The 56,594-nt window shown below is 74.0% G+C and carries 51 protein-coding genes (1 of these 51 running past the window's edge); 29 read left to right on the forward strand and 22 right to left on the reverse strand.

What is annotated here, in order from left to right:
• The coding region (locus ABFX46_RS23185; RefSeq protein WP_346045098.1) for a cupredoxin domain-containing protein at positions 1-364 on the reverse strand (364 nt) is incomplete at its 3' end.
• Between the two features lie 187 nt (positions 365-551).
• Between ABFX46_RS23185 and ABFX46_RS23190 the strand changes: the two genes are divergently transcribed.
• The 11 genes from ABFX46_RS23190 to ABFX46_RS23240 all read left to right on the forward strand — a co-directional run bounded on the left by ABFX46_RS23190 (position 552) and on the right by ABFX46_RS23240 (position 10,905).
• Complete coding sequence (locus tag ABFX46_RS23190) at positions 552-1,520, forward strand: Acg family FMN-binding oxidoreductase (RefSeq protein WP_346045100.1); 969 nt, start codon at positions 552-554, stop codon at positions 1,518-1,520.
• Between the two features lie 24 nt (positions 1,521-1,544).
• Positions 1,545-2,042, forward strand: coding sequence for a hemerythrin domain-containing protein (locus ABFX46_RS23195; protein ID WP_346045101.1), 498 nt, complete (start codon positions 1,545-1,547; stop codon positions 2,040-2,042).
• Complete coding sequence (locus ABFX46_RS23200; RefSeq protein WP_346045103.1) at positions 2,035-3,447, forward strand: beta/alpha barrel domain-containing protein; 1,413 nt, start codon at positions 2,035-2,037, stop codon at positions 3,445-3,447. The genes ABFX46_RS23195 and ABFX46_RS23200 overlap by 8 nt, the downstream gene beginning before the upstream one ends.
• A gap of 7 nt (positions 3,448-3,454) precedes the next feature.
• Positions 3,455-4,657, forward strand: coding sequence for a TIGR04053 family radical SAM/SPASM domain-containing protein (locus tag ABFX46_RS23205; RefSeq protein WP_346045104.1), 1,203 nt, complete (start codon positions 3,455-3,457; stop codon positions 4,655-4,657).
• A 100-nt stretch (positions 4,658-4,757) separates the two neighbouring features.
• A complete protein-coding gene (locus ABFX46_RS23210; RefSeq protein ID WP_346045106.1) occupies positions 4,758-5,111 on the forward strand; it encodes a PRC-barrel domain-containing protein in 354 nt (117 codons plus the stop codon).
• A gap of 24 nt (positions 5,112-5,135) precedes the next feature.
• Positions 5,136-5,306 carry a hypothetical protein gene (locus ABFX46_RS23215; RefSeq protein ID WP_203597140.1) on the forward strand — a complete coding sequence of 57 codons (171 nt, stop codon included), beginning with the start codon at positions 5,136-5,138 and terminating at the stop codon, positions 5,304-5,306.
• Between the two features lie 134 nt (positions 5,307-5,440).
• Complete coding sequence (locus ABFX46_RS23220) at positions 5,441-5,638, forward strand: hypothetical protein (protein WP_346045108.1); 198 nt, start codon at positions 5,441-5,443, stop codon at positions 5,636-5,638.
• Positions 5,639-5,869: 231 nt separating this feature from the next.
• A complete protein-coding gene (gene chvE, locus ABFX46_RS23225; protein WP_346045109.1) occupies positions 5,870-7,000 on the forward strand; it encodes a multiple monosaccharide ABC transporter substrate-binding protein in 1,131 nt (376 codons plus the stop codon).
• 67 nt (positions 7,001-7,067) lie between these two features.
• Positions 7,068-8,618: a multiple monosaccharide ABC transporter ATP-binding protein gene (gene mmsA / locus ABFX46_RS23230; protein WP_346045110.1), complete on the forward strand. Its 1,551-nt coding sequence runs from the start codon at positions 7,068-7,070 to the stop codon at positions 8,616-8,618.
• Positions 8,615-9,856, forward strand: a complete 1,242-nt coding sequence (gene mmsB / locus ABFX46_RS23235; protein ID WP_346045111.1) for a multiple monosaccharide ABC transporter permease — start codon at positions 8,615-8,617, stop codon at positions 9,854-9,856. The genes mmsA and mmsB overlap by 4 nt, the downstream gene beginning before the upstream one ends.
• A gap of 44 nt (positions 9,857-9,900) precedes the next feature.
• Positions 9,901-10,905, forward strand: a complete 1,005-nt coding sequence (locus tag ABFX46_RS23240; protein ID WP_346045112.1) for a LacI family DNA-binding transcriptional regulator — start codon at positions 9,901-9,903, stop codon at positions 10,903-10,905.
• A 7-nt stretch (positions 10,906-10,912) separates the two neighbouring features.
• On the opposite strand, the gene ABFX46_RS23245 is transcribed toward ABFX46_RS23240, so the two are convergent.
• Positions 10,913-11,491, reverse strand: coding sequence for a TetR/AcrR family transcriptional regulator (locus ABFX46_RS23245; RefSeq protein WP_346045113.1), 579 nt, complete (start codon positions 11,489-11,491; stop codon positions 10,913-10,915).
• On the opposite strand from ABFX46_RS23245, the gene ABFX46_RS23250 reads away from it, so the two are divergent.
• Positions 11,447-11,800 carry a VOC family protein gene (locus tag ABFX46_RS23250; RefSeq protein ID WP_346045114.1) on the forward strand — a complete coding sequence of 118 codons (354 nt, stop codon included), beginning with the start codon at positions 11,447-11,449 and terminating at the stop codon, positions 11,798-11,800. The two genes, ABFX46_RS23245 and ABFX46_RS23250, sit on opposite strands and share 45 nt — an antisense overlap.
• Positions 11,801-12,240: 440 nt before the next feature.
• Here the strand turns inward: ABFX46_RS23250 and araB are convergent, their stop codons facing one another.
• The 5 genes from araB to ABFX46_RS23275 form a co-directional block, all read right to left on the reverse strand.
• A complete protein-coding gene (gene araB, locus ABFX46_RS23255; RefSeq protein WP_346045115.1) occupies positions 12,241-13,899 on the reverse strand; it encodes a ribulokinase in 1,659 nt (552 codons plus the stop codon).
• 11 nt (positions 13,900-13,910) lie between these two features.
• Positions 13,911-15,407 (reverse strand): L-arabinose isomerase, encoded by a 1,497-nt coding sequence (araA, locus tag ABFX46_RS23260; RefSeq protein WP_346045116.1) that lies wholly within the window; start codon positions 15,405-15,407, stop codon positions 13,911-13,913.
• Positions 15,408-15,410: 3 nt separating this feature from the next.
• The gene (locus ABFX46_RS23265) at positions 15,411-16,076 is read right to left on the reverse strand and encodes an L-ribulose-5-phosphate 4-epimerase (RefSeq protein ID WP_346045117.1); all 666 of its coding nucleotides are present in this window, start codon (positions 16,074-16,076) and stop codon (positions 15,411-15,413) included.
• Between the two features lie 67 nt (positions 16,077-16,143).
• Positions 16,144-17,196, reverse strand: coding sequence for a LacI family DNA-binding transcriptional regulator (locus ABFX46_RS23270; RefSeq protein WP_428831298.1), 1,053 nt, complete (start codon positions 17,194-17,196; stop codon positions 16,144-16,146).
• 103 nt (positions 17,197-17,299) lie between these two features.
• Positions 17,300-17,650, reverse strand: a complete 351-nt coding sequence (locus tag ABFX46_RS23275; protein WP_346045119.1) for a hypothetical protein — start codon at positions 17,648-17,650, stop codon at positions 17,300-17,302.
• 219 nt (positions 17,651-17,869) lie between these two features.
• On the opposite strand from ABFX46_RS23275, the gene ABFX46_RS23280 reads away from it, so the two are divergent.
• The 5 genes from ABFX46_RS23280 (at position 17,870) to fdh (ending at position 24,445) form a co-directional block, all read left to right on the forward strand.
• Entirely contained in the window at positions 17,870-18,319 is a 450-nt protein-coding gene (locus ABFX46_RS23280) for a hypothetical protein (RefSeq protein WP_346045121.1), read from the forward strand.
• A complete protein-coding gene (locus ABFX46_RS23285; RefSeq protein WP_346045122.1) occupies positions 18,316-18,852 on the forward strand; it encodes a MarR family winged helix-turn-helix transcriptional regulator in 537 nt (178 codons plus the stop codon). Before ABFX46_RS23280 ends, ABFX46_RS23285 begins: the two co-directional genes overlap by 4 nt.
• Before the next feature lie 212 nt (positions 18,853-19,064).
• A complete protein-coding gene (locus ABFX46_RS23290; protein WP_346045124.1) occupies positions 19,065-20,294 on the forward strand; it encodes a PP2C family protein-serine/threonine phosphatase in 1,230 nt (409 codons plus the stop codon).
• A gap of 38 nt (positions 20,295-20,332) precedes the next feature.
• Positions 20,333-21,070: an SCO6745 family protein gene (locus ABFX46_RS23295; RefSeq protein WP_346045126.1), complete on the forward strand. Its 738-nt coding sequence runs from the start codon at positions 20,333-20,335 to the stop codon at positions 21,068-21,070.
• Positions 21,071-21,202: 132 nt separating this feature from the next.
• Entirely contained in the window at positions 21,203-24,445 is a 3,243-nt protein-coding gene (gene fdh, locus ABFX46_RS23300; protein ID WP_346045128.1) for a formate dehydrogenase, read from the forward strand.
• A 73-nt stretch (positions 24,446-24,518) separates the two neighbouring features.
• Here fdh and selD read toward each other — a convergent pair whose 3' ends face one another.
• The 3 genes from selD to selA are packed head-to-tail and all read right to left on the reverse strand — an operon-like array spanning position 24,519 to position 28,582.
• On the reverse strand, positions 24,519-25,514 hold the full coding sequence (selD, locus tag ABFX46_RS23305; protein ID WP_346045130.1) for a selenide, water dikinase SelD: 996 nt from the start codon (positions 25,512-25,514) through the stop codon (positions 24,519-24,521).
• Complete coding sequence (selB, locus tag ABFX46_RS23310; RefSeq protein WP_346045131.1) at positions 25,515-27,278, reverse strand: selenocysteine-specific translation elongation factor; 1,764 nt, start codon at positions 27,276-27,278, stop codon at positions 25,515-25,517.
• The gene (selA, locus tag ABFX46_RS23315) at positions 27,275-28,582 is read right to left on the reverse strand and encodes an L-seryl-tRNA(Sec) selenium transferase (RefSeq protein WP_346045133.1); all 1,308 of its coding nucleotides are present in this window, start codon (positions 28,580-28,582) and stop codon (positions 27,275-27,277) included. Before selA ends, selB begins: the two co-directional genes overlap by 4 nt.
• 249 nt (positions 28,583-28,831) lie before the next feature.
• On the opposite strand from selA, the gene ABFX46_RS23320 reads away from it, so the two are divergent.
• Positions 28,832-30,073: a PucR family transcriptional regulator gene (locus ABFX46_RS23320; RefSeq protein ID WP_346045134.1), complete on the forward strand. Its 1,242-nt coding sequence runs from the start codon at positions 28,832-28,834 to the stop codon at positions 30,071-30,073.
• 3 nt (positions 30,074-30,076) lie between these two features.
• Here the strand turns inward: ABFX46_RS23320 and ABFX46_RS23325 are convergent, their stop codons facing one another.
• The 3 genes from ABFX46_RS23325 to ABFX46_RS23335 are packed head-to-tail and all read right to left on the reverse strand — an operon-like array spanning position 30,077 to position 34,098.
• Complete coding sequence (locus tag ABFX46_RS23325) at positions 30,077-31,849, reverse strand: fatty acyl-AMP ligase (RefSeq protein ID WP_346045136.1); 1,773 nt, start codon at positions 31,847-31,849, stop codon at positions 30,077-30,079.
• A complete protein-coding gene (locus ABFX46_RS23330; RefSeq protein ID WP_346045138.1) occupies positions 31,846-32,808 on the reverse strand; it encodes an acyl-CoA desaturase in 963 nt (320 codons plus the stop codon). The genes ABFX46_RS23325 and ABFX46_RS23330 overlap by 4 nt, the downstream gene beginning before the upstream one ends.
• An 18-nt stretch (positions 32,809-32,826) precedes the next feature.
• Positions 32,827-34,098, reverse strand: coding sequence for a lipase family protein (locus ABFX46_RS23335; protein WP_346045140.1), 1,272 nt, complete (start codon positions 34,096-34,098; stop codon positions 32,827-32,829).
• Between the two features lie 153 nt (positions 34,099-34,251).
• Here ABFX46_RS23335 and ABFX46_RS23340 point away from each other — a divergent pair, with 153 nt between their 5' ends.
• Positions 34,252-35,463 carry an MFS transporter gene (locus tag ABFX46_RS23340; protein ID WP_346045142.1) on the forward strand — a complete coding sequence of 404 codons (1,212 nt, stop codon included), beginning with the start codon at positions 34,252-34,254 and terminating at the stop codon, positions 35,461-35,463.
• Positions 35,464-35,475: 12 nt separating this feature from the next.
• Here the strand turns inward: ABFX46_RS23340 and ABFX46_RS23345 are convergent, their stop codons facing one another.
• Positions 35,476-36,198: a hypothetical protein gene (locus ABFX46_RS23345; protein ID WP_346045144.1), complete on the reverse strand. Its 723-nt coding sequence runs from the start codon at positions 36,196-36,198 to the stop codon at positions 35,476-35,478.
• Positions 36,199-36,397: 199 nt separating this feature from the next.
• Between ABFX46_RS23345 and ABFX46_RS23350 the strand changes: the two genes are divergently transcribed.
• Positions 36,398-37,837 carry a hypothetical protein gene (locus ABFX46_RS23350; protein WP_346045146.1) on the forward strand — a complete coding sequence of 480 codons (1,440 nt, stop codon included), beginning with the start codon at positions 36,398-36,400 and terminating at the stop codon, positions 37,835-37,837.
• Here ABFX46_RS23350 and ABFX46_RS23355 read toward each other — a convergent pair.
• Positions 37,830-38,648: an IPT/TIG domain-containing protein gene (locus ABFX46_RS23355; RefSeq protein ID WP_346045148.1), complete on the reverse strand. Its 819-nt coding sequence runs from the start codon at positions 38,646-38,648 to the stop codon at positions 37,830-37,832. The genes ABFX46_RS23350 and ABFX46_RS23355 overlap by 8 nt on opposite strands.
• Positions 38,649-38,821: 173 nt before the next feature.
• Here ABFX46_RS23355 and ABFX46_RS23360 point away from each other — a divergent pair, with 173 nt between their 5' ends.
• From ABFX46_RS23360 to ABFX46_RS23370, 3 genes are all read left to right on the forward strand, one after another.
• On the forward strand, positions 38,822-40,510 hold the full coding sequence (locus ABFX46_RS23360) for an ExeM/NucH family extracellular endonuclease (RefSeq protein WP_346045150.1): 1,689 nt from the start codon (positions 38,822-38,824) through the stop codon (positions 40,508-40,510).
• A 115-nt stretch (positions 40,511-40,625) separates the two neighbouring features.
• Positions 40,626-40,919: a hypothetical protein gene (locus ABFX46_RS23365; protein WP_346045152.1), complete on the forward strand. Its 294-nt coding sequence runs from the start codon at positions 40,626-40,628 to the stop codon at positions 40,917-40,919.
• A gap of 39 nt (positions 40,920-40,958) precedes the next feature.
• Positions 40,959-41,954, forward strand: coding sequence for an LLM class flavin-dependent oxidoreductase (locus tag ABFX46_RS23370; protein WP_346045154.1), 996 nt, complete (start codon positions 40,959-40,961; stop codon positions 41,952-41,954).
• 6 nt (positions 41,955-41,960) lie between these two features.
• Here ABFX46_RS23370 and gabT read toward each other — a convergent pair whose 3' ends face one another.
• On the reverse strand, positions 41,961-43,322 hold the full coding sequence (gene gabT / locus ABFX46_RS23375; RefSeq protein WP_346045155.1) for a 4-aminobutyrate--2-oxoglutarate transaminase: 1,362 nt from the start codon (positions 43,320-43,322) through the stop codon (positions 41,961-41,963).
• A 91-nt stretch (positions 43,323-43,413) separates the two neighbouring features.
• Between gabT and ABFX46_RS23380 the strand changes: the two genes are divergently transcribed.
• Both ABFX46_RS23380 and ABFX46_RS23385 read left to right on the forward strand, forming a co-directional pair.
• Positions 43,414-44,877: a PucR family transcriptional regulator gene (locus ABFX46_RS23380; protein ID WP_346045157.1), complete on the forward strand. Its 1,464-nt coding sequence runs from the start codon at positions 43,414-43,416 to the stop codon at positions 44,875-44,877.
• A gap of 5 nt (positions 44,878-44,882) precedes the next feature.
• Positions 44,883-46,310 carry an aldehyde dehydrogenase family protein gene (locus tag ABFX46_RS23385; RefSeq protein WP_346045159.1) on the forward strand — a complete coding sequence of 476 codons (1,428 nt, stop codon included), beginning with the start codon at positions 44,883-44,885 and terminating at the stop codon, positions 46,308-46,310.
• Here ABFX46_RS23385 and ABFX46_RS23390 read toward each other — a convergent pair.
• On the reverse strand, positions 46,307-47,356 hold the full coding sequence (locus ABFX46_RS23390; protein ID WP_346045161.1) for an alpha/beta hydrolase: 1,050 nt from the start codon (positions 47,354-47,356) through the stop codon (positions 46,307-46,309). The genes ABFX46_RS23385 and ABFX46_RS23390 overlap by 4 nt on opposite strands.
• A 449-nt stretch (positions 47,357-47,805) precedes the next feature.
• Here ABFX46_RS23390 and ABFX46_RS23395 point away from each other — a divergent pair, with 449 nt between their 5' ends.
• Complete coding sequence (locus ABFX46_RS23395; RefSeq protein WP_346045162.1) at positions 47,806-48,249, forward strand: plasmid mobilization protein; 444 nt, start codon at positions 47,806-47,808, stop codon at positions 48,247-48,249.
• A 7-nt stretch (positions 48,250-48,256) separates the two neighbouring features.
• Here ABFX46_RS23395 and ABFX46_RS23400 read toward each other — a convergent pair whose 3' ends face one another.
• Complete coding sequence (locus tag ABFX46_RS23400; protein WP_346045163.1) at positions 48,257-49,057, reverse strand: SAM-dependent methyltransferase; 801 nt, start codon at positions 49,055-49,057, stop codon at positions 48,257-48,259.
• 210 nt (positions 49,058-49,267) lie between these two features.
• Here ABFX46_RS23400 and ABFX46_RS23405 point away from each other — a divergent pair, with 210 nt between their 5' ends.
• The gene (locus tag ABFX46_RS23405; protein WP_346045165.1) at positions 49,268-49,537 is read left to right on the forward strand and encodes a hypothetical protein; all 270 of its coding nucleotides are present in this window, start codon (positions 49,268-49,270) and stop codon (positions 49,535-49,537) included.
• Here ABFX46_RS23405 and ABFX46_RS23410 read toward each other — a convergent pair.
• Together ABFX46_RS23410 and ABFX46_RS23415 are read right to left on the reverse strand one after the other, a co-directional pair.
• Complete coding sequence (locus ABFX46_RS23410; RefSeq protein ID WP_346045166.1) at positions 49,534-50,151, reverse strand: class I SAM-dependent methyltransferase; 618 nt, start codon at positions 50,149-50,151, stop codon at positions 49,534-49,536. The genes ABFX46_RS23405 and ABFX46_RS23410 overlap by 4 nt on opposite strands.
• Positions 50,148-51,614 (reverse strand): carboxyl transferase domain-containing protein, encoded by a 1,467-nt coding sequence (locus ABFX46_RS23415; protein WP_346045168.1) that lies wholly within the window; start codon positions 51,612-51,614, stop codon positions 50,148-50,150. Before ABFX46_RS23415 ends, ABFX46_RS23410 begins: the two co-directional genes overlap by 4 nt.
• Before the next feature lie 113 nt (positions 51,615-51,727).
• On the opposite strand from ABFX46_RS23415, the gene ABFX46_RS23420 reads away from it, so the two are divergent.
• Positions 51,728-53,146, forward strand: a complete 1,419-nt coding sequence (locus ABFX46_RS23420) for an amidase (protein WP_346045170.1) — start codon at positions 51,728-51,730, stop codon at positions 53,144-53,146.
• 52 nt (positions 53,147-53,198) lie between these two features.
• On the opposite strand, the gene ABFX46_RS23425 is transcribed toward ABFX46_RS23420, so the two are convergent.
• Positions 53,199-54,563, reverse strand: coding sequence for a sensor histidine kinase (locus ABFX46_RS23425; protein WP_346045172.1), 1,365 nt, complete (start codon positions 54,561-54,563; stop codon positions 53,199-53,201).
• 261 nt (positions 54,564-54,824) lie between these two features.
• Here ABFX46_RS23425 and ABFX46_RS23430 point away from each other — a divergent pair, with 261 nt between their 5' ends.
• On the forward strand, positions 54,825-56,087 hold the full coding sequence (locus tag ABFX46_RS23430; RefSeq protein ID WP_346045174.1) for a serine/threonine-protein kinase: 1,263 nt from the start codon (positions 54,825-54,827) through the stop codon (positions 56,085-56,087).
• A 24-nt stretch (positions 56,088-56,111) separates the two neighbouring features.
• On the opposite strand, the gene ABFX46_RS23435 is transcribed toward ABFX46_RS23430, so the two are convergent.
• Positions 56,112-56,594 carry the 3' portion of a PP2C family protein-serine/threonine phosphatase gene (locus tag ABFX46_RS23435; protein WP_346045176.1) on the reverse strand. 636 nt of this gene lie beyond the right edge of the window, so only the last 483 of its 1,119 coding nucleotides appear in the window; the start codon falls outside the window, past its right edge; its stop codon occupies positions 56,112-56,114.

The raw sequence follows: 56,594 nt of genomic DNA on the forward strand, positions 1-56,594 counted from the left end.
GACCCGGCACCGTGCACCAACCGTCGATCGCACCCTTCACCGACGGCACCGTCAGCGTCGCCGACTCCCCCTGACCCAGCATCGGCGTCGCCTCACCCGACGCCAACCGCAGGTCATGCCGCATCGCATCCCTGTTCGTCACCCGCAGAACAAGACGCGTACCAGGCGCCGCCTCGATCGTCCCCGGACGAATCCGCATATTCGCCAACGTCACCTCCACCACCCGCGTCCCCGACGCAGCCACCGTCTGCGCGGGGGCGTCGGTCCGGCCGCTGCTCGCGAACAGCGCCGCGGCGGCCGTCAGCAGGCAGCCGACCACGACGCCGACGACGGCGGGATGCCAGGGGACGCGCGGGAGGGTCATGGTCCCAGGGTTCGGGTGCGGGGCGCCGTGCGGGGAGGGCCGAAGGTCCCGGCGGCGGGGACCGAAGGGCCCGGTTCGCGGACGTACCGTCCTTGGTCCCCGCGCTCGCGGGACCTTCGGCCCTGGGGCGGCCGAACCGGCGGGCGGAAGCCTGGAGAGGCACAGCGGCAGCACGAGGAGGTGCGCCATGCCCCATCCGTTCGCGACGCACGTCGGGGTCCGGCGGCTGATGACCGCGGCCATCGCGGCGCCGTCGGTGCACAACACCCAGCCCTGGTTCTTCCGGCTGGACGAGGACGCGGCGGTCATGGAGCTGCACGCCGACACCGGCCGCGCGCTGCCGGTCATCGACCCGGGCGGCCGGGCCCTGCACATCAGCTGCGGCGCCGCGCTGTTCAACCTGCGGCTCGCGATCCGGACGACGGGCCACCGGCCGCTGGTCGAGCCGCTCCCGGACGCCGGGCGCCGGCCGTCGCTGCTGGCGGCCGTCCGGGCCGTGGACGCGACGATGCCGTCGCCGGGCCAGGCGGAGCTGTACGCGGCGATCCCGCACCGGCGCACCAACCGCGGCCCGTTCGGCAAGCGGCGGGTGCCGCAGATCGTCCGGGACGAACTGACGGCCGCGGCCCGGGAGGAGGGCGTGGCGCTGAGCCTGCCCGGCCCGCAGACCACGGCGTACCTGCTCAGCCTGATCGCGGCGGCGGACGCCAAGCTCACCGCCGACCCCGGCTACCTCGCCGAGCTGGCCCGCTGGACACCGGACCGGACCCGCGGCGACGGCGTCCCCTGGTACGCGTTCGGGCCGCGGCCGAGCGGGCGGGGCCTGCCGCTGCGCGACTTCGGCGCGGCCGGCGCGTCCGCCGGGCGGGCGGCCGACGACTTCTCCGCCCGGCCCCAGCTCGGCGTCCTGCTCACCAGGGGCGACGGCCCGCGCGACTGGCTGCGGGCGGGGCAGGCCCTGCAGCGGGTCCTGCTCACGGCGGCGCGGCGCGGGGTGGCGGCCTCGATGCTCACCCAGCTCCTGGACATGCGCGGCGGCGGCCCGGCCGGGGACCGGCCGCACGGCCACATCCAGTCGGTCATCCGGTTCGGCTACGGGCCGATCGTGCCCGGCACGCCCCGCCGCCCCTTCCCCGAGGTCCTCGAACGGGTCTGACCTCCCGACAAAGAAAGGCGAACGATGCCGACACTCGTCCAAGAGTTCACCGACGTCTTCCGGACGGAGCACCGCAGTGTCCGCGACCTCCTGCTCGACCTGGTGGAGGCGTTCCGGCTCCGCGACACCGAGCGGGTGCGCGAGCTGGTCCGGGCCGTCGACGCCGCGACCGGGCCGCACTTCCGCTACGAGGAGGAGTCGATGTACCCGCGGCTCGTCGCGGTCTTCGGCGCCGAGTACGTGGCCAAGCTGCTCGCCGACCACGACGGCGCGATCCGGACCGTCCGGCGGCTGTACGCGCTGGCCGAGTACGACCGGCTGACGCCCCGGCAGGCCGAGCGCGGGATCGAGCTGACCCGGCGGATCCTCCCGCACGTCAGCGACTGCGACGGGCTGTCGATCATGGTGGAGACGCTTCCCGCGGACACGGTCGAGGCGATCCTGGCGACCCGGCGCGACGCGCGCGCCGCCGGCCTGACCCTGCTGACCTGGGCGGCGACCGCACGGGACCGGGATGTCTGAGCCGGAGGAGCCGCGCATCGTCCAGGGCGGCATGGGCGCCGGCGTCTCGGGGTGGCGGCTCGCGAGCGCCGTCGCGCGGACCGGGCAGCTCGGCGTCGTCTCCGGGGTCGCGCTGGACGCGCTGCTCGCCCGCGGCCTCCAGGCCGGGGACGAGGGCGGCCACCTGCGCCGCGCGCTCGCCCACCTGCCGCTGCCGGGGGTCGGCGAGCGCATCCTGGAGCGCTACTTCGTGCCCGGCGGGATCGCGCCGGGGCAGCGGTACCGGCCCGTGCCGAAGCTCGGCCTGCGGGCGAACCGGACGCGGGACGAGCTGACCGTCGCCGGGAACTTCGCCGAGGTGTGGCTCGCCAAGCAGGGGCACGGCGGGCCGGTCGGGATCAACTACCTGGAGAAGATCCAGCTCGCCACCCCGGCCGCCGCCTACGGGGCGATGCTGGCCGGCGCCGACTACGTCCTGATGGGCGCGGGGATCCCGAGCGAGATCCCGGCGCTGCTGGACGCGCTGGCCGCCGGGTCCCCGGGCCGCGTGACCGTGGCGGTCGCGGGCGCCGAGGAGGGCCGCCCGTTCGCGTTCGACCCGGCGTCGCTGTCCGGCGGCCCGGTGGGGCGGCCGCGGTTCCTGGCGATCGTGTCGTCGTCCGTCCTCGCCCTGTACCTGGCCCGGTCGCCGGTGACCCGCCCGGACGGGTTCGTGCTGGAGACGGCGGTCGCGGGCGGGCACAGCGCGCCGCCGCGCGGGCGGCTGCGCCTGGACGAGGCCGGCGAGCCGGTCTACGGGCAGCGGGACCGGGTCGACCCGGCGAAGGTCGCCGCGCTCGGCCTGCCGTTCTGGATGGCGGGCGGCTACGCGCGGCCCGGCACGCTCGCCGAGGCGCGGGCGGCCGGCGCCGCCGGGATCCAGGCGGGCAGCGTGTTCGCGCTGTGCCGCGAGTCCGGCCTCGAACCGGGGCTGCGCAAGGAGCTGATCGACCGCGCGCTGGACGGCACCCTCCGCGTCCGCAACGACCCCCGCGCCTCGCCGACCGGGTTCCCGTTCAAGGTCGCCGCGCTGCCCGGCACGCTGTCCGAGCCGGACGTCTACACGAGGCGCCCCCGCCTCTGCGACCTGAGCTACCTCCGCACCCCCTACCTGAAAGCGGACGGGAAGGTCGGCTACCGCTGCCCGGCCGAGCCGATCGACGCCTACGTCCGCAAGGGCGGGGCCATCGAGGACACCGGCGGGCGCCGCTGCCTGTGCAACGCGCTCGTCGCGAACATCGGCCACGGCCAGCACCGGCCCGACGGCTACGTCGAGCCGCCGCTGCCGACCCTCGGCCAGGACCTCGGCTTCCTGCCCGACCTCGTCCGCGCGACCGGCGGCGACTACACCGCCGCCGACGCGATCGACTACCTGCTGCGAACGTGAGCCCGCCATGACCGTGGAAGCGACCGTGAAACAGATCCGCACGCCCCGCCACGACACCGCCGAGCGGCCGTTCATCGTGATCTGGGAGGCGACGCGGGCGTGCCCGCTCGCCTGCCGGCACTGCCGCGCCGAGGCCCGGCCCGACCGGGACCCCGGCGAGCTGAGCACGGCCGAGGCGTTCGGCCTGATGGAGCAGGTCGCCTCGTTCGGCGGCCCGCCGCCGATGTTCGTGATCACCGGCGGCGACCCGTTCCAGCGCCCGGACCTGCTCGACCTCGTCCGGCACGGCTCGCGGATCGGCCTGCCGGTCGCGGTGTCCCCGTCGGGCACGCCGACGCTCACCGAGGCCGGGCTCACCGGGCTGCGGGACGCGGGCGCGCGGGCGGTCTCGCTCAGCCTGGACGGCTCGAACGCGCGGATCCACGACGAGTTCCGCGCCACGCCGGGCGTCTACGGCTGGACGATCGACGCCTGGCGGACCGCCCGCGACCTGGGCCTGAAGGTGCAGATCAACACCACGGTGACCGGGCACAACCTGACCGACCTGCCGGAGATCGTACGGATCGTCCACGAACTGGGGGCGCTGACGTGGAGCGCGTTCCTGCTCGTCCCGACCGGCCGCGGCACGCTGCTCCCCGGGCTCGGGCCGCGGGAGGTCGAGGACGTCCTGAACTTCGTGTACGACGCGGGCGCCCACATCCCGGCCCGGACGACCGAGGCCCACCACTTCCGCCGGATCGCCGTCCAGCGGGAGATCCTGCGGCGGCACGGCGCCGACCACGCGGCCGCGCTCGGCCTCGGCCCGCTCTACGCGGACCTGCGGCGGCGGCTGGCCGGGCTGGACCTGCCGGTCCGGCGCGCCCGGCGCGCGCCGATGGACGTCGGCTCCGCGCGCGGGTTCGTGTTCGTCTCGCACCGCGGCACCGTCCATCCGAGCGGCTTCCTGCCCACCCCGGCGGGCAGCGTCCGGACCGGGCGGCTGCCCGACATCTACCGGACGTCGCCCCTGTTCGTCGGCCTGCGCGACCCCGCCAACCTCACCGGGAAATGCGGCGCCTGCGAGTTCCGGACGCTCTGCGGCGGCTCCCGCTCGCGGGCTTTCGCCACGTCCGGCGACCCGTTCGCGTCCGAGCCGTGGTGCTCCTATACCCCGGGCGCCTTCCCCTACCAGGAGGAACTCGCCGAGTACGGCGCCGTCGCGCCGGCCTGAACGGGAACCCTCCCGGAAAGCCGGGATCGGCGACATATCCGCCGTGAGCTGGGTAGATGACGCCGTAGAAGGGGTTTTCCGTACAACGGCTGGACGAGACATGTTCGAGATCGAGGACATCCGGGAATGGCGCGGCCGGACGGTGATCGACGAGTCCGGCAGCAAGATCGGTGAGCTGGAGGCCGTCTACGTCGACACCCTCACCGACCAGCCGGCCTTCGCCACCATCAAGACCGGCATGCCGATGCGGCAGCGGCTCGTGTTCGCGCCGCTCGACGGCGCGACCGTCGGGCCGGAGCACCTGCGGGTCGCGCACCCGAAGAAGCAGATCAAGGGCGCGCCCGCCATCGACACCGACGGGGAGCTGCCCGCCGGTGACGAGAGCGCCGTCTTCGCCCACTACGACCTGGCCTACGAGGCCGCACCCGACGAGCGCCGGCTCGCCCGCCGCTGACGTGCGTCCAGGAAGGATCGAGCCATGGCCCTGTTCCTGTTCATCCTGCTCGTCGCGGTGGCGCTCGGCATCATCGGCGTCGTCGTGAAGGGCCTGTTCTACCTGCTGATCATCGGCATCGTGCTGTTCCTCATCAACCTGGTGTGGAGCGGGATCCGGGTCGGCCACCGCCGCGGCTCCCGCCCGGCCCGCTGACCCGGGCGGCCGGCGGACCGGCCGTTAGAGGCGAGCGTCCCCGGGTAGCCCGTAGCGCGACGGCCGGACGCGCCGGCGAGCCGTGACGGCGAATGCCGTGACAGACCTGTGAGCCATACGAGACGGGGGCAGAGATGACCACGCCTGAGGAGAACGCGCCGAAGACCGACGACACCGATCAGGTCGTGATGAAGCCCGGCGGCGACCCCGGCCGGGACGTGGACCAGGAGAAGCCCCGGCCCGGCCCGGACACGCGCAACGAACTCGGCGCCGAACTGGAGGACAAGATGGCGGAGAAGGGCCTGTCCCGGGACGACTTCAGCGGGTCCTGACCCGTGGCCCGCGACTGACCCGCCCCTCCCCTCCCCGGGCCTGTCCCCGAACGCGCAGATGGGAGCCTGCGGCCGTTCCGGCCGCGGGCTCGCTCGCGCATGCCCGCCCGGAAAGTCGGCGTATAGCCGAGAGGTCACGGTTGTGACGCGGCGCACCAAGGGGGCCTTGACATGGCAGTGTGACCGGTAACAGTGTGTCCGGGGACACCGGCACCACCCCCGAGGTGAGACGTGAAGCGTAGGAAGTTCGTCAGCCTGGCGCTGGGCCTCGGCCTCGCGCTCGGCATGACCGCGTGCGGCTCGACGCAGAAGACCGTCGACAAGGAGAAGGCCGAGAAGAAGCCGGCGGCCGGCGCCCTGATCGGCGTCACGATGCCGACCCGCTCGTCCGAGCGCTGGATCCACGACGGCGACAACCTCAAGAAGCAGCTGGAGCAGCTCGGCTACAAGGTCGACCTCCAGTACGCCGAGAACGACATCCCGACCCAGGCCAACCAGATCGACAACCAGATCACCAAGGGCGCCCGGCTGCTGGTCATCGCCTCCATCGACGGCACGGCGCTGACCACGCAGTTGCAGAAGGCGGCCGACAAGGGCGTCCCGGTCATCTCCTACGACCGGCTGATCCGCAACTCCCCGAACGTCGACTACTACGCCACCTTCGACAACTACAAGGTCGGCGTGCAGCAGGCGACGTCCCTGCTCGTCGGGCTCGGGCTGAAGAAGGCGGACGGCTCGGAGGGCACCGCGAAGGGCCCGTTCAACATCGAGGTGTTCGCGGGCTCCCCCGACGACAACAACTCCACGTTCTTCTACAACGGCGCGATGGACACCCTGAAGCCGTACCTGGACAAGAAGACCCTCGTCGTCAAGAGCGGCCAGACCGACTTCAAGACGATCGCGACGCTCCGCTGGGAGCCCGAGCGCGCGCAGAAGCGCATGGAGGACCTCCTCACCCGCTACTACGGCGGCGGGACGAAGGTCCAGGGCGTCCTGTCCCCCTACGACGGCCTGTCGATCGGGATCCTGTCGGCGCTGAAGTCCAACGGCTACGGGACGCCCGGCCAGCCGTACCCGATCGTGACCGGGCAGGACGCCGAGGTCGCCTCGGTGAAGTCGATCATCGCGGGCGAGCAGTACTCGACCGTCTACAAGGACACCCGGCAGCTCGCCGCCGTCACGGTGAAGATGGCCGACGCCGTGCTGAAGGGCGAGAAGCCCCAGGTCAACAACACCAAGGACTACGACAACGGCGAGAAGGTCGTCCCGTCGTACCTGCTGAACCCGGTGATCGTGAACAAGGACAACTACAAGAAGGAACTCATCGACACCGGCTACTACACCGAGGCCCAGCTGAAGTGACGCCTGGGTGGGGCGGCCCCCGCCACCTCCCCGGCGGGCCGCCCCACCCGTCCCCGCAAGGAGGACCATGACCGACGCGATACTGCGGATGCGCGGCATCACCAAGACCTTCCCCGCGGTCAAGGCTCTGCAGGACGTGAACCTGGAGGTGCGGCGGGGGGAGATCCACGCGATCTGCGGCGAGAACGGCGCCGGCAAGTCGACGCTGATGAAGGTGCTGTCCGGCGTCTACCCGCACGGCGAGTACAGCGGCGACATCGAGTTCGAGGGCGAGACGTGCCGGTTCTCCGGCATCCGCGACAGCGAGCAGCGCGGGATCGTCATCATCCACCAGGAGCTGGCGCTCAGCCCGTACCTGTCGATCGCGGAGAACATCTACCTCGGCAACGAGCGCCGCGGCCGGTTCGGGCTCATCGACTGGAACCGGACCAACGCCGACGCCGCGGAGCTGCTGGCGCGGGTCGGGCTGAAGGAGAACCCGGTGACGCCGGCGATGGACCTCGGCGTCGGCAAGCAGCAGCTCGTGGAGATCGCCAAGGCGCTGTCGAAGCGGGTGAAGCTGCTCATCCTGGACGAGCCGACCGCCGCGCTGAACGACGCCGACTCCGCGCACCTGCTGGACCTGCTGCGCGGCCTGCGCGACGAGGGCATCACCTGCGTGATCATCTCGCACAAGCTGAACGAGATCCGCGCGATCGCCGACTCCACCACGATCCTGCGGGACGGCCGCACCATCGAGACCCTCGACATGGCCGGCGACGTCTCCGAGGACCGCATCATCTCCGGGATGGTCGGCCGCGACCTCGACAACCGGTTCCCCGACCGCGTCCCCGACATCGGCGCCGAGGTGCTGCGGATCGAGGACTGGACCGTCCACTCCCCCACCCAGCACGGCCGGGTCGTCGTGGACCGCGCCGCGCTCACCCTGCGCCGCGGCGAGATCGTCGGCCTCGCCGGGCTGATGGGCGCGGGCCGGACCGAGCTCGCCATGAGCCTGTTCGGCCGCAGCTACGGCACCGGGATCAGCGGCCGGATCTACAAGGACGGCAAGGAGATCGCGGTCCGGACGGTCACCGAGGCGATCCGGCACGGGCTCGCCTACGCGACCGAGGACCGCAAGACCTACGGGCTGAACCTCATCGAGGACATCAAGCGCAACGTCTCCGCCGCCGGCCTGCGCGGCCTCGCGAAGGCCGGCTGGGTGGACGAGAACCGCGAGTACGAGGTCGCCGAGCGGTTCCGCCGGGACATGAACATCAAGACGCCGAGCGTCCTCACCCCGGCCGGGCAGCTGAGCGGCGGCAACCAGCAGAAGGTCGTCCTGTCCAAGTGGATCTTCACGGACGCGGACGTGCTGATCCTGGACGAGCCGACCCGCGGCATCGACGTCGGCGCCAAGTACGAGATCTACTCGATCATCAACCGGATGGCCGACCAGGGCCGCGCGGTACTGGTGATCTCCTCCGAGCTGCCCGAGCTGATCGGGATCTGCGACCGCCTCTACGCGATGGCGGAGGGCCGCATCACCGGCGAGGTGACCCGCGCCGACGCGACCCCGGAGCGCCTCATGCAGTACATGACCCAGAACATGATGCGGACCGAGGAGACCAGAGCATGAGCAGCGTCGCGTCGGCCGACAAGGCCGTGTCACCGCCGCCGGCGGAGCGGCCGAAGCCGGGCCGGACCCTGCCGGTCAACCTGCGGCAGAGCGGGATCTACATCGCGTTCGGGCTGATCGTCGCGCTGTTCGCGGTGCTCACCGACGGGCAGCTGCTGTCGCCGCAGAACATCTCCAACATCATCGTCCAGAACTCCTACATCCTGATCCTGTCCATCGGGATGATCATGGTCATCATCGGCGGGCACATCGACCTGTCGGTGGGGTCGGTGGTCGCGGTGACGGGCGCCATCGCGGCGGTGCTGATGGTCGAGCACAACGTGCCGTGGCCGGCGGCGGTGCTGCTGACGATCCTCGCGGGCGCCGCGATCGGCGCGTGGCAGGGGTACTGGATCGCCTACTTCGAGATCCCCTCGTTCATCGTGACGCTGGCCGGGATGCTGGTGTTCCGGGCGCTGACGCTGACCGTCCTCGGCAACCAGGGCATCGGCCCGTTCCCGGACGAGGTGCGGACGATCGCCAACGGCTTCCTGTCCGGCTACCTCGGCAACATCGGGCTCGGGCCGCTCGGCGGCGCCGACCTGTTCACGCTGCTCGTCGCGCTGGCGCTGGTCGGCGGGTACGCCGGGCTCGGGTGGCGGAACCGGCAGGGCCGCATCCGCTACGGGCAGAAGGTCGAACCGCTCACCGTGTTCGTGCTGCGGTACGCCCTCGGCGTCGTGGTCGTCATGTTCATGGCCGTGCAGCTCGCCCGGTTCAAGAACATGCCGTGGGTGCTCGTGCTGCTGGGCGTGCTCGTCCTCGGCTCGACGCTGGTGATGAACCGGGCCGTGTTCGGCCGGCACGTGTACGCGCTCGGCGGCAACCCGCTCGCGGCGAAGCTGTCCGGCATCAAGGTCAAGTCGGTGTCGTTCTGGCTGTTCGTCAACATGGGCGTGCTGTCGGCCGTCGCCGGGATCGTGTTCGCCGGGCGGCTCAACCAGGCCGGCCCGACCGCCGGGAACATGTTCGAGCTGGACGCGATCGCGGCGGCGTTCATCGGCGGCGCGGCCGTGCAGGGCGGCGTCGGCAAGGTGGTCGGCGCGATCACCGGCGGCCTCATCATGGGCGTGATCAACAACGGCATGTCGCTGCTCGGCGCGCCGAGCGAGCGGGTCATGCTGATCAAGGGCCTCGTCCTGCTGGCGGCGGTCGCGTTCGACATCTGGGCCAAGCGGCGCGCCGGGGCGTCGCGCTGACCGGTCGGCCCGGGGACGGCGGACCCGGTATGTTCCGAGGTGCCATGACCTCCACGCCACCCGCCAGACCCGGGCTCCGCGACGTCGCCCGGCTCGCAGGGGTCTCCCACCAGACCGTGTCGCGGGTGTTCAAGAACCATCCGATGGTCAGCGCGAAGACCCGCGACCGGGTGCTGGCCGCCGCCGCGCAGCTGGACTTCCGGCCGAACGCGGCGGCGCGGGCCCTCGCCACCGGCCGGTCCCGGACGCTCGGCGTCGTCAGCTTCGACACCGCGCTGTTCGGCCCCGCGTCGATCATCGCGGCGATCGAGCGGAATGCCCGCGCCGCCGACTTCTTCACCAGCGTCGCGAGCCTGGAGTCGCCGGGGCACGGCGCGGTCGCGGGGGCCGTCGACCGGTTCCGCGACCAGGGCGTGGACGGCATCATCATGATCCCCGGGCACGTCCCGCCGGACGAGGCGCTGCGGCACCTGCCGGGCGACCTGCCGACCGTCCTGCTCGGGCCGGACGCGGCCGTCCCGACCGTGTCCGGCGACCACTACCTGGCGCCCCGCGAGGCGGTCCGCTACCTGCTGGAGCTCGGGCACCGGACCGTCCACCACCTGCCGGGCCCGGACGACTGGTCGGAGGCCACCGAGCGGACGCGCGGCTGGCGGGACGCGCTCACCGAGGCCGGCGCCGACGTCCCCGACTGCGCGCCCGGCGACTGGAGCGCGCGGTCCGGCTACGAGCGCGGCCGGCTGCTCGCCGCCGACGGCGACGTCACGGCGGTGTTCGCGGCCAACGACCAGATCGCGCTCGGGCTGCTGTGGGCGATCCACGAGAGCGGCCGCCGGGTGCCGGACGACGTCAGCGTCATCGGGTTCGACGACATCCCGGAGGCGGCGTTCCTCACCCCGCCGCTCACCACCGTCCGGCAGGACTTCACCGCCCTCGGCCGGCACCTCGTCGAGCTGCTCATCGCCCAGCTGACCGGAAGCGAGGCGGACGCGCCGAAGCTCGTCCCCAGCCACCTGATCGTCCGCCGCAGCACCGCGCCGGCCCGCTGACCCTGGATCACCGCAGCGGCGCCGCCAGTACGTGCGTCAGGGTGCGGCGCAGCCAAGCGCCGTACTGCTCGGGCGCCCATCCCGTGGTGCGTCGCAGGAGCAGGTAGGTCTCCGCCTGACCGGCCAGCGCGACCGTCTCCTCCTGCCACGCCGGATCCGTCGTCTCCGCGAGCAGGCCGTCGGTGCGGGCGCTCTCGACGAATCGCCGCAGCAGCCCGCGGGTGTCGGCGCGGCCGGCCTGGAAGGCCTCCGCCAGCTCGGGCTCCGTGGCCTGGGCCTGGAGCACCACCTCGAACAGATCGGCGGCGCGTTCCATGAGGCCGGCGGTCCCCTCGGCCAGCGCCTCGATCCGGTCGGCGAGCGTCCGGCCCGTGAGCGCCGCCCGGTACCAGTCCCTTTCGGCGACCGCCCGTTCCGCGGTGTCCCCCGCCACGGCGACGTCGACCACATGCCGCAGCAGCGCCGCCTTGGTGCCGAAGCGGACGTAGACGGTCCGGTGCCCGACCTCGGCACGGTCGGCGACCGCGGTCAGCGTCGTCGCGTGGTAGCCCTCGCGGACGAACAGCGCCCGCGCGGCTTCGACCACTTCGCGATCGGGGTGCCGGGCAAGGCCGAGCTCGAAGGCCTGGCCGCCCGGCTCACCGCACTCGGCGACGAGCACGCCGGGGTCCACTTCGCCACCATCGGCTGGATCCTGCCCGGAACGCACGACCCCGACGGGCACGAGGTCCGCTTCTACACCACCGACCACCACACCCCGATGCCCGCCGGCGGCACTCCCCTGGTGGTGGACGACCCGATCGGCACCGAGGACGAGCGCAGGCGAGCCCACCGGACGCGCGGCGCGGGCGAACCCGGCACGGCCCCGAGCGGCGGATCCGATGATCACCCGTAACGCCCCCGGTGGCGAGAGGGGAACCGCGGCGGCCGGCCCGCACCAGCGCCGAGGCGACCCCGCCCGGTCGAGCCCGCACCGCTGGAACTGGACTGCGACGGCAGCGGGACGGCGTGCGAGGGGACGGTGACCGTGTCCAACACCGGAACCCTGCCGCTGCGGATCGGCGCGATCGAACTCCGCGGGCCTGACGCCGTGCGCGGTCCCGGCCGACGGCGCGGCCTGCCCGATCAAGGGCACGGGGTTCGAGCCCGGCGAGACCGTCGACCTGGCCTGCACCTGGCCGCTGGGCGCGCGCAGCCGGTACCAGGTCACCGCCGCCGGCGACGGCGGCTTCGAGTACCGGCTCCTGCGCGCCTCGCCGCCCGGAACGGTCGAGGTCAGTGCCGTCGGCCGGGCATCGGGCCGCACCGCGACGACCAGCTACGTCCTCCCCGGCTCTACTCGGACTCAGTAGGGCTGCCCGCCGGTGCTCTGAGCGCGCGGAGGCGGTGCATGATCGCGCCGTCCGCGAAGTGGTCGTGGAGGGCCCGGTAGATCTCGTAGAGGTCGTCGTAGGCGTCGGCGCGGGCCCGGTCCGGGACGTACGCGGACGGCACGCGGCGCCCCATCGCGGCGGCGGCCGAGGTGATGTCGGGGTAGGCGCCCGCGGCGACGGCCGCGTGGATCGCCGAGCCGAGCGCCGGGCCCTGCGCCGACCCGATGACCGACAGCGGGCGCCGCAGCACGTCGGCGTACACCTGCATGAGGAAGGCGTTCTTCATCAGCCCGCCCGCGACGACGAACTCCTCGACCGCCACGCCGGACGCCTCGAACGTCTCCACGATCATCCGGGCGCCGAACGCGGTCGCCTCGATGAGGGCGCGGTAGACGTCCTCGGGCCTGGTGGCGAGGGTCTGGCCGACGATCAGCCCGGACAGGTCGTGGTCGACGAGGACCGAGCGGTTGCCGTTGTGCCAGTCGAGCGCGACGAGGCCGTGCCGCCCGACCGGCTGCGCCTCGGCGAGCGCGGTCAGGTGCTCGTGGACGGTCCGGCCCTCGGAGGCGGCGACCTGGTTGTAGTAGGCGGGCACGCAGGTGTCGACGAACCAGCCGAAGATGTCGCCGACGCCGGACTGGCCGGCCTCGTAGCCCCACAGCCCCGGCACGATGCCGTCGGCGACGACGCCGCACATGCCGGGGACCTCGGCGAGCCGGTCCGACGACATGACATGGCAGGTGGACGTGCCCATGATCGCGACCATCTGGCCGGGCCGGACGGCGTCGGCGGCCGCGGCGGTGACGTGCGCGTCGACGTTGCCGACCGCGACCGCGATGCCCTCGGGGAGGCCCGTCCAGCCGGCGGCCTGCGCGGTCAGCGTCCCGGCGAGGCCGCCGAGCGGCGCCATCTCGTGGCCGAGCTTGCCGGTGAAGTCGGCGAAGCCGGGGTGGAGCCCGGCGAGGAACTCGCGGGACGGGTACCGGCCGTCCTGGTGGATGCCCTTGTAGCCGGCCGTGCAGGTGTTGCGGGACTCGGTGCCGGTGAGCCGCCAGATGATCCAGTCGGCGGCCTCGATCCAGCGGTCGGCCTCGGCGTACAGCTCCGGGTCCTGCTCCAGGAGCTGCAGGGCCTTCGCGAACTGCCACTCCGAGGAGATCTTGCCGCCGTAGCGGCGCAGCCACGGCTCGCCGCGCTCGGCGGCCAGCGCGTTGATCCGGTCGGCCTGCGGCTGCGCGGCGTGGTGCTTCCACAGCTTGGGCCAGGCGTGCGGGCGGTCGGGGCGGCGCTCGCACAGGGGGGTGCCGTCCGCCGCCGCCGGGAGGACGGTGCAGGCGGTGAAGTCGGTCCCGATGCCGATGACCTGCGACGCCGGGACGCCCGCGACCGCCAGCGCCTTCGGCACGGCGAGGCGCAGCACGTCCAGCCAGTCCTCGGGCGACTGGAGGGCCCAGTCCGGGGGAAGCGGGACCCCGGACGGCAGCCGCTCGTCGATCACCCCGTGGCCGTACTCGTGGACGCCGTCGCCGAGTTCGGCGCCGTCCCGGACGCGGACGACCACCGCCCGCCCCGACAGCGTGCCGAAGTCGACCCCGACGACGTACCGCTCGTCCGCGCTCATGGGCTCCTCCTCTAAAGGCCCTGGGCCAGGCGATGGTACGCCTGGTTCCAGCGGATCTCCTTGGTGAACTGGCGCAGCGTGGTACCGGCGTCGATGGTGAGCAGCTCGACCCCGGCCATCTCGGCGAGATCGGCGAGCTCCTCGGCGCCGAGCGCGGCGGACAGGACGGTGTGGTGCGGCGCGCCCGCCGTCAGCCACGCCTCGGTGGAGGTGCGCAGGTCCGGCAGCGGACGCCACACCGCGCGGGCGACCGGGAGCATGGGCAGCGGCTCCGGCGGCGCGACGACCTCGATCTCGTTCGCGACGAGCCGGAAGCGGTCCCCCATGTCGGCGAGGCCGACCACGACGGCGGGACCGGGCGCGGCGTCGAACACGAGCCGCACCGGGTCCTCGCGCCCGCCGATGCCGAGCGGGTGGATCTCCAGCGACGGCCGCCCGGCCGCGATCGACGGGCAGACCTCCAGCATGTGCGCGCCGAGGATCAGCTCGTTGCCCGGTTCCAGGTGGTAGGTGTAGTCCTCCATGAACGACGTGCCGCCGGGCAGGCCGGCGGACGCGGCCTTCAGCGTGCGCAGCAGCGTCGCCGTCTTCCAGTCGCCCTCGCCGCCGAAGCCGTAGCCGTCGGCCATCAGCCGCTGGACGGCGAGGCCGGGCAGCTGCCGCAGGCCGCCGAGGTCCTCGAAGTTCGTCGTGAACGCCTTGAAGCCGCCGCCGTCGAGGAACGTCCGCAGGCCCAGCTCGATGCGGGCGCCGTAGCGCAGGGACTCGTGCCGGTCGCCGCCCGGCCGCAGCTCCGGGACGACGTCGTAGGCGTCCTCGTACTCCTTGACCAGCTCGGTGACGTCGACGTCGGCGACGGCGTCCACCACGTCGACCAGGTCGTTCACGCCGTAGGTGTTGACGGAGACGCCGAACCGGAGCTGCGCCTCGACCTTGTCGCCCTCGGTGACCGCGACGTCCCGCATGTTGTCGCCGAACCGGGCGAGCTTCAGCGTGCGCAGCTCGTGGTGCCCGGCCGCCGCGCGCGCCCATCCGGCGATGCGGGCGCCCACCGCCGGGTCGGAGACGTGCCCGGCGACGGTCTTGCGGGCGACGCCGAGCCGGGACTGGATGTAGCCGAACTCCCGGTCGCCGTGCGCGGCCTGGTTCAGGTTCATGAAGTCCATGTCGATCGAGTGCCACGGCAGCTCGACGTTCGCCTGCGTGTGCAGGTGCAGCAGCGGCTTGGACAGCACGTCCAGGCCGGCGATCCACATCTTCGCCGGGGAGAAGGTGTGCATCCAGGCGATCACCCCGATGCAGGAGTCGTCGGCGCTCGCGTCCAGGCAGATCCGGCGGATCGCGTCCGCGTCGGTCAGCACCGGCGTCCAGCGCAGCGCGACCGGCAGCGCCTCGCCGAGCCGCGCGGCGATCGCGCCGGACTGGTCGGCGACCTGGCGCAGGGTGTCGTCGCCGTACAGGCCCTGGCTGCCGGTGAGGAACCAGATCTCGCGGTTCGGAAAGCTCATGCCTCAGCCCCTCTGCCCGTAGACGTTCTGGTAGCGGTCGTACAACCGGTCGATGTCGCCCGCGTCCATCGGCAGCGGCTCGCCGAGCTGGCGGGACAGGTGGACGGTGCGGGCGACGTCCTCGCACATCACGGCCGCCTTCACGGCGGCGCGGGCGTCGGCGCCGATCGTGAAGACCCCGTGGTTGCGCATGAGGACGGCCGGGCTGCGGTGCCCGTCGAGCGTCTCGACGATGCCGCGGCCGATGTCGTCGCCGCCGATGAGCGCGAACGGGCCGACCGGGATCTCGCCGCCGAACTCGTCCGCCATCGCGGTGAGCACGCACGGGATCGGCTCGTCGCGCGCCGCCCAGGCGGTCGCGTAGGTGGAGTGGGTGTGCACCACGCCCCCGACGTCCGGGCGATGCCGGTACACGTACGCGTGCGCGAACACGTCGCTGGACGGCTTGAGGGGCTGGTCGCCGACCGGTTTGCCCTCCAGGTCGCACAGCACCATCGCGTCGGGGGTGAGGTCCTCGTAGGGCACGCCGCTCGGCTTGATCAGGAAGCTGCCGCCGTCCACCCGGGCGGAGACGTTCCCGGCCGTCCACACGACCAGTCCGCCCTCGACGAGCAGCCGGTGCAGGACGGCGAGTTCGGTGCGGAGCGCGGCGGTCTCGGGGGCTGTCATGTCCGCTCCTTTGTTAGCGCTAACATCATCGGGCTGCCGAAAGGCGCCTCGGTCTCGGACGGGGGGGTCAGGTGCGGCGGCGCACCCCGGTGCTCTCCCGGACGACGAGCTCGGGTTCCACCACGCGGCGGGCGGCGGCCGGATCGGGAACCGGCCGGGAGGCTCCCTCGATCCGGCCCAGCAGCAGGCCGAACGCACGCCGCCCCACCTCGCCGAAGTTCTGCCGGACGGTCGTCAGCGGCGGCGGGAAGTAGGCGGCCTCGGGCACGTCGTCGAAGCCGACGACGCTCACCTCGCCGGGCACGTCGCGGCCGGCCTCGCGCAGCGCCCGCAGCAGCCCGAGCGCCATCGCGTCGTTGGCCGCGAACACCGCGGTGACCTCGGGCTCGGCGGCGATCTGCCGGCCGATCTCGTAGCCGGAGCGGGCGCTCCAGTCGCCGGTCGGCGCGTCCGGGACCTCCCGTCCGGCGGCCTCCAGCGCGGCCCGCCAGCCGTCCGCGCGGCCGCTCGCGTCCACCCAGTCGGCGGGCCCGGCCAGGTGCAGGACGGTCTCGTGGCCGAGGCTCAGCAGATGCCGGACGGCCCGCTCCGCGCCGGCCCGGTGGTCGACCGCCACGGCGGGGAACGGCACGTCGCCCCCGGCGCCGACCGCGACCAGCGGGGTGTCGGAGGGCAGCTCCTTCAGCCCGTCGGCGGCCGACTCGTGCGGGGCCACGACCATGATCCCGTCCGCGGACTGGGCGCGCAGCCGCTCCACGCCCTCCCCGATCGAGCGCCGGTTCAGCGAGCTGAGGCTGACGATGCTGACGTTGTAGCCGTGCTCGCGGGCGGCCTGCTCGATGCTGAACACCGTGGACGCGGGCCCGTACAGGGTGGTGTCGAAGCTGACGACGCCGAGCACCCCGGACCGCCCGGTGGCGAGCACCCGGGCCGCCGAGTTCGGCCGGTAGTCGAGGGCCTGCACCGCCGCCATCACCCGGGCGCGGGTCTGCGGCCGCACCTTCTCGGGGGTGTTCAGCACGCGCGACACGGTCATCGCCGAGACGCCGGCCATCGCGGCCACGTCCTCCATCACCGCCAGCCGCCGGCCGTCGGGCGCCTCCGGTGATTCGGCGGCCACATCGCCTCCCCGATTTCCTCGCTACGCCCCGAATGTTTGCGCTAACTCGCCCGAATGTCAACAGGCCGGACGCCCCGCCGAGCAGGGCGTCCGGCACCGGACGTCAGGCCGCCGCGCGCCCCCGCGCGGCGAGCGCGAGCACGGCGGCCAGCAGCGCGAACGCGGCACTGACCAGCCAGACGGCCGGATAGCCGCCCTCGGCCGGGCCGCCCGCGCCCGCGGGCGCGGCGAGCAGCGTCCCGAACATGCCGCCCGCCACCGCACCGCCGACGGTCTTGACGTTGTTGTACACGGCGGTGGAGATGCCGGTCCGGGACGGGTCGGACGCCTCCGCGATCACGGTCGGCATCCCGCCGAGCGCCACCCCCATCCCGGCCGCCAGCACGGTCGGCTCGGCGACCACCACCCACAGCACGTCGTGCGCGGCGGCGAACGCGGTGAAGCCGGCCGCCACCAGCAGGAACGAGCCGATCAGCGCGTGCGGTATCCAACCCTGCGGGCGATGACGGCGGTGAACGCGACGACGCTGACCAGCATCGCGGGCAGCACCCGGTGGCGCGGCGCACCGACTCGGGGACGGCGACGAACGAGACGGCCACGCAAGCGAGGGCGAGCACGACCAGCGCGAGCTGGACGTCGCCGGGGAACTCGCGGGCCTGCGGGAGACCCGCATGTGCGCGTCGCTGTCGGGCCCGCACGACATCCTGTTCGCCGTTGGCTGCGCTCGGTCGAGCACATCCGGTCGTTCGAGGCGGCGCTGCGCCGGCGGTTCCCGCGGCTCACCGTCACCGACCGGGCGGTGGCGCTGTGGCAGCTGAAGCTGGCGGGCCAGCTGCTCGACCCCCGCGGCCGGCACCTGCGGACCGTCCCGTTCTGGACGTGGGACGCCCCCGGGACCGCGGCGGAACTGGACGTCCTCGTCGACCGCCTCCGCACCGGCCCGCCCCCGCCGCCCGACGCACCGTCGCGCCGTGACGCCGGTTGCCTCTATCGTGGGGTACCGCCCGCGACCGTACCGCCCGATCACGGCCGACGCGCTGCGGTGATTCCGCCGGGAGGACGCGGCGGGCGCCCTGGGAACCGGGCCGTCGAAGGGTACTCCGTGCGAAAGGCCGAGCTGTGAGCCAGCGACGACCGCGGACGTCGGGTGACGAGCCGGTGGACGATGCGGCGGCCGGCGTCCCGGACGACGTGACGGCCGCCGTTGAGCGCGTGCTGAGCACGACGGCGCAGCTGTGGAGCCGCGCGGAGCAGGGGCTCGAACCGGCCATCTCGCCCATCCAGCTGCGCGCGGTGGAGGCGATCTCGCGGTTCGGACGGCTGAACCTCGGCGGGCTGGCCGAGGAGCTCGGCGCCATCCCCTCGTCCACGAGCCGGCTGTGCGACCGGCTTGAGGCCGCCGGGCTGATCGTGCGCGAGCCCGCCCGCGCGGACCGGCGGGAGATCATCGTCCGGCTCAGCGACCAGGGCGAGCAGTTGCACGCGCAGCTCGTCCGGCGGCGGCGCGCGGCGGTGCGGGACGTGCTCGCGCACCTGTCGCCGGCGTCCCGGGCCCGGCTGATCGACGCGCTGACGGAGTTCGGCCAGGCGTGCGAGCGGCGGGCGCCCGGCGGGCCGCGGGCCCTCGACTCCCGCACCGACTCCCGCACCGCCTGACGGCGTGTTCACCACTCGACGTCAAGTATTTGCCATAAGGCAAACTCTTTGGCAGTCTTCCCCTGCGGTCCTCCGTCCCCGGGTGAGCGGTGGCCGGGACGGACCGGAGCACGGAGCCGCTCCCCCTGGTGGCCGGCCGGACGAGGGGGCCGGCCGGAGACCGGGGCGCGGCCGCGTCCGGCGTCGGCAGACAGCAACGAGATGGGGTCGCGATGAGCACGGAGGGCCGCCTGGCCACGGGTGAGCGGGGCCGCCCGGCCGCCATCGAGCGGGCGCTGCGCGCCGCGCCCGCGCACGCGGTGCCCGAGGCGCTGGCCGCCGTGCTCCGCCGCGAGTACCCGCAGGTCTCGGGCGTCCGGCTGCTGGTGAGCGACTACCACTCGCGGGTGCTGCTGCCGGTCGAGCCGGTCCCGGCCGCGCTCGGGGCCGCCGAGTCCGCCGACGAGGCGCTCCCCATCCGGCAGAGCACCGCCGGCCGCGCGTACGTCACGCGCGGCGTGCTGGTCGCCGGGGCCGAGGACGGCGGTGGGCCGCGCGAGACGCGGACCTACATACCGGTCACCGCGCGGGGCGAGCGGCTCGGCGTCCTCGAGGTCGCCTCGGCGGAGCCGTGGGGCGGCCCGGACGCGCCGGCGGAGATCGGCGAGCTGCTCGGCATCGCCCTGAAGGTCGCGTGGAACTGGACCGACCGGTACGAGCGGGCCAGGCGCCGGCGGCGCCTCACGCTCGCCGCCGAGCTGCAGTGGCAGCTGCTCCCCGGGCACGGGTGCGCGGACGAGGCGTTCAGCCTCGCGGGCCACCTGGAGCCCGCGTACTCGATCGGCGGGGACAACTTCGACTGGTCCGCCGAGCACGACCATCTGGCGCTGACCGTCACCAACGGCGCGGGCACCGGCATCAGCGCGGCGCTGCTGACCTCGCTCACCGTCGGCGCGCTGCGCAACGCGCGCCGCTCCGGCGCCGACCTCGGCGAGCAGGCGAGCCTGGCGAACGACATGGTGCACGTCCGCTACGGCGGCCGGGAGTTCACCGAGACCCTCGTCATGCGGATCGACGTCGGCGACGGCACCGTGCACGTCATAGACGCGGGCTCGCCGCGGATCCTGCGGCTGCGCGGCACCGAGGTGACGCGGGTGCCGCTGGAGCAGCAGCTCCCGCTCGGCATGTTCCCCGACACCGAGTACCGGCCGCAGCGGTTCGCGCTCGAGCCGGGCGACCGGCTGGTCATCGTCAGCGACGGCGTCTTCGCCGCGACGACCGGGCGCGGCGAGTTCGGCACGCACGCGCTGGAGCAGGCGACCCGGCGCAGCCGGCTGCAGGACGCGGCGGAGGTGCCGCTGACCATCATCAACGAGCTGATCGAGTTCCACGACGGCGCCGGTCTCGCCGACGACGCCGTGGTGGTGTGCCTCGACTGGCACGGCTCTCCGGCCGCCGGGTAACCTCCCGCTTACATCGCCGTGCCACCGAGGAGGCCGCCATGCCGGAACTGACCGCCGCCGAGACCGTCCGGGCCGCGGACGGCATCGTCCACGACATCGGCTCCAAGTGGATGCTGGACCCGGCGGTCTCCGCGCACGGGAAGGAACTCGGGTACGGCAACCCGTTCGCGTTCTACTTCGCCGGGCGCGGCGGCGTGCTCGGGGACGTCGACGGCGGCGTGGTGCGGGCCGCGCTCGGCTTCTTCGAGCCCGGGGTCGTCCGGGCCATGTGGGACGAGGGCATCGCCGTCGCCGGGGCCCGGGAGGCGGCGCGGCGGTACGCCACCGCGTTCACGGCGTGGGCCGAGGAGCACGTGCCGGACGACCCGCGCCTGTGCGAGCTGGCCGAGCGGGTCGCGGACGCGGCCGAGGGCGCCGGACTGCCGCTGTTCTGCGGCTGGCGCGCCGAGCCGCTGCCCGACAGCGGGCCCGGCCGGCTGGTGCAGGTGCTGCAGGTCCTGCGGGAGCTGCGCGGCGGCCTGCACCTCGTCGCGACGACCGCCGTCGGCCTGTCGCCGCTGGAGGCCGTGCTGGCCGACGAGGGCGAGGGGAAGGCCCGGTTCTGCGGCTGGCAGGGCGACCTCCCCGACTGCGCGCACCTCAAGCCCCGGCTCGCGGAGGCCGAGCAGATCACCGACCGGCTCGCCGCCGAGGTGTACGAGCGGGCGCTGACGCCGTCCGAGCGGGCCGAGTACGCCGGCCTGGTGGAGAAGGCGGGCGCGGCCGTCCTCGGCTGAGCCGCTCCCGAAGGGCCGCGTCCGTTCTTGTCGCGAGACGACAAGAACGGACCGCTGATGAACCACACGTGTGTTTTGCCGTTCCGGCGGCGGGTAGGTGGACGGCGCGCCAGCGGTGAAGGGTGGGGTGACATGGGCGTTCGTACATGGATCGGGTCATGGCCCGTCTACCGCCAGTTCACCGGCGACGATCCGCTCGGCCGCGGAGCCGCGGCGAAGAGCGCGGGGTCCGAGCGGATCAGGGCGCGGGTGAGCACCGCCGACCGGGTCGTGAAGTCCGTCTGCCCGTACTGCGCGGTCGGCTGCGGGCAGGACGTGTACGTCAAGGACGGCAAGGTCACCCAGATCGAGGGCGACCCGGACTCCCCGGTCAGCCGGGGGCGGCTGTGCCCGAAGGGCTCGGCCAGCCTCCAGCTGACCACCGGGTCGGCCCGCGAGTACCGGGTGCTGTACCGGCGCCCGCACGGCACCGACTGGGAGCCGCTCGACCTCGGCACGGCGATGGACATGATCGCCGACCGGGTGATCGAGGCGCGCCGGCAGGGCTGGCAGTGGGAGCAGGACGGCCTGCGCGTGCGGCGCACGCTCGGGCTGGCCAGCCTCGGCGGCGCGACGCTCGACAACGAGGAGAACTACCTGATCAAGAAGCTGTTCACCGCGCTCGGCGCGGTGCAGATCGAGAATCAGGCGCGCGTTTGACACTCCTCCACCGTCCCCAGTCTGGGGACCTCGTTCGGCCGCGGCGGCGCGACCACCTTCCAGCAGGACCTGCAGAACTCCGACTGCATCGTCATCCAGGGCTCGAACATGGCCGAGTGCCATCCGGTCGGGTTCCAGTGGGTGATGGAGGCGAAGGCGCGCGGGGCGAAGCTGATCCACGTGGACCCGCGGTTCACCCGGACCAGCGCGCTCGCGGACGCGCACGTCCCGCTGCGCGCGGGCAGTGACATCGCGTTCCTCGGCGGGATCATCAACTACGTCCTGCAGAACGACAGGTACTTCCGCGACTACGTGGTGGCCTACACCAACGCGCCGGTGATCCTCACCGAGGAGTTCCGCGACACCGAGGACCTCGACGGCGTCTTCTCCGGCCTGGACCCGGAGAAGCGCAGCTACGACCACACGACGTGGCAGTACGAGGGCATGGAGGTGCAGTCGGCCGCCGGCGAGCGGGACATGGAGTACGACGACCGCGTCTCCGAGGCCGGGCGCGGCGAGGCGCACGGCTCCGGCGGCGCCGCCATAGGAGAGGGCCACCCGGAGCGGGACCCGGACCTGGAGCATCCGCGCTGCGTGTTCCAGGTGCTGAAGCGGCACTACTCCCGGTACACCCCGGAGATGGTCGAGCGGATCTGCGGCGTCCCGCGGGACCAGTTCCTGCAGGTGTGCGAGATGCTCACCGAGAACTCGGGCCGGGACCGGACGTCGGCGTTCGTGTACGCGGTGGGCTGGACGCAGCACACGGTCGGCGTCCAGTACATCCGCACGGCGGCGGTCCTGCAGAGCCTGCTCGGCAACATCGGGCGGCCCGGCGGCGGCATCCTGGCGCTGCGCGGCCACGCGTCCATCCAGGGCTCGACCGACATCCCGACGCTGTTCAACCTGCTGCCCGGCTACATCCCGATGCCGCACGCGCACACCAACGAGGACCTCGACGCGTTCGTCCGGGCCGAGTCGGCGAAGAAGGGCTTCTGGGGCAACATGCGGTCGTACACCGTGAGCCTGCTGAAGTCGTACTGGGGCGACGCGGCGACCGAGGACAACGACTACTGCTTCGACTACCTGCCCCGGCTGACCGGCTCGCACAGCACCTACGAGACGTCGATGGCGCAGATCGACGGCGTGTGCAAGGGCTACTTCCTGCTGGGCGAGAACCCGGCCGTCGGGTCCGCGAACTCCAAGATCCAGCGGCTCGGGATGGCGAACCTGGACTGGCTCGTCGTCCGCGACTTCTCCCAGATCGAGTCGGCGACGTGGTGGAAGGACGGCCCGGAGATCGAGACGGGCGAGATGCGCACCGAGGACATCGGCACCGAGGTGTTCTTCCTGCCCGCCGCCACGCACACCGAGAAGGACGGCAGCTTCACCAACACCCAGCGCATGCTGCAGTGGCACCACCAGGCGGTGGAGCCCGCCGGGGACGCGCGCAGCGACCTGTGGTTCATGTACCACCTGGGCCGGATCATCCGGGAGAAGCTCGCCGGGTCGGCCGACGAGATGGACCGCCCCGTCCTCGACCTGACGTGGGACTACCCGACGCACGGCCCGCTCGACGAGCCGGACGCCGAGGCGGTGCTGGCCGAGATCAACGGCTTCGACGGCGAGGGGAACCCACTGTCGTCCTATACGCAGCTGAAGGACGACGGGTCCACGAAGTGCGGCTGCTGGATCTACTGCGGCTGCTACGCGGACGGCGTCAACCAGACCGCACGCCGCAAGCCCGGCAGGGACCAGCACTGGGTCGCGCCCGAATGGGGCTGGGCGTGGCCGTCGAACCGGCGCATCATCTACAACCGGGCGTCCGCCGACAAGGACGGCAAGCCGTGGAGCGAGCGCAAGGCGTACGTCTGGTGGGACGCGGAGGAGGGCACGTGGACGGGCCACGACGTGCCCGACTTCATCGCCGACCGCCCGCCCGACTACAAGCCGCCGAGCGACGCGACGGGGCCCGACGCGCTCGCCGGCGACGACCCGTTCATCATGCAGGCGGACGGGAAGGCGTGGCTGTTCGTCCCGGCGGGGCTGACCGACGGCCCGCTGCCGACGCACTACGAGCCGCAGGAGTCGCCGTTCACGAACCCGCTGTACACGCAGCAGCGCAACCCCGTCCGGCACCTGCTGCCGCCGCACCCCGACAACCGGTACGCGCCGGTCGACGGGTCGCCGGGCGCGGACGTGTACCCGTTCGTGACGACCACCTACCGGCTCACCGAGCACCACACGGCGGGCGGCATGTCGCGCTGGCAGCCGTACCTGGCCGAACTCCAGCCGGAGTTCTTCTGCGAGGTGTCGCCGGAGCTGGCGGCCATGCAGGGGCTGGAGCACGGCGGCTGGGCGACGATCATCAGCGCACGCGCCGTCATCGAGGCCCGCGTGCTGGTCACCGACCGGATGCAGCCGCTGACCGTGGACGGCCGGACGATGCACCAGATCGGCCTGCCCTACCACTGGGGCCCGAACGGCTACAGCACCGGTGACGCGGCGAACGAGCTGCTGCACCTGTCGCTGGACCCGAACACCCACATCCAGGAGGCGAAGGCGCTGTCGGTGGACATCCGTCCGGGCCGCCGCCCGCGCGGCCCCGCCGCACCGGCCCTGGTCCGCGAATACCGCGCCCGAGCCGGCATCACCGACGACACCGGCACCGAAGTCTGACGTTGACCTGCGGCGTGTTGTTGTTATGAGGCGGCTCATAACAACAACACGCCGCAGGTCAACGTAAGAAGGGTCAGCGGATGAGGAGGGGGTGCTCGCCTGCCGGGGTCAGTTCGCCGATGATCGGCTCGCCTGGGATCTCGCCCGCTACCAGGAGGCCGCCCGAGGTTTGTGCGTCGGCTAGGAGGAGGCGGTCCTCCTCGGATGCGCCGCCGAAGTCGGTGTGCGGGGCGACCCAGTCGAGGTTGCGGCGGGTGCCGCCGCTGACGTACCCGGCGCGCAGCGACTCGCGGGCGCCGTCCAGGTAGGGAACGGCGGCGGCGTCGACCACGGCGGTCACGCCGGACGCGCGGGCCAGCTTGCAGAGGTGCCCGAGGAGCCCGAAGCCGGTCACGTCGGTGGCGCAGACGGCGCCGCCCTCCAGCGCGGCGGCGGACGCCTCGCGGTTCAGCTTCACCATGGCCGCGACGGCGTGCTCGAAGACCTCGCCGGTCGCCTTGTGCCGGTTGTTGAGCACCCCGATGCCGAGCGGCTTGGTCAGGGTGAGCGGCACGCCCGGCTTGCCGGCGTCGTTGCGGAGCAGGGCGGCCGGGTCGGCGACGCCGGTGACGGCCATGCCGTACTTCGGTTCCGGGTCGTCCACGCTGTGGCCGCCGCCGACGTGGCAGCCGGCCTCGGCGGCGACGTCCAGGCCGCCGCGCAGCACCTCGCGGGCGAGGTCGAACGGCAGGACCCCGCGGGGCCAGGCGAGCAGGTTCACCGCGACGAGGGGGCGGCCGCCGACGGCGTAGACGTCCGACAGCGCGTTCGCGGCGGCGATCCGCCCCCAGTCGTAGGGATCGTCGACGACCGGGGTGAAGAAGTCGGCGGTGGCGACGGCGGCGAGCCCGCCCCGGGAGCCGGGCAGCCGGACGACGGCGGCGTCGTCGCCGGTGTCGAGGCCGACGATGAGCTCGGTGTTGGGCGCGTCCGGGACGGTGCCGAGGCCCGCGACCACGTCCTCCAGCTCGCCGGGCGGGATCTTGCAGGCGCAGCCCCCGCCGTGCGCGTACTGGGTCAGTCTCTTCATCTACCCCTCCCGGGTGCAGCGCCGCCGGAGGTCGTCCACCCGGACCGTGTAGCCCTTGTCGTCCAGGTGCTCCAGGAGCGGGACGGCGACGCGGCGGGTGGTGCCGAGCGCGCGGCGCGCCTCGCTCAGCGTGAACGGGCGGCCGAGGCCCGCGAGCAGGGCGGCGGCCCGGGCGTCGTCGCCGGGCAGCAGGACGATGCCGTCGCCGACCCTCAGCAGCGCGCCGGTCGCGGCGGCGACGGCGAGGAGCTTCGGGGTGAGTCCGAGTTCGGCGAGCCGGTCCGCGTCCGGCGCCCGGAACGGCGCCTCTCCCAGGTCCCGGCGGATCGCGTCGACGGCCTTCCGGACGGGCGCCGGCAGTTCGGGCGCGGTCGTCTCCCCGTAGATGCGGCCGTCGCGCCGGCGCAGGCCGCCGGCGAGGGCCTCGACGAGGGCCCGGTCGGGCAGGCCGAGGGCGCGGCGGGCGGCGTCGGCGGGCAGGCCGGGGTCGGTCGGGTGCACGGCGGCGTGCTCCTCGACGGCGGTGACGAGGCGTTCGCGGAGGCCCTCCCAGTGGCCGGGGTCGGCGAGCCAGTCGCCCGCCACCGGTGCGGACGGGACGGGGAAGCCCATCGCGACCAGCTCAGCCCGCGTGATGAGCCCGCGGCGGCGGAGTTCGGCGGCGCCATCGGGCCGCTCGCCGAACGAGGCGAGGTCGCGGGCGCGCGCCGCCGCGGCGCCGCGCCTGCGGAACGGCTCGGGGCGGACGTCCAGCACCGTGACCCCGGCCGGGACGCGGTGGGCGCCGGGGTCGCGCAGCAGCGCGATGTCGCCGGCCCGCAGCGGCAGCGGCCGGCGCAGCGCCAGCCGCGCGGTGTCGGCGCCGAGCGGCCGGACATGGACCGGCACCGCCGCCGATCCCGCGTGCAGGGTCAGCTCGCGCGGCAGGGCGTGCGCCGGCTCGCCGCGCAGCCGCACGTCGACGACGTCGGCGGTGAGCCAGCGTCCGGGGGTGAGCAGCGCCTCGCCCCGGCCCGCCGCCCGCGCGCTTCCGTGCAGGTTGACGGCGACGCGGGCGACGGCGCCGACCTCATCGTGGTCTTCCTTGAGGCTCTGCAGGCCGCGGACGCGCGCGACGTCGCCGCCGACGGCGAGGCGGTCGCCGACGCGGACCGTCCCGGCGCCGAGCGTCCCGGTCACGACGGTGCCCCTCCCCCGGACGGTGAAGACGCGGTCGATCCACAGCCGCACGTCGGCGTCGGCGTCGGGTGCGGGGAGGGACGCGGTCAGCCGTTCCAGCGCGGCGCGCAGGCGGTCCAGGCCGTCACCGGTCGTGCCGCTGACCATGACCGACTCGACCTCGCCGAAGGAGGTGGCCGCGATGTGGGCGAGCGCCTCCTCCCGCGCCAGGTCGGCCAGGTCGGGGTCGGCGAGGTCGCACCGCGTGACGGCGAGGAGCCCGTGCCGGACGCCGAGCGCGTCCAGCACCGCCAGATGCTCCTCGGACTGCCGCTGCCAGCCCTGGTCGGCGGCCACCACGAACATGACCGCCGGGACGGGCCCGACGCCGGCGAGCATCGTGCCGACGAGCCGCTCGTGCCCGGGGACGTCCACGAACGCGAGGCGGTCGCCGCCGGGCAGGGTCGTCCAGGCGAAGCCCAGCTCGATCGTCAGGCCGCGCCGCCGCTCCTCCTCCAGCCGGTCGGGCTCCATCCCCGTCAGGGCGCGGACGAGGGTGGACTTGCCGTGGTCTACGTGCCCGGCCGTGGCGACGACGTGCATCATCGCGCCGCCGCGGCCAGGATCGCCTCGGTCAGGTCACCGTCCCGCTCGGGCGGCACCGGCCGCAGGTCGAGCAGGCAGCGCCCGTCCTCGACCCGTCCCATCACGGCCGGGACGCCCCGCCGCAGCCGCGCCGCATAGTGCTCGGGCACGGACACGGCCGCGCTCGGCAGGACGACGCCGGGCGCGCCGCCGCCCCCGACCGCCGCCTCGCTGTCCACCGCGACCGCGTCGGCGCCGCCGTCCCGCAGCCGCGCGGCGATGCGCTCGGCACGCTCGCGCAGGACCGCCGCGTCGGCGTGCAGCGCCTCCTCGGCCGGGGTGCGCGGCCCTCGGAGCGTCGCCTCCAGAGCCGCCAGCGTCATCTTGCCGACGCGCAGCGCCCGCGCGAGCGGATGCCGCGCCAGCCGCCGCACCAGGTCCTCCCGCCCGAGGACGAGCCCGCACTGCGGCCCGCCGAGGAGCTTGTCGCCGCTGGCCGTCACCAGGTGCGCGCCCGCCTTGAGCATGGACGCGGCGTCGGGCTCGTCCGGCAGCAGCGGCTCGTGCGCGAGCAGCCCGGACCCGATGTCGGCGACGACCGGCACCCCGAGCCCGGCCAGCTCCGCGACGTCCGCGCCGCGCGTGAACCCTTCGATCCGGAAGTTCGACGGGTGCACCTTCAGGATGAACCCGGTCTGCTCGCCGACCGCCGCCGCGTAGTCCTCCGGCGCGGTGCGGTTGGTCGTGCCGACCTCCCGCAGCCGCGCACCGGTCGCGGCGAGCAGCTCGGGGATGCGGAACCCGTCCCCGATCTCCACCATCTCGCCGCGGCTGATGACGATCTCCCGCCCCGGCGCGAGCGCGAGCGCGGCGAGCACGAGCGCCGCCGCGCCGTTGTTGACCACGTGTGCGGCCTCGGCCTGCGGCACCCGCTCCACCAGCGCCGCCAGCGCCGACCGGCCCCGCCTCGCCCGCCGCCCGGTCGCGAGGTCGAGTTCCACGTCGGTCGCACCGGACGCCAGGGCCACGGCCTCCCGCGCGGCGTCCGACAGCGGCGCGCGCCCGAGGTTGGTGTGCAGCAGGACGCCGGTCGCGTTGATGACGGGCCGCAGCCCGGACGCCGTCACCGGCAGCGCGGCGACGGCGGCGTCGGCCACCGCGCCGGGCGGGATCTCGCCCGCCCGCGCCCTGCGCTGCGCCGCGACGACGGCCGCCTTGACCACCCCGCGCCCGAGCCGCCCGGCCGCCTCGGCGAGCCGCGGTTCGGCGAGCAGCACATCGGTGCGGGCGATCCGCCGCCGCCCGTCCTCCGCCACGACGGGCACGGCTCCACCATCCATCAGCGACCTCCGATGCAGAGCGCTACCCGCCCGCACCGCCCCGAAACAGGGGCCTCCCGCCGGGTCGCGCCCCGTCTCGGCGCGATGAACGGAACGATGTCCGGTCCGTTCTCAGGGGTGCCGTTCCACCCCGTATGACAACGAAGGCGGTGGCGTTGTCACCGATGTGAGTGTCGTGTGTGATCCAGGTTACTTAGCCTGGCGGCCCGGGTGTTCGCTGACGGAGGTGGCACTGTGACGGAGCTGTACGAGACGTCCGCGGAGACCGACGACCTGTCGGGCGAGCCCTGGCGGGACGTCCCGCGCGAGGAGGCGCGGTGGATCCGCCCGCACCTCCCGGCACTGGCCGACATCATGGTGGAGGGGGTGCTCCGGCACGTCCCCGAGTACGCCCGCCCCGGCGACCCCGTCTACGTCGAGGTGATGCGCGTCGCGGTCACGCGCGGCATGGGCCACTTCGTGCAGATGATCGCCGACCCGGACGCGTCCTGGAAGGAGGTCCACCAGGTCTTCTTCGACATCGGGTACGGCGAGGCGATGGAGGGCCGCTCGCTGGAGCACCTGCAGAACGCGCTGCGGGTCGCGTCCCGGACGGCGTGGCGGTACCTGTCGCGGGAGGCCGACCGGCTGCAGAAGCCGCGCGAGCTCGCGATCGCGCTCACCGAGGTGAACTTCGCCTACCTGGACCTGCTGGCGTCCGCCGCCGCGCAGGGCTACGCGCGGGCGCGGGAGAAGGCGGCGGGCGAGCGCGAGCAGCGGCGCAGCCGGCTGCTGAGCCTGCTGCTGTCCGACCCGGCGGCGCCGCGGGACGTCGTCGTGGAGCAGGCGAACCTCGCCGGGTGGGCGCTGCCCGAGCGGCTCGCGGTGATCGTGCTGACCCCGCGCCCCGGCAGCGGCGGCGAGGGGCCGGCGGGACTGCCGCCGTTCCTGCTGAGCGGCCTGGACCGGGGCCGGCCGTGCCTGGTGATGCCCGACCCGGACCGGCCCGGCGGGCCCGACCGGCTCACCGCCACCCTCGGCGGCTGGACCGGCGCGGTCGGCCCGTCGGTGCCCGCCGACCGGGCCGGGGTGTCGCTGCACTGGGCGCACCGCACGCTGGACTTACTGGCCGCCGGGCGGCTCGGCCGGACCGGGACCGGCCTCGTGCACGCCGACCGGCACATGCCCGACCTGCTGCTGCAGGAAGGGTGGACGCTCGCCGAGGCGGCGGCGCGGCGCCGGCTCGCGCCGCTCACCGCGGTCGGCCCGCACCGCGGGTCCCGGCTCGCGGCCACGCTGCTGGAGTGCCTCAAGCACGGCTTCAACGCGACGGACGCGGCCGAGGCGCTGTGCGTGCACCCGCAGACCGTCCGGTACCGGCTCGCGCAGCTCCACGAGCTGTTCGACTACGACATCGAGGACCCGGCGATCCGGCTGGAGCTCATGCTGCTGCTCCCCGTCTGGTTGCGGGACAACGCGGACGGGGAGCAGGCGTGAGCGTCACTCGGCGCGCGCGGCGACCTCCGTGACGGGCAGCGTCCCGTCGAGGTGGGCCCGCCGGCAGGCCGAGCGGGCGATCTTGCCGCTGCTGGTGCGGAGCAGGCCGCCGGGCTCGATCAGCACGAAGTCGTGGACGCGCAGGTCGTGCTGCTGCTTCACGGCCGCCCGCACCGCCCGCGCCACCTCCTCGACGTCGAGGAGCGCGACCGGCACCCGCCGGTTCCGCTCGGCGATCACCACGAGGCCCTCGGTGTCGCCCGTGCCGGAGTCCGCGTCGACCGACACGGCGCAGGTGTACTCGCGGCGGATCGCCTTGTGCGCGCCGGACACGGTGAACTCGATGTCCTGCGGGTAGTGGTTGCGGCCGTCGACGATGACGAGGTCCTTGATCCGTCCGGTGACGAACAGCTCGCCGCCGTGCAGGACGCCGAGGTCCCCGGTGCGCAGCCACGGCCCGCGCGGCAGGTCGCCGACCGTGCCGGACAGCTCCGCCTCGAACGTCTCCCTCGTCGCCTCGGGACGCCCCCAGTAGCCCGCCGCGACGTTCGGGCCGTGCACCCAGATCTCGCCGACCCCGCCGTCCGGGAGCCGGACGCCGGTCTCCGGGTCGGCGATCACGACGTGCTGGCCGTAGGACGTCCCGCACGCGATCAGCTGGATCGCGCCGGGCGCGCCGGAGTCGCACGGCTCGGCGGCGCCGCGGCGGAGCGCCTCGTGGTCGAACGCGACGCGGGTCGGCGTCCGGAACCGGGACGACGCCGACACGTACACGGTCGCCTCGGCCAGGCCGTAGGCGCACACCTGCGCCTCCGGCCGCAGCCCGCAGTCCTTGAACGCCTCGTAGAAGCCGGTGAGGGTGCTCTCCCGGATCGGCTCGGCGCCGTTCATGAAGACCTGCACGCCGCTCAGGTCGAGCTTCGCCTTCTCCTCCTCGGTGACCTGCGCGGTGAGGTACTCGTAGGCGAAGTTGGGGCCGCCGGTGAACGCGTGCTCCTGCTCGCTGAGCAGCTCCAGCCAGCGGACCGGGCGCATGATGAACGCCACCGGGTCCATGATCACGCCCGGGTTGCCGTAGACGAGCGGCAGCGCGACCGTGGTGACGAGGCCCATGTCGTGGAACACCGGCAGCCAGTTCACCCCGGACGACTCGCGCGGGATGCCCTCGAACGTCCGCCACAGCTGCTCGGCGTTCGTCGCGAAGTTGCCGTGCGTGATGATGACGCCGGCCGGCGTCCGGGTCGACCCGGAGGTGTACTGCAGGTAGGCGACGTCGCCGGGGTCGATCGGCTCGGGCGCCCAGTCGAGCGCCGCGTCCACCTCGTCCGCGACGATGACCGCCGCCGGCGCGCGCACCGACTCGCCGCCGAGGAACGCCTCGACGGCCGGCAGCGACGCGCGCGTGGTGATGACGGCGTCCGGCTCGGCGTCCTCGTAGACGGCGAGCAGCCGGTCGCCGTGGCCGGGCAGGTCCGGGGAGAACAGCGGGACGCCGATGACGCGGGCGTACATCGCGCCGAGGAACCCGGTGACGTAGTGCAGGTCCTGCGGGGCGAGCAGCGCGACCCGCCGCCCCGGCTCGGTCGCGCGGCGGATCGCGGCGGCGATGGAGCGGGCGCGCCGGTCCAGCTCGCCCCAGGTGACGTGGGTGGCGACGCCGTCCGGGTCCGCCATGTAGTCCATGAACGTGTACGCGCGGTCGCCGGGGAAGTCCTTGGCGAACCGGGCGAGCCGCTCGATCAGCGGCGTCCGGTCGAGTGCGGGGAGGTCCTTCATGCTGCTTCTCCGTCGGGGGTGACGCGCCTGGAGGCGAGGCGCTCGCGGTCGGGCCAGCGGACGTCCCAGACCCAGCCGAGCCTCTCGAAGAGCCAGATGACGCGGGCGCTGATGTCGATCTGGCCCTTGAGGACGCCGTGCCGCGCGCAGGTCGGGTCGGCGTGGTGCAGGTTGTGCCAGGACTCCCCGAACGACGGGATGGCCAGCCACCACACGTTGCGGGCCTTGTCCCGGGTCTTGAAGTCCTCCTTGCCGAACACGTGGCAGATGGAGTTGATGGAGAACGTGACGTGCTCGCCGACGAACACGCGCATCAGGCCCGCCCAGAACAGCGCGGTGAGGGCGCCGTGCCAGGAGAACGTGAGCAGCGCGCCGAGCCCCATCGGGACGAGGAACGTCGACAGCACGATCACCGCGTAGACGGGGTCGAGCGACAGGAACCGGATGTCCTTGTCCCTGAGCAGGTCGGGCGCGTACTTGCTGCGGGACGTCCGGTCCTTGCTGAACAGCCAGCCCATGTGCGCGTGGTACAGCCCCTTGGTGAGGCCCCACACGCCCGGCCCGTACGCCCACGGCGAGTGCGGGTCGCCCTCCTGGTCGGAGTACTTGTGGTGGCGGCGGTGGTCGGCGACCCACCGGACCACCGACCCCTGCATCGCCTGCCCGCCGAGGACGGCGAGCGCGATCCGCAGCCACCGCTTGGCCTTGAAGCCGCCGTGCGTGAAGTGCCGGTGGTAGCCGACCGTGATGCCGAGCGCGTTGAGCGGATAGAGGAAGGCGAAGATGGCGACGTCCGTCCAGCCGATCCCCCAGCCCCACAGGAAGGGGACGGCCGCCAGCAGCCCGAGGATCGGCGCGGCCACGAACACCACGACCGCGATGCGCTCGGGCAACGGGACCGTGCCGGAGATGTCCGGCTGCGGCGTTCGGTTGCCGACGTCGGCGACACCCGCTGTCATGTCCTGGTTCTCCTTAGCTCAGCAGTTGCCCTGGACGGGCTTGCCCTCGAAGCGGTCGCCGAGGAAGTTCGTCACGTCCCCGGCGGCGCCCCAGTCGGTCGACAGGTGCTCGGTCGGGTAGGTGTTCTTCCACGTCGTGTTGATGCCGGCCTCGCAGTACGCCTGCCGGGTGGCGTCCTCGGTCTCGTGCGGGATGATCTCCTCCAGCCAGCCGCGGTACTGGAACACCGGGAAGCCGATCGTGTACGTGGCGCCGGAGGAGGGCGTGCCGATGTCCACGCCGAGCTTCTGCCGGTCGACGATCTCGCTCCACGTCACGCCGCCCGGTCCCTTGAGCGCGTAGAGCCGCTCCAGGCTGAGCCCGTCCTTGGAGAAGTTCTCGACGCGGGCGCCGAGGAACACCGCGAGCGTCCCGAACAGGCAGTTGGACTTCACGTCCTCGATGGCCCGACGGCCCTTGTCGTTCATCAGGTCGGTGAACGGCATCTCCGGGTAGGCGGCGTTCAGGCCGACCAGCGCGTCGGCGAGGAAGCCCGCGAAGAAGCTGCCGTTCAGCTGCTTCGCGGTCAGCTTCAGGTCGCCGGGCACGCCGCCCGCCGCCGCGCCGACCACGTTCAGCTCCGGCGCGTAGGAGGACGCGAGCTGCGCGCCCCACAGGGAGGCGGCGCCGCCCTCGGAGTAGCCGGAGATGCCGACCTTGCCGTCCGCGGTGAGCGTCCCGCCCGGGATCCGGCGGGACGTCCGGACGATGTCGAGCAGCGCGTGCCCGGCGTTCGCGCCGATCATGTACGTGTGGACCTGCCCGTTCAGGTACCCGGCCCCGTCGGTCGCGGCCACCGCGAACCCGGCCTTGAGGAACAGCTGCAGGTTCCCGCCCTCGTACATGTCGACGTACTGGCCGGCGAGCTGCTTGGAGAACGCGCACTGCAGGCCGGAGCCGAGCGTCCCGGGGTTGAACGCGACGGTCGGGCGGGAGCCGCCCTTCGTCCAGGCGGCGTCCGGGACGGCGACCGTCCCGGTCACGATGTTCTTCTGCCCCTTGGCGTCGGTCGAGACGTACCTGACCTTCCACGCCTTCATCGGGACGTCGCCGGGGATGTTCGTCAGCTTCGCCGGACGGCAGGCGAGCAGGTCGCCCGGGTTCCCGGTGACCGCCGCCGGCGGCGCCGCGTAGATGTCGGCGTCGGTGGCGTCGCAGCCCGGCGGCGCGGCCGCGGCCTGCGGCGCCGTGACGGGGACGGCGAGCGCCGCGCCGAGCACGGCGGTGCTGAACAAGGTGCGGAGGCGCATTCCTGCTCCAGGGGGTGGGCCGGACACCGAACGCTGACGACTGTGCCGATCACGCCCGCCGCGCGGAATGAAGTCTTCTCACATGCTCGTGCGCGCTTCTTAGCAACCAACTCAAAGACCGGGTCGTCCTGGACGTCCCCTAATGTCGCGGGCATGAGCGAGTCACTGCGGGACGCCGAACGGGCCGGCGGGACGCGTCCGCGCCTGGTCACGCGGCCGCTGGTGCTGGTGCTGGCGGTCACCGTCACGAGCCTGTCGGGCGTCTTCCTGCTGCTGTCGGTCGTCCCGATGTACGCGGTCGACGGCGGGGCGGGCCGCGCCGGCGCGGGCCTCGCCACGGGCGCGCTGATGCTGACGACGGTCCTCGCCGAGCTCGCCCTCCCCCGGCTGCTCACCCGGTTCGGGTACCGGACGGTGCTCGCGGCCGGCACGCTGCTGCTCGCCGCGCCGCCGCTCGCGCTGGCGCTCTCGTCCGGCACGGCGGTGATCATCGGGGCGAGCCTGGTGCGCGGGTTCGGCTTCGGCGTCGCGGTGGTGCTGCCGAACGCGCTGGTCGCGGCGCTCGCGCCGGACGGGCGGCGCGGCGAGGCGCTCGGCCTGTTCGGCATCACCTCGGGGGCGCCCGCGGTGCTCGCGCTGCCGCTCGGGGTGTGGCTCGCCGACCGGGTCGGCTACCCGCCCGTCTTCGTCGCGAGCACGGTGCTCGCGCTCGCCGCCCTCGCGCTGCTGCCCGGCATTCCGAACCGGCTGCCGTCCCCGTCCCCGTCCGCCGCTCCGTCCGCCGCCCCGTCCGCCGCTCCGTCCGCGGCGAAGGAGCGGCCGCTCGGGATGGTCGCGGGGCTGCGGTCGCCGGAGCTGCTGCGCCCGGCGGCGGCGTTCGCCGCGACGGCGATGGCGGCGGGCATCCTGATCACGTTCCTGCCGGAGGCGGTGCCGGCCGGGGGCGTCGCGGCGGCGGCGCTGTTCGTCCAGCCGGCCGCGACCACGGCCGCCCGCTGGTGGGCGGGGCGGGCCGGCGACCGGCACGGCGCCGCGCGGCTGCTGATGCCCGCGCTGGCCGTCGCCGGGGCCGGGATCGCGCTGCTGGTCCTCGTCCCGCACCCGGCCGCCGTGTTCGGCTCGATGGTGCTGTTCGGCGCGGGCTTCGGCGTCACCCAGAACGCGAGCCTGGCGATGATGTACGAGCGGGCGCCGGCGTCCGCGTACGGGACGGTCAGCGCCCTGTGGAACATCGGCTACGACGGCGGCATGGGCGTGGGCGGCGCCGCGTTCGGCGTGGCCGCCGCCCACAGCGGCTTCCCCGCCGCGTTCGCGCTGACGGCCGCCGTGATCCTGCTGGCGCTGCCGCTCGCCCGGCGCTCCTGAGCGGGCGGCGGCTCAGCCCTCGGCCGGGCGCGGCCGCTCGCGGGACGGCGACGGAGCCGGGGCCCGGGACGAGGCCGACGACGGGGACGGGGACTGGGGCGGCCGGGGCGCCTCGGCGCGGCGCGGGACGGCGTCCGGGGAGGGCCGGTGCCGCTCGGCGGGACGGCCCGGCGCCGGGTCGGCGGGCAGCAGGCCGGAGGTCTCCAGGTACTGCCGGCCGCGCGGGGTGAGGTCCCAGGCGTTGTGCCGCCACTCCTTGCGGCGCCACACGACGCCCGCGGACAGCAGCTTGCGGCCGACGCGGCTGATCTCGGTCTCGTCGGTGCCGAGCTCGGCGGCGAGCTGCTGGTTGGACAGCCCCTCCCGGCGGGCCACGGCCACGAGGAACCGCGCGGCGTACCCGTCGGGCTGCAGCGCGAGCTGGAGGCCGGACGGCAGCCGCTTCAGCGCCCAGTGCACGACGTCGATCAGCCCGAGGATGCGGCCGTGCTGCTCGCGCTGCGCGCCGTCGAGGGCGTCGACGTCGAGATAGTGGCGGTGCAGCCACTGGAGCCCGTCCTGGCACTCGGTCAGGGCGGGCTCGTCGGCGCTCAGCGAGGCGTCGGTGATCAGCATGCCGAGCGCCGAGAAGTGTCCGTCGCCGATGATCTTGGCGTGTTCCATCGCGTCGATCAGGCGCCGGATCTCGGTCCTGCGGTCGCGGCGGTCGGGGGCGGTGTCGGTGGACGGGTTCACGGCTCACTCCTGGGTCGACGAGCATCGCCGGGCACCTCCAGGGTGCGCCCATGCCAAGTGAATGTCAAGTGATGTGCGCCTCACGCGCCTCGGCCGCTCTGTTGCGGACGACACGGTGCCGCCGATGCGGGAGAGTTAGCATCGACCCACCACCAGTGACCGTGCCTGTCGACCCCCGGGGGCGCTTATGCAGGATCAGTTGGCAGCAGCCGCGCATCCGGCCGAACCAGCTGATCTCTTCGTCCTGCTCTACGACGCGATGCCCGACGACGTCTTCCAGGGCTGGACGGCCACCCGGTGGTACGAGGACGAGCTGGTGCGGCGCCGCGCGAACGAGATCGGCGAGATCGTCCTGGACCGGGGCGTCCTCGACCCGGCCGTCACCGAGGAGATGATCGCCGAGTACGGCGACCGCGGCCGGTTCATGCTCCTGCTCGGGCTCGACATCGCGCTCGCGCACGCCAGCCCGTACGCGCCCTACCACGGCGCGCCCGCGCTGGCGGGCGTGCTCGTCAACTACCTGACCGAGGGCCGGCTCAACGGGCCGGGCACGACCGGCGCGCTGCTGCCCCGCTGCGCCTTCCCCGGCCGGCCTCGCGGGCTGCGGTCGAAGGCGGAGTTCTTCGGCGTGCACCGCGTCCCGCAGGCGGCGTGGGACATGATCGACCACGCGGTCCTGCCGGCCGTGCAGGACCCGCACTTCAGCCGGGACGAGCCGATCGCCGTCGGCTGCGCTCCGGTGCTGGAGACCTACGACGACGTGGAGATCGAGTTCGCCGAGCGGGACGGCACGGCCGTCTACCGGCTCCGCCCGATGGACTCCTCCGGGCTGCGCAGCCGGATCAAGGCGGTCCTCCGGAGGCTGGACGAGTCCGGCGCGCAGCTCGCCGTGATGCCCGAGGCGTCGCTGTCGGACCCGCTGCTGGAGCACTGGAAGGAGGTCGCGTTCGACACGGCCGGGCGCGACCGGAACCGCCGGCCGCTGCGGTTCCTCCTGCTCGGCAGCGGTCCGCTCGGCGGCGGCGACCCGCCGCCGAACCGCGCCGTCCTGCTCGACCGCTGGACGGGGAAGGAGCTGCTCGTCCAGGACAAGATGTCCGGCTTCACGCTGGACGCCGCGCAGATGCGGCTGTGGCGGCTGCCCGACGCACCGGACGCGGGCACGGCCGCCGAGCACATCCGGCCCGGCCGCAAGATCAGCGTGCTCGACTCGTCCCTGGGCCGCCTCGCCGTGCTGATCTGCGAGGACCTCGGCCGGTCGATCCGCTGGGACCGCGAGCTGCTGGCGTGCGGGGTGTCGCACCTGCTCGTCCCGATCTTCTCCAAGCCGATCCTGGAGCACCGCTGGGAGGAGCAGGGCGCCGAGGCGCGGGTCACCGAGCTCGGCGCCTGGGTGGCGGTCTCCAACAGCCTCGCGGTGGGCGCCGCGATCCCCGACGGCGAGCTGCCCGGCCCCCGCCACACCTGCCTGGTCGCGGGCCCGCGGAGCCTGACCCGCACCGCCTACGCCACCGAGCTGCAGTTCGGCGTCGCCCGGACGGGCGCCGAGCTCGGCCGGCTGCCGACGTCGGAGCTGCCGCGGGTGCTCCCCGGCGCCGCCTACGACGCCTGGCACGACCACTGGCGCGACGCTAAGTAGGCGGCTCGACGACGAACGGCTCCGGGCTCGCCGCCGCGCCCGCCGGGGTGCGCACGACCGGCGACGCCGAGGTGGCCCCCTCCGGGACGATCGCCCGGACGAGCGTGTCCGTCACGTCCGCGGCCGGCGACCGCACCGTGCCGAACAGCACGTCGGTCGCGGACGCCAGGCCGGTCCCCGTGATCGTGACCCGCGTTCCGGGCGGGCCGCCGGCCGGCTCGATCCCGGTGACCGCCGGCGCCAGGACGTGGTCGCGGCCCTGCGGCGCGGGCGCCAGCAGGGTCGAGAAGACGCTGTGGAACTTCTCCGCGGTCTCGCGGGAGAACTGGCCGACGAGCGCGGCGATGGCCGTGATCCCGTACGGGTTGATGTCGGCGGCCCCGCCCGACGGGGAGGTCAGGCCGCCGCGCACCACCAGGTAGACGATGAGGCCGAACAGCGCGCCGACGAACGGGAGCAGCAGGTACATCGCCAGCCAGCTCCGGCGCAGCGCCCGGTTGCCGACGTACCAGTAGAACGACCGCAGGACGTGCGCGATGCCGCCGAGCGCTCCGCCGGCCATGACGATGACGAACAGGCTCGTCTCCCGCGACAGCGTCGGCGACCAGCCCGGGAAATGGGCGGTCTTCGCGCCGGGGGTGATCTCCGTGCGCCCGTCCGGGCCGATCCGCGGGCCCTCCGGCCACGCCTGGACGAGCACGACCACCAGCACCGCCGTGGCGATCAGCAGCACGGCGAAGACGGCGACGATGTCGCGGGTGCGGGCGTACTTCCCGCCGGACGACTCCGGCGGCGCGGGCGGCTCGGTCACGGCCCTCCTCGGTGGTTCGGCACGGCCTCCAGCCGGTCATCCAATCGGGCCTGCGAAGCGTTTCGCAAAGACCGGGTCGAGCGGGGCCCAAGATTGCGACAATCCGTTGCAAATTGGTTGAGTCTTCATTAACGGTTCGCCGACCCGCCGAGGCCCCGCCCTACTCTCCCGCCATGCGCCGAACAGCAGCAGCATTCGCGACCGTCCTGGCCGCCGGCCTCGCCGCCGGCGTGCCGGCGGCGGCCGCGGCGGAGCCGCCCACCTGCGGCACCCCCGCCGACCACCAGATCGCCGACGTCCAGGGCAGCGGGGACGCGAGCCCGCTCGCCGGGCGGACCGTCCGGGTCGAGGGCGTCGTCACCGCGGACTTCCAGCGGTCCGACCAGCTCAAGGGCTTCTTCGTCCAGGACCCGACGCCCGACCGGGATCCGCGCACCTCCGACGGGCTCTTCGTCTACTCCACGAGCGAGGTCTCGGTCGGCGACCGGGTCCTGGTCACCGGCAAGGCCGTCGAGTACAACGGGCTCACCGAACTGTCGCCCGTCTCGGCCGTGGACGTGTGCGGGACGGGGCGGGTCGCCCCGACCGGCGTCCGGCTCCCGCTGCGCGGCGGCGCCGCGCTGGAGCAGTACGAGGGGATGCTGCTGCGGTTCGGGCAGCGGCTCACCGCCACCGAGGTCTACCAGCTCGGACGGTACGGGGAGGTCACCGTCTCCGCGGGCGGCCGGCTCTTCCAGCCGACCGACGGCCACGGTTCGACGCAGGCGGGGAACGACGCCCGGAAGCTGCTCGTCGACGACGGGTCGAACGTCCAGAACCCGGACACGATCCCCTACACCGACCCCCGCGTGCTCCGCATCGGCGACTCGACGCAGGGGCTCACCGGCGTCCTCAGCTACGGGTTCGGCGAGTACCGGCTCGAACCGACCCGGGCGGCGCACTTCGCCAACACCAACCCGGCGCGGAAGACGCCCCGGCACGTCGGCGGCGACGTGCGCGTGGCGAGCTTCAACACGCTCAACTGGTTCACGACGCTGGACAAGCGCGGTGCCGACACCGCCGAGGAGCAGGAGCGGCAGCTCGCCAAGCTGACCGCCGCGCTCAAGGGCCTGGACGCCGACGTCGTCGGGCTCATGGAGGTCGAGAACAACGGCGACACCGCCGTCAAGGCCATCGTCGACCGGCTGAACCAGGAGGCCGGCGCCGGGACGTACGCGTGGGTGCGGCACCCCTACCCGGGGACGGACGAGATCCACGTCGCGCTCGTCTACAAGCCGGCGAAGGTCGCCCCCGTCGGCGCCGCGCGCTCGTCGGAGGACCCGGTCTTCGACCGGCCGCCGCTGGTGCAGACGTTCCGGCCCGCGTCCGGCGGGACCGCGTTCACGATGATCGCCAACCACTTCAAGTCGAAGGGCTGCGGCGGCGCCACCGGCCCCGACCAGGACCAGGGCGACGGCCAGGGCTGCTACAACGCGCGCCGCGTCGCGCAGGCCGAGGCGATCAAGGCGATCGCGGACGGCGTGCCGAACCCGCTCGTCGTCGGCGACCTCAACGCCTACACGGCCGAGGACCCGGTGAAGGTGCTCACCGGCGCCGGGCTCGTCTCGCAGACGCAGCGGTTCGTCCGGCCCGCCGACCGGTACAGCTACGTGTTCGACGGGCAGTCCGGCGAGCTGGACCACGCGCTGGCGGGCAAGGGCCTGTCGCGGCGCGTGACGGGCGCGACGATCTGGCACGTCAACAGCGACGAACCGGTGTTCCTCGACTACAACACCGAGTTCAACCCGCCGGAGTTCTACAGGCCGGACGCGTTCCGCTCGTCCGACCACGACCCCGTCCTGCTGGGGCTGAACCTGCGCTGACCCCGCACTGGCCCTCTGCCGGGGCCGGCCGTCCGAAAGGGGCGGCCGGCCCCTCGCGCGGATCGATCACGAAGCGTATGATCCAGGTCACATTTCTAGAGATCGGTGCGCTGAGATGACCGAAACCGCCCCCGCCGCCGCCTCCGCCCCCTCGCTCGCCTTCGGCATCGGCCCGGACGGGACGTACACCCGCTTCGGGCAGGCCGCCGCCTTCGTCCTCGGACTGGTCACGACGTTCGCGTTCCTGCCGCTGACCGTGGTCGCCGCGCTCCTCTACACGCGCGCCGAGACCCGGTTCGCCGAGGACCCCGCGCGGGCGCGCGCGCTCGTGAACTGGTCCTGGCTCTGCATCACCGTGCCGGTCGTGATCGCGGTCGTCGCCGGGGCCGCCGTGGCACTGACCAGGTAGCCGGGAAGAGGACCGGCTCCGGGCGGGTTGGCACACGGTATGAGCGTGCGCTTCTCCGTCCTCGACCTCGCCCCCGTCGTCAGCGGCTCCACGTCCGGCCAGGCGCTGCGCAACACCCTGGACCTGGCCCGGCACACCGAGCGGCTCGGCTACCACCGGTACTGGCTCGCCGAGCACCACGCGATGCCCGGCATCGCCAGCTCGGCGACCGCCGTGCTGATCGGGCAGGTCGCGGCGGCCACGTCCCGGATGCGGGTCGGGTCCGGCGGGGTCATGCTGCCGAACCACGCGCCGATGGTGGTCGCCGAGCAGTTCGGGACGCTGGAGGCGCTGTACCCGGGCCGCATCGACCTCGGCCTCGGCCGCGCGCCCGGCACCGACCAGGCCACGGCCCGGGCGCTGCGCCGCTCCCCCGAGGCGCTGTCGGTGGACGACTTCCCCGAGCAGGTCATCGAGCTGCGCAACTACTTCGGCGCCGACAGCAAGGTGACGCCGGCCGCCGGGAACGAGCCGCCGATCTGGCTGCTCGGCTCCAGCGGCTACAGCGCCCGCCTCGCCGGCCTGCTCGGGATGCCGTTCGCGTTCGCGCACCACTTCAGCGCCGAGAACACCGTCCCGGCGCTGACGCTGTACCGCGACTCGTTCCGCCCCGGCGCGCTGGACGAGCCGTACTCGATGATCGGCGTGTCGGTCACGGCCGCCGACACCGACGAGCGGGCGCGCGAGCTCGCGGCGCCGCAGGCGCTGTCGTTCCTGCGGCTGCGGCAGGGCCGGCCGGGTCCGCTGCCGACGCCGGAGGAGACCGCGGCCCACCCGTACACGCCGCTGGAGCGGCAGATGATCGACGCGCGGCTCGCCGACCAGGTGATGGGCTCGCCGCCGACCGTCCGCAAGCAGCTGGACGCGCTGATCGGGCGGACCGCGGTGGACGAGGTCATGGTCGTCACCCAGGTGTTCGACCACGCCGACCGGCTGAAGTCCTACGACATCCTCGCCCGACTCTACGAGGACGCCTTCGCGCCCGGCCCCGCCTGAGCCCGGTCAGTCGCCGAACGCCTCCGCCAGGATGTCGAGGCCCTCGTTCAGCAGGTCCTCGGGGATGACGAGCGGCGGCAGGAAGCGCAGCACGTTCCCGTAGGTCCCGGTCGTGAGGACGAGCAGGCCGCGCTCGTGGCAGCGCTTGGCGACGCGCGCGGTCAGCTCGGGGTCGGGCTCCTTCGTGCCCTCCCGCACCAGCTCGATCGCGATCATCGCGCCGCGGCCGCGGACGTCCCCGATCGCCGGGTGCCTCCCGGCGAGGTCGCGCAGCCGGGGCAGCATGATCTCGCCGATCCGGCGGGCGCGCTCGGTGAGCTTGCCGTCCTCGATCTCCTCCAGGACGGCGAGCGCGGCCTCGCAGGCGAGCGGGTTGCCGCCGTAGGTGCCGCCGAGGCCGCCGCCGTGCACCTTGTCCATGAGGTCGGCGCGGCCGGTGACGGCGGCGAGCGGCAGCCCGCCGGCGATGCCCTTCGCGGTCGCGACCAGGTCGGGGACGATGCCCTCGTGCTCGCAGGCGAACATGTCGCCGGTCCGGGCGAAGCCGGTCTGCACCTCGTCGGCGATGAACAGGATGCCGTTCGCGCGGGCGAACTCCGCGAGCGCGGGCAGGAACCCGGGCGCGGGCTCGATGAACCCGCCCTCACCTTGGATCGGCTCGATCAGCAGCGCCGCCACGTTCGTCGCGCCGATCTGCCTGCTGATCCTGTCGATGGCCTCGGCCGCCGCCTCCGGGCCGCAGTTGTCCGGGCCGGTCGGCCAGCGGTACGGGTACGCCAGCGGCATCCGGTACACCTCGGGCGCGAACGGGCCGAACCCGTGCTTGTACGGCATGTTCTTCGCGGTCAGCGTCATCGTCAGCAGCGTCCGGCCGTGGTAGCCGTGCTCGAACACCACGACCGCGTCCCGCCCGGTGGCGTACCGGGCGACCTTGACGGCGTTCTCCACGGCCTCCGCGCCGCTGTTCACCAGGAACGACCGCTTCTCGTGGTCGCCCGGCGTGATCCGGTTGAGGTTCTCGCACACCGCGACGTACGACTCGTACGGCGCGACCATGAAGCAGGTGTGGGTGAAGCGGCCGGCCTGCGCCCTCACGCGCTCGGCGACCCGCGGGTTGGCGTTGCCGACGTTCGTCACCGCGATGCCGGAGCCGAAGTCGATCAGCGAGTTGCCGTCGGCGTCGACGATCACGCCGCCGTCGGCGTCCGTCACGTACACGGGCAGGACGCTGCCGACGCCGGGCGGCACGGCCGCGACCCGGCGTTCCTGCAGCGCCCGCGAGCGCGGTCCGGGGATCTCGGTCACGACACGGCGTTCCTGCGGCAGACGGCCGCCGCTTGCCCCAAGGGCAGAGTCCTGGCTGGTCATGGCCTGAACATAAGCCGGGGTCCGCCTACGATGAACCGTACGGGACGGCGAAATCCGTCCGGCGAGGTAGACACTTTGCACAGGGATTGAGATGCCGCCCACTCTGGCCGCCGTGGCCGCCCTCCGCCAGCTCGGCCTGCGGTCCCGCACCGGCCCGCTGCCGGACGCCCCGGTCGTGTGGGTCGCGGTCAGCGAACTGGAGGACCCGACCCCGTTCCTGGAGGGGGGCGAACTCGTCCTCACCACCGGCATGCGGCTGACCTCCGCGAACGCCGCCGCGTACGTGGCGCGGCTGGTCGGCCGGGGCGTCGCCGGGCTCGGGTTCGCGGTCGGGGTCATCCACGAGACGATCCCGCCGGAGCTGCTGGCGGCGGCGCGCGACCAGGGGCTCGTGCTGCTGGAGGTGCCGCGCCCGACCCCGTTCATCGCGATCGGCAAGGCGGTGTCGCGGATGCTCGCCGCCGAGTGGTACGAGGACGTCACCCGCGCCTACCAGGCCCAGCGGGAGCTGACCCGCGCCGCGCTCACCGGCCCCGGCGCCCTGGTGACCCGGCTGGCGCGGCTGCTCGGCGGCTGGGCGCTGCTGCTGGACGCGTCCGGGGACGTCCGGCACGCCGAGCCCGCGGGCGCGCGGAGCCGCGCCGCCGCGCTGGCGCCCGAGCTGGCCCGGCTGCGGCCCCGTCCCGCCGCGAGCCTCTCGCTGGCCGTCCCGGACGACCACGTCGCGGTGCAGCGGATCGGGCTCGGCGGGCGGCCGCGCGGCTTCCTCGCGGTCGGGACGGACGCGCCGCTCCCGCACGCCGCGCACACGATCGTCGGCGCGGCCGTCGCGCTGCTGACGCTCCAGTCCGAGACGCCGCGCACCGGCCGCGAGCTGCGGGCCTCGCTCGCCGCGCTGCTGCTCGGCCGCCCGGACGAGGGGCCGTCGGTGCCGCGCGGGCCCGTCCGCGTGCTGGCCTGCGCGGGCGGCACCGCCGTCCTGGACGCGCTGGAGTCCGATCCGGCCGGGGCGCGCTGCCCGGCGCTTCCGCTGGACGGGCACAGCGCCGTGATCGTCCCGGACGAGCTGACGGGTGCGGTCGAGGCGCTGCTGCCCGGCCCGATCGGGGTCAGCGCCCCCGCCTCCGCCACCGGCGACCTCGCGGCGGCGCTGCGGCAGGCGGAGCAGGCCCTCGCCGCGGCCGAGCAGACCGAGCAGGACGTGCTCCACTACACCGACCTCCCCGGGCAGGGCGTCCTCGGCCTGCTGGAGCCCGGCCTCGCGCATGCCTTCGCCGACACACTTCTCGCACCGCTCCGCAAGGAGGACCTGGTGGAGACCGTCCGGGCCTATGTCGCGGCCAACGGGCAGGGCGAGGCGGCGGCGCGCGCGCTGGGCGTCCACCGGCACACTCTCCGCGCGCGGATGCGGAAGGCGGCCGACCTCCTCGGCCGCGACCCGGACGATCCGGCCGTCCGCGCCGAGCTGTGGATCGCACTCGCCGTCACGTCCAGTCGGAGCGGTGAGATTGGCCACCGTGGAGACTCGAAATCGGGCCCGCCGCGACTAGCGTGAACGGCATGAACGCGACCCCATTCTGGCTGGCCGGCCGGCCCGAGACCGGTGACGGCGAGCTGACCGTGACGCACCCCTACGACGGCCGGGTGGTCGGGACGGTGTCCGTCCCGACGCCCGCGCAGGTGGAGGAGGCGGTCGCCGCGGCGGACGCCGTCCGCAGGCGGGCCGCCGCGCTGCCGCTGCACGCGCGGGCCGAGGCGCTCGCGCACGTGTCCGCGCGGATCGCCGAGCGGGCCGAGGAGATCGCCCGGCTGATCACCGCGGAGAACGGCAAGCCGCTGCTGTGGGCGCGCGGCGAGGTGACCCGCGCGATCTCCACGTTCCGGTTCGCCGCCGAGGAGGCCCGCCGCTTCAGCGCCACCACCCAGCGGCTCGACACCGACCCGGCCGCCGAGGGCCGGATGGCCTACATCACCCGCGTGCCGAAGGGCCCGGTGCTCGGCATCTCGCCGTTCAACTTCCCGCTGAACCTCGCCGCGCACAAGATCGCGCCGGCGATCGCGGCGGGCACCCCGATCGTCCTGAAGCCCGCGCCCGCGACACCGCTGTCGGCGCTGCTGCTCGGCGAGCTGCTCGCCGAGACCGACCTGCCCGCCGGGATGTTCTCGATCCTGCCGGTGCCGAACGACCGCGCGTCCGGCCTGGTGGACGACCCGCGGCTGCCGATCGTGTCGTTCACCGGCTCGGTCCCGGTCGGCTGGGCGATCAACGACCGGGCGCCGCGCAAGCACGTCACGCTCGAACTCGGCGGGAACGGCGCGGCCGTCGTCCTGCCGGACGCCGACCTCGACTGGGCCGCCAAGCGCATCGGGCTGTTCGCCAACTACCAGGCCGGGCAGAGCTGCATCGCCGTCCAGCGCGTCTACGTCGACCGCTCGGTCTACGAGGAGTTCGTGCCGAAGCTCGTCGACACCGTCGCGTCCCTCGTGACCGGCGACCCGTGGGACGACAAGACCCAGGTCGGCCCGCTCGTCAGCCGGGAGGCCGCCGAGCGCGTCGAGGCCTGGGTGGACGAGGCCGTCGCCGCCGGCGCGAAGATCCTCACCGGCGGCACCCGCGAGGGCGCGGCCTACGCGCCGACCGTCCTCGCCGACGTCCCCGCCGACGCCAAGGTGTCCCGCGAGGAGGTCTTCGGGCCGGTCATGCTCGTCCAGCCCGTGGACGGCGTCGACGAGGCGTTCGACCTGGTCAACGACTCCAAGTTCGGCCTCCAGGCGGGCGTGTTCACGCGCAGCCTCGACATCGCGTTCCGGGCGCACCGCGAGCTCGACGTCGGCGGCGTCGTGATCGGCGACGTCCCGTCCTACCGCGCCGACCAGATGCCCTACGGCGGCGTGAAGGACTCGGGCGTCGGCCGGGAGGGCCTCCGGTCGGCGATGGCCGACTACACCGAGGAGAAGGTCATGATCCTCACCGGCCTGCCGCTCTAGCCGTCGCCGCGCGGCCCTGCGTACAGCCCGGTGCGCAGGGCCCCGGCGGCCTCCGACAGCGCCTCCCGGAACCGTCCGCCGAGCGACCACATGTTCGCGAACCCGTGGATGAGGTCCTCCTGCCGCCGCACCGCGACCGGAACCCCGGCCTTCTCCAGCCGCTTCGCGAACTCCTCGCCCTCGTCCCGCAGCGGGTCGAACCCGGCCGTGGCGAGGTAGGTCGGGGGGAAGCCGGTCAGGTCGTCGGCGAGCATCGGCGACGCCTTCACCTCGGCGCGCCGCTCCTCCGGGCAGTAGTGGTCGCCGAACCAGTCCATGTCGGCGTCGGTCAGGTAGAACCCCTCCGCGAACAGCGACCGCGACCGCCGCCGCCCGGACAGGTCGGTCGCCGGGTAGAACAGCAGCGCGAAGTCGGGCCGGCGCTCCGCCAGCACCCCGACGACCGCCGCGAGGTTGCCGCCCGCGCTGTCGCCGCCGACCGCGATGGCCGTGGGGTCGGCGCCCAGGTCCGCGGCGTGCGCGACCGCGTGCTCGTAGGCGGCGAGCGCGTCGTCCGGCGCCGCCGGATACGGGTGCTCGGGGGCCAGCCGGTACTCCGCCGACAGCACCCGCACCTCGGCGTGCACCGCCAGGTACCGGCAGACCGTGTCGTGGGTGCCGATGTCGCCGATGACCCACCCGCCGCCGTGGTAGAAGACGAGCAGCGGCGACCCCTCCGGGAGCCCCTCCGGCGTGTAGAGGCGCGCCGGCACCCCGCCGGCGTCGACGCTCCGCGCCGCCACCGGCCGCGCGGGCGCCTTCGGCAGGTACACCGTCGACCGGGCGAGCCCGGCCCGCGCCGCCTCGACCGTGCCGCCCGCGAGCCGCCGCTCCCCCTCCAGCCGCATCATCGTCAGCAGCAGCTGCGCGTCCAGCGCCAGCCGCTGCCCGTCCCGGCGCACCGGCGCCCCGACGATCAGCCGCTTGACGGCGTCCGGCAGCGCGAACACCCCGCGCAGCATCCCGCCCGCCACCGAGGGCGGCACCATCTCGACCACCGACGCCATACGTTCCTCCAAGCCCAGGGGTCACGCCACCGTACTCCCCAGTAGCCCCCCGGCCCACCCCCGAGCCCGCCTCCCGGCCCACGTGTGACCACCCGGTCGAACGGGTAGCCTCTGTCATACATCGTTCCTACGGTGTATGACGTGATGGTGCGATGAAGTTCGAGCTTCCGCTACGACTGGGACGATGGCAATACATGGCACGCGGGCGGTCACGGAATCACCCGCGCAGAGGTCGAACAGGCGGCGCACAACGAGCATGAGATCTACCGGGTCCCGGACGGCCCCCATGACGAGGACCGATACCTCTTACGCGGCAGGACGGACGGCGGGCGGCGCATCATCGTGATCTTCGCCTACCCGGTCTTCGTGCGACGCGACTGGGGCGTGCAGGAACTGGACATGGCCCGGCCGATCACGGCGTACGACGACCCGAGGAAGGAGTGAACGCCATGGCCGAGGAGCACGAGATCAAGCCCTTCCGCGGGATGACACCCGCCGAGGAGGCCGAGTACCACCGGGCGAACGCCGACCGGTACGCCGAGTACATGGACGGCGCCGAGCCCGTCCAGCTCGACCGGGTCGTTTCCACGCGGTTCGCCTCGGACGAGCTCGACCAGGTGAAGGCGGCCGCGGCGGCGGCCGGGATCAGCGTCTCGGAGCTGATCCGCAGGGCGACCGTCGCCTACCTCGCTCCCGCCCGCGACACGGCGGAGAAGGAGCCCACGGTCCCCGTGATCGCGGTCATCGATCTGCTCGACGACTTCGGCATCACGGTCAACGAACTCAAGGTGACCCAGAAGGGCCGCCGGCGAGGCAAGGTGTACGACATCCGGAAGTGGGCGCGCAAGAACCACGTCGTCCTCAAAGAGGCCGAGGCGGCGGCCTCGGAGTGACCCGGCGCTACGGCTTGCGGGCTGCGGCGGCGTAGCCGGGGACTTCGGCGGGGGCGTCCCAGGGGGTGTGCTCGGGGCGCCAGCGGGACATGGAGACGACGCCCGGGTCCAGGAGGTCGAGGCCGTCGAAGAAGCGGGTGATGGCGGCGCGGGTGCGCGGGACCATGGGGTTGGCGGACTTCTCGTTCCAGTCCTCCTGGGCCTCGGCCTGGGCGGTCGCGCCCTCGTCGAAGTCCAGGGTGGCGTGCGTGACCACCAGGTGGCTGCCGGACGGGACGGCGTCCAGCAGCGTCGCGAGGAGGCGCCGGGCCTCCTCGTCGTCGTGGACGAAGTGCATGATGCCCAGCAGCATGATCGCGACCGGCCGGTCGAAGTCGAGGGTCGCGGCGGCCTTCGCCAGGATGCCGGCGGGGTCGCGAAGGTCGGCGTGGATGTAGTCGCAGGCGCCCTCGGGGGTGCCGCTGAGCAGGCCGCGGGCGTGCGAGAGCACCAGCGGGTCGTTGTCGACGTAGACGATGCGCGCGTCGGGGGCGGCCCGCTGGGCGACCTCGTGGGTGTTGTCCATGGTCGGCAGGCCGGTGCCGATGTCGAGGAACTGCCGGATGCCCGCCTCGCCCGCCAGGTGCCGGACGGCCCTGCCGAGGAAGGCGCGGTCGGCGAGGGCGATGTCGGTGATCTGCGGGAACATCGCGCGGAACTGCTCGGCGGCCCGCCGGTCGACCTCGTAGTTGTCCTTCCCGCCGAGCAGATAGTTCCAGACCCGCGCCGAGTGCGGAACGGTCGTGTCGATCTGCGGGGTCTCGGCCATCGCGGCGCCTTCCGTTTCGTCGGCTTTCCGCCAACCTAGCGCTCCCGCGCCACCTCATGATCGAATACCCGGCGGCCCTCCCGGTCTGGCCGCACGCGGACGGGCGCCGACTCGGTCCTGTAAGGGATTTCCACGATGCGTTGCGTAGTCACCATGTGACAAACTGTGGCGGCGGGAGCGAGGCACGCCGAGAACAGGAAAGCGAAGGACATGGGCGACAGGACCGGGCCGGCCGAATCTTCCGGGAGCGTCCCGGATGTCGCGAGCGGGGCGGGCGGGCGGCGGTGCCGGGCGCACCGGGCCGTCGTCTGCGCGCTCGCCCTCGTCGTCGCCGGGGTGGCGGCCGCGGTCGTCGCGTCGTTCGTCCCGCGGGGGCATCAGGGCAGGCGGCGCCTCCGGCGGGCGCGGCCCTGGCACCGGAGGCCGGGCCCCGGCGGTGAGGTCCGGCCCCGCGATCTCGACGGCGCGCCGCGCCCCTAGGGCTTGCGGAGCAGCAGGTGGCCGGCCGGGCTGCGCTCGTTCTCGTTCGGGCGGCGCAGCAGGCGGGCGACCTCGGCCAGGCCCGTCCGGCGGGCGGTGCCGGCCAGGTACTCGACCGGCCGGCGGTAGGCGCGGACGACCTTGTGGTCGAACGGCTCCGGGGCGTCCCCGTCGGTCGACTGGAAGGCCAGCAGCAGGTGGCCGCCGGGCGCCAGGACGCGGTGGAACTCGGCGAACGCCTCCGGGAGCTCCGCCGGCTCCAGGTGGATGGTCGAGTACCACGCGACGACGCCGGCCAGTGACGCGTCCGGGAGATCGAGCGCCTTCATGGTGCCCTCGGCGAAGCTCAGGTGCGGGTGGTCCGCGCGGGCCTGGGCGAGCATGGCCGGGGACAGGTCGACACCGGACGCGTCCACGCCGAGGGAGTGCAGGAACGCCGTGATCTGGCCGGGGCCGCAGCCGACGTCGGCGACCGGCCCCCGGCCCCGGACGAGGTCGGCGAACGCGGCGATCATGGACCGGTCGAGGGGCAGGTCGTCGAGGTAGGTGCGGAAGAGGTCGGCGTACAGGACGGCGACGGCGTCGTAGGCGGCTCGGGTGGCGGATTCGGTCATGGGGCCCGACGATAACGGGCCTGGCGGGCGGCGGGACCGGTCGGCGACAGGCCGGACAGCCCGGCCTCGATCGCGGCGGCGGCCCGGCGGCAGAACGCCTCCGGCTCGTCGGCGGCGTCCGGGCGCTCCGCCACCAGCGCGTCCACGATGCCGCCGCGCAGCAGGTCGGCCGACCGGACGCCCTGGGACGCCGCCATCTCGTCCGCGCGGGACGGGGTCCGGTGGACGATCACCGAGGCGCCCTCGGGCGGGAGCGGGGACAGCCAGGCGTGCCGGGCCGCGAGGACGCGATCGGCGGGCAGCAGGGCCAGCGCCGCCCCGCCGGCGCCCTCGCCGAGGAGGAGGCAGAGGGTCGGCGCGGGCAGCGTGATCAGGTCGGCGAGGCAGCGGGCGATCTCGCCGGCCAGCCCGCCCTCCTCCGCCTCGGCCGAGAGGACGGCGCCGGGCGTGTCGACCACGGTGACCAGCGGCAGGCCGAGCTGGGCGGCCAGCCGCATCCCGCGCCGGGCGACGCGCAGCCCGGCCGGGCCGAGCGGATGGCCGCCGCGCTGGCTCCTCCGGTCCTGGCCGACCAGGACGCACGGCGCCGCGCCGAAGCGGGCCAGCGCGAGCATCAGCCCCCGGTCGGACTCGCCCTGCCCGGTGCCCGAGAGCAGCGTCACGTCGGCGGCGCCATGCCGGAGCAGTTCGCGGACGCCCGGACGGCCGGCACGGCGGGACCGCTCGATCGACTCCCACGCCGCCTCGTCCGGCGGAAGGCCGGCGGGCAGGGCCACCGGAGTCGACGGCGGCCGGCCGCACAGGACGGCCAAGGCGCGCGACGCCGCCTCGGCGAGATCGTCGATGCCGACGACGGCGTCGAGCAGGCCCTTGGCCGCGAGGTTCTCCGCGACCTGCACGCCCGGCGGGAACGGCTCCCCGTAGAGCCCCTCGTACACGCGCGGGCCGAGGAAGCCGATCAGCGCGCCCGGCTCGGCGGCCGTCACGTGGCCGAGCGACCCCCACGACGCGAACACCCCGCCGGTCGTCGGATGCCGCAGGTGGACCAGGTACGGCAGCCCGGCGGCGCGGTGCGCGGCGACGGCCGCCGTTATGCGGGCCATCTGGACGAACGCGGCCGTCCCCTCCTGCATGCGGGTGCCGCCCGAGGACGGCGCGGCCAGCAGCGGGAGCCGCTCGGCGGTGGCGCGTTCGACGGCGGCGACGATCCGGTCGGCGGTGGCGAGGCCGATCGAGCCGGCGAGGAAGCGGAACTCCGACACGACGAACGCGACCCGGCGGCCCCGCAGCAGCCCCTCCCCGGTGAGGACGGCCTCGTCGCAGCCGCTGCGCTCCCGGGCCGCCGCCAGATCCCGGGCATAGGAGGACGAATGCTCCCCGGCGGGCGGCCGGTCCCAGGACGTCCATGCGCCGCCGTCCAGCACGCGGCGCAGCAGTTCCCGCGCCCCGACCCGTTCCGCCACGCGGCCCCTTCCCTCGGTCTTCCCAGCATGATGACCTCAAGGCGGGACCACCCGGCACCCGGGGTGGACACTGGGACGAACCCGGCGGCAGGCCCGGGAGGAGAGGAGCGCACGTGTCCGAGGAGATCTGCTTCGCCTCAGCCCGCGACCTGGCCCGCCGCATCCGCGCCCGCGAACTGTCGGCGCGCGAGGTCGTGCGGGCGCATCTCGACCAGATCGAGCGGACGAACCTGCAGGTCAACGCCATCGTGACGCTGGTCGCGGAACGGGCGCTGGAGGAGGCGCGGGCCGCCGACGAGCGGCTCGCCGCCGGGGTGCGGCCGGGCCCGCTGCACGGCCTGCCCGTCGCCCACAAGGACACCCACGCCACCGCCGGCGTCCGCACCACGTCCGGGTCGCCGATCTTCGCCGACCACGTCCCGGACGAGGACGAACTGGTCGTCGAGCGGATCCGCGCCGCCGGGGCCGTCACGCTCGGCAAGACGAACGTGCCGGAGTTCGCCGCCGGGTCGCACACCTTCAACCCCGTCTTCGGCCTGACCCGCAACCCCTACGACCTCTCCCGGTCGGCGGGCGGCAGCAGCGGCGGCGCGGCCGCGGCGCTGGCATGCGGCATGCATCCGCTCGCGGACGGCAGCGACATGGGCGGCTCCCTGCGCAACCCCGCCTCGTTCTGCAACGTCGTCGGGTTCCGCCCGTCGCCGGGGCGCGTGCCGTCGTGGCCGGTGCCGGCGGGCTGGGCGACGATGGGCGTGCAGGGCCCGATGGCCCGCGAGGTCGCGGACGCGGCGCTGCTGCTGTCGGTGCTCGCCGGACCCGACCCGCGCAGCCCCATCGCGCTCGACACGCCCGGTTCGGCGTTCGCCGCGCCGCTCGACCGCGACCTCCGCGGGCTCCGCGTCGCCTGGTCCCCCGACCTCGGCGGGGCCGTCCCGGTCGACCCGGCCGTCACCGGCGTCCTCGCCCCCGCCGCCAAGGTGTTCGAGGAGCTGGGCTGCACGGTCGAGGAGGCCTACCCGGACCTCTCCGGCGCCGACGAGGTGTTCCGCACCCTGCGCGCCTGGCACTGGGACATCGCCCTGCGCCCCCTCCTGGACGAGCGCCGCGCCGATTTCAAGGCCTCCCTCGCCGAGAACATCGACGCCGGGCGCACCCTCACCGGCGCCGACCTCGGCCGGGCGGAGGTCCTGCACACCGCGCTCTTCCACCGCGTCCGGGAGTTCTTCGAGCGGTACGACGCGCTGCTGCTGCCGGTCAGCCAGGTGCCGCCGTTCGACGCCGGCATCGAGTACCCCGAGGAGGTCGCCGGGCGGCCCATGCCCGACTACCTGGAGTGGATGCGCTCCTGCTTCCTCGTCTCGGCGACCGGGTGCCCCGCGCTGTCGGTCCCCGCCGGGTTCACCCCGGACGGCCTCCCGGTCGGGCTGCAGATCGTCGGCCCCCACCACGCGGACCTGGCCGTCCTGCAGATCGGCCACGCCTTCGAGCAGGCGACCCGCCACGCCGCGCGCCGCCCGCCCACCCTCCGTTGACCTGCGGCGTGTTGTTGTTATGCGGCCGCTCATAACAACAACACGCCGCAGGTCAACGGAGTTCGCGGGGGATGCGGAGGACGAAGCGGGCGCCCTGGTCGCTGTCCGCGGCGACCAGGGTGCCGCCGTGCGCGCGGGCGATGTCGCGGGAGATCGTCAGGCCGAGGCCGGTGCCGGAGTGGTCGCGGGCGAGGCTCTCGGGGAGCCGGTGGAAGCGCCAGAAGATCCGCTCGCGGTCCTCGGGCGCGATGCCCGCTCCGTCGTCGCGGACCTCCAGCACCGCGTCCGGGCCGTCCGCCGCGACCGTGACCCAGATCCGGGACCTCGTGTGCCGCTCGGCGTTGTCCAGCAGGTTCGTCAGCACCCGCACGAGGTGGTGCGGGGTGGCCCGCACCACGACGCCGGCGGTCGCGTCGACCTCGACGGGGACGCGCCGCGCCCGCCGGTCCGCCTCCGCGCGGACCAGTTCGCCGAGGTCGACGCGCTCCCGCTCGACGCGCACGCCGGCCCCGAGCCTCGCCAGGACGAGCAGGTCGCTGACGATCCCCTGCAGCCGGTCGGCGTCGCCGAGCGCCGCCCGCGCGACCTCCGGCCAGTCCTCGTCCTCCGGATGCTCCAGCGCGACCTCCAGCTGGGCGCGCAGCCCGGTCAGCGGGCTGCGCAGCTCGTGCGAGACGTCCGCGACGAAGGCGCGCTGCCGGGCCAGGACGTCCGCAAGCCGGTCGAGCGTCACGTTCACGGACGTGGCGAGGGCCGACACCTCGTCCTTCGGGCCCGGGACGCTGACCCGCCGGTCGCTCTCGCCGCCGGTGATGTCGGCCAGCTCGGCGCTCATCACCCGCACCGGCCGCAGCGCCCGCCGCACCGCCAGCGACACGCTCCACCCGACCGCCGCGGTCGCGGCGATCGCCATCGCCACGAGCAGGCCCATGAACCGGCCCTTGTACTGGGTGAACTCGGTGATGGGCGCGCCGGCGTGCACGATCCGGACACCGCCGCCGGTCCGCACCAGCTCCGACACGACGTAGACCTCGTCCTGCCCCCGCACGTGCACGGTGCGGAACTCGGGCCGGCCCGCCGCCCGCGGCGCCGGCACCTTCAGCGGCCCGCGCCCCGACAGCGACTCGCTGGACGCCAGCACGGCGCCCTCCCCGTCCACGACCTGGAGCAGTGTGAAATCGGGATCCTGGACGTGCAGGATCCCGCGCGGGTCCGTCTCCCGGACGAACGTGGACAGATCCGAGATGACGAGCGTCCCCTGGCCGTGCAGCCCGTCGTACACCGTGTGCCGGACGACCTGGTAGAACCCCACCGCGCCGGCGACGAGGAGCAGGCCGACGATGAGGGTCGCGGCGGCGGTCACGCGGGTCCGCACCGACCAGCGCGACGGCGACAGCGCGCCCCCGACTCTCCGCACCCCGGCGCTCCTCCCCCTCCGGCTCGCGCGTGGCGTGTCCGGCGCCGCGATCGGGCCGCCGCACGCGCGCGTCCCGGCACCGGGGGGCGGCGCAGACAAGGTTCTTCCTGGCCACGACTCCCCGAAACCTCACCGCGGAACGGACGCCGCCGCAGGGCCGGCCGGAGGGTGTTCGCGCAGTTCATTGCGGAACCCGCCCATAATCCGCCGCTGAACGGGGATGGACGGACGGGAGATGACCGAGGGAGCCAGGAACACCGCATGGACGGAGACATCAGGCCGCTCGACCCCGCCGACCCGCGCGAGGTCGCCGGACACACGCTGCTGGGCCGGCTCGGGTCGGGCGGCATGGGGACGGTCTACCTCGGCGCCGACCCGGTGTCCGGCGGACGCGTCGCGGTGAAGACGATCCATCCGCACCTGGCCGGCGACCCCGTGTACCGCCGCCGGTTCAAGGACGAGGCGCACCTCGCGAGCCGCGTCGCGTCGTTCTGCACCGCGCGGGTGCTCGCGCACGGCGAGGAGGACGGCCGCCCCTACCTCGTCACCGACTACGTCGGCGGCGTCTCGCTGCACAGCCGGCTCGCCGCCGAGGGCCCGCTCCCGCCCGCCGACCTGCACGGCGTCGCGATCGGCGTCGCGTCCGCGCTCGCCGCCATCCACGCCGCGGGGCTCGTGCACCGCGACCTGAAGCCCGCCAACGTGATGCTCACGCTGTCCGGCTGCCGCGTCATCGACTTCGGCATCGCGAGCGGGCAGGACGAGGCGAGCGGCACCGACGCGTCCGGCAAAGTGCTCGGCACGCCCGGCTGGATGGCCCCGGAGGTGCTCGTCGGCGGACCCGCGACCCCGGCCGCCGACATCTTCGCCTGGGGCTGCCTTATCGCGCACGCCGGGACGGGGCAGATGCCGATCGGCGGCGATCCCGCGACGCTCCGCATCGGGGACCCCGACCTGTCCCGGCTGCCCGAGTCGCTGGTGCCCGCCGTCCAGGCCGCGCTCGCGCCGGACCCGGCGCACCGGCCGACCGCGCCCGACCTGCTGCTCGCCCTCGTCGCACAGCCGCAGCCGCACCCGCACATCGGCGGCTGGCCGGAGGCGGACCCGGCGCCGCGGCCGCAGCGTCCCGCCGACCCGGCACCGTCCGCCCCGCCGCATTGGGAGGAGACCGAGACCCGGGCGTTCACCCCGCCCGGGATGGCCGCGGGCGCCATCGCGCCCACCCTTCGGACCCGGCTGCTCGCGGGCGCCGGCGCCGCCGCCGGGACGCTGCTCATCGGCGCCATCATCAGCGGGTTCACGCAGGGCAGGGGCGACTCGCCGGCGGCGCCGGCCACGGCCGTCCCGGCGAGCCCCTCCGCGCCCGCCGCGCCGCCGAAGCGGGCGAGCGCCGTCAGGCCGGCGGTGGCCAAACGGCCGCCGGTGAAGCCGCCCAAGCAGAAGCACAAGCCGAAGCACCAGGCCAAGCACGGCAAGCACGGCGGGCACAAGGGCGGGCAGAAGGGCGGACACCGGCGGGGGTAGGCCGCCGCGCGGCGGGCGGGCCGGTCAGGTGCGCCAGATGAGCACGAGCGCGCAGTCGTCGTCGCGGGCCGCCGCCATCGTCTCGACCAGTTCGCGCGCGCCGCTGCCGAAGCCCTGCGGGACGAGCCGCTCCGCCTCGCCGAGCAGCCGGTCGATCCCGGCGTCCAGGTCGCTGCCGGGCGACTCGACCAGCCCGTCGGTGTAGAGGAGCAGCGCGTCGCCGGGCCGCAGCTTGCCCGTCTCCGGGACGCAGCTCAGGTCGGGCACCACGCCGAGCACGACGCCCTTGGCGGAGCTGACCCGCCACTCGCCGCTGCTCGCGTCGAACTGGACCGCCGGCGGATGCCCGGCCGACTCGACCGTGTACTCCCCCGAGGCCAGGTCGACGACGACGTGCACGGCCGTGACGAAGCCCTCGTCCCACCGCTGCCGCTGCAGGTAGGCGTTGCAGGCGGGCAGGAAGCGGTCGCTCTGGACCGATCCAAGAAGCCCGCCGAAGGCGCCCGA

It is taken from the genome of Actinomadura chokoriensis, from assembly GCF_039529475.1.
In the GTDB taxonomy this organism is placed as follows: Bacteria; Actinomycetota; Actinomycetes; order Streptosporangiales; family Streptosporangiaceae; genus Spirillospora; species Spirillospora bangladeshensis.

Bases quoted from the DNA above. Each gene is read 5' to 3' on its own strand.
- ABFX46_RS23190 (WP_346045100.1), top strand. From the start codon at position 552: ATGCCCCATCCGTTCGCGACGCACGTCGGGGTCCGGCGGCTGATGACC.
- ABFX46_RS23195 (WP_346045101.1), top strand. From the start codon at position 1,545: ATGCCGACACTCGTCCAAGAGTTCACCGACGTCTTCCGGACGGAGCAC.
- ABFX46_RS23200 (WP_346045103.1), top strand. From the start codon at position 2,035: ATGTCTGAGCCGGAGGAGCCGCGCATCGTCCAGGGCGGCATGGGCGCC.
- ABFX46_RS23205 (WP_346045104.1), top strand. From the start codon at position 3,455: ATGACCGTGGAAGCGACCGTGAAACAGATCCGCACGCCCCGCCACGAC.
- ABFX46_RS23210 (WP_346045106.1), top strand. From the start codon at position 4,758: ATGTTCGAGATCGAGGACATCCGGGAATGGCGCGGCCGGACGGTGATC.
- ABFX46_RS23215 (WP_203597140.1), top strand. From the start codon at position 5,136: ATGGCCCTGTTCCTGTTCATCCTGCTCGTCGCGGTGGCGCTCGGCATC.
- ABFX46_RS23220 (WP_346045108.1), top strand. From the start codon at position 5,441: ATGACCACGCCTGAGGAGAACGCGCCGAAGACCGACGACACCGATCAG.
- mmsA (WP_346045110.1), top strand. From the start codon at position 7,068: ATGACCGACGCGATACTGCGGATGCGCGGCATCACCAAGACCTTCCCC.
- mmsB (WP_346045111.1), top strand. From the start codon at position 8,615: ATGAGCAGCGTCGCGTCGGCCGACAAGGCCGTGTCACCGCCGCCGGCG.
- ABFX46_RS23240 (WP_346045112.1), top strand. From the start codon at position 9,901: ATGACCTCCACGCCACCCGCCAGACCCGGGCTCCGCGACGTCGCCCGG.
- araB (WP_346045115.1), bottom strand. From the start codon at position 13,899: ATGAGCGCGGACGAGCGGTACGTCGTCGGGGTCGACTTCGGCACGCTG.
- araA (WP_346045116.1), bottom strand. From the start codon at position 15,407: ATGAGCTTTCCGAACCGCGAGATCTGGTTCCTCACCGGCAGCCAGGGC.
- ABFX46_RS23265 (WP_346045117.1), bottom strand. From the start codon at position 16,076: ATGACAGCCCCCGAGACCGCCGCGCTCCGCACCGAACTCGCCGTCCTG.
- ABFX46_RS23290 (WP_346045124.1), top strand. From the start codon at position 19,065: ATGAGCACGGAGGGCCGCCTGGCCACGGGTGAGCGGGGCCGCCCGGCC.
- ABFX46_RS23295 (WP_346045126.1), top strand. From the start codon at position 20,333: ATGCCGGAACTGACCGCCGCCGAGACCGTCCGGGCCGCGGACGGCATC.
- selD (WP_346045130.1), bottom strand. From the start codon at position 25,514: ATGAAGAGACTGACCCAGTACGCGCACGGCGGGGGCTGCGCCTGCAAG.
- selB (WP_346045131.1), bottom strand. From the start codon at position 27,278: ATGATGCACGTCGTCGCCACGGCCGGGCACGTAGACCACGGCAAGTCC.
- ABFX46_RS23325 (WP_346045136.1), bottom strand. From the start codon at position 31,849: ATGAAGGACCTCCCCGCACTCGACCGGACGCCGCTGATCGAGCGGCTC.
- ABFX46_RS23330 (WP_346045138.1), bottom strand. From the start codon at position 32,808: ATGACAGCGGGTGTCGCCGACGTCGGCAACCGAACGCCGCAGCCGGAC.
- ABFX46_RS23335 (WP_346045140.1), bottom strand. From the start codon at position 34,098: ATGCGCCTCCGCACCTTGTTCAGCACCGCCGTGCTCGGCGCGGCGCTC.
- ABFX46_RS23340 (WP_346045142.1), top strand. From the start codon at position 34,252: ATGAGCGAGTCACTGCGGGACGCCGAACGGGCCGGCGGGACGCGTCCG.
- ABFX46_RS23360 (WP_346045150.1), top strand. From the start codon at position 38,822: ATGCGCCGAACAGCAGCAGCATTCGCGACCGTCCTGGCCGCCGGCCTC.
- ABFX46_RS23365 (WP_346045152.1), top strand. From the start codon at position 40,626: ATGACCGAAACCGCCCCCGCCGCCGCCTCCGCCCCCTCGCTCGCCTTC.
- ABFX46_RS23370 (WP_346045154.1), top strand. From the start codon at position 40,959: ATGAGCGTGCGCTTCTCCGTCCTCGACCTCGCCCCCGTCGTCAGCGGC.
- gabT (WP_346045155.1), bottom strand. From the start codon at position 43,322: ATGACCAGCCAGGACTCTGCCCTTGGGGCAAGCGGCGGCCGTCTGCCG.
- ABFX46_RS23380 (WP_346045157.1), top strand. From the start codon at position 43,414: ATGCCGCCCACTCTGGCCGCCGTGGCCGCCCTCCGCCAGCTCGGCCTG.
- ABFX46_RS23385 (WP_346045159.1), top strand. From the start codon at position 44,883: ATGAACGCGACCCCATTCTGGCTGGCCGGCCGGCCCGAGACCGGTGAC.
- ABFX46_RS23390 (WP_346045161.1), bottom strand. From the start codon at position 47,356: ATGGCGTCGGTGGTCGAGATGGTGCCGCCCTCGGTGGCGGGCGGGATG.
- ABFX46_RS23395 (WP_346045162.1), top strand. From the start codon at position 47,806: ATGGCCGAGGAGCACGAGATCAAGCCCTTCCGCGGGATGACACCCGCC.
- ABFX46_RS23400 (WP_346045163.1), bottom strand. From the start codon at position 49,057: ATGGCCGAGACCCCGCAGATCGACACGACCGTTCCGCACTCGGCGCGG.
- ABFX46_RS23405 (WP_346045165.1), top strand. From the start codon at position 49,268: ATGGGCGACAGGACCGGGCCGGCCGAATCTTCCGGGAGCGTCCCGGAT.
- ABFX46_RS23410 (WP_346045166.1), bottom strand. From the start codon at position 50,151: ATGACCGAATCCGCCACCCGAGCCGCCTACGACGCCGTCGCCGTCCTG.
- ABFX46_RS23430 (WP_346045174.1), top strand. From the start codon at position 54,825: ATGGACGGAGACATCAGGCCGCTCGACCCCGCCGACCCGCGCGAGGTC.